Origin of the sequence: Allobosea sp. Root670 (genome assembly GCF_001429415.1) — a bacterium.
Classification (GTDB): Bacteria; Pseudomonadota; Alphaproteobacteria; order Rhizobiales; family Beijerinckiaceae; genus Allobosea; species Allobosea robiniae.
This window is the reverse complement of record NZ_LMJU01000008.1, coordinates 1-54,120: the sequence shown is the minus strand read 5'-3', so window position 1 is coordinate 54,120 and position 54,120 is coordinate 1. Positions and strand designations below refer to the sequence as shown.

General features: G+C 61.8%; 54 protein-coding genes and 3 pseudogenes. 24 read left to right on the top strand and 33 right to left on the bottom strand.

From position 1 onward, the window contains the following. The first annotated feature begins 98 nt into the window (after window positions 1-98). Window positions 99-602, top strand: a complete 504-nt coding sequence (locus tag ASE61_RS09450) for an outer membrane protein (protein WP_082617334.1) — start codon at window positions 99-101, stop codon at window positions 600-602. 466 nt (window positions 603-1,068) lie between these two features. Here ASE61_RS09450 and ASE61_RS27480 read toward each other — a convergent pair whose 3' ends face one another. The 6 genes and pseudogenes from ASE61_RS27480 to ASE61_RS09420 all read right to left on the bottom strand — a co-directional run bounded on the left by ASE61_RS27480 (window position 1,069) and on the right by ASE61_RS09420 (window position 6,619). Then, complete coding sequence (locus ASE61_RS27480; protein ID WP_320409865.1) at window positions 1,069-1,257, bottom strand: DUF1236 domain-containing protein; 189 nt, start codon at window positions 1,255-1,257, stop codon at window positions 1,069-1,071. Between the two features lie 484 nt (window positions 1,258-1,741). Beyond that, a pseudogene (locus ASE61_RS09440) lies at window positions 1,742-2,042 on the bottom strand (PRC-barrel domain-containing protein). 589 nt (window positions 2,043-2,631) lie between these two features. Next, window positions 2,632-5,322 (bottom strand): autotransporter outer membrane beta-barrel domain-containing protein, encoded by a 2,691-nt coding sequence (locus ASE61_RS09435; RefSeq protein ID WP_162260086.1) that lies wholly within the window; start codon window positions 5,320-5,322, stop codon window positions 2,632-2,634. 341 nt (window positions 5,323-5,663) lie between these two features. Beyond that, window positions 5,664-5,879 carry a hypothetical protein gene (locus ASE61_RS09430; protein ID WP_061966642.1) on the bottom strand — a complete coding sequence of 72 codons (216 nt, stop codon included), beginning with the start codon at window positions 5,877-5,879 and terminating at the stop codon, window positions 5,664-5,666. Continuing rightward, complete coding sequence (locus ASE61_RS09425) at window positions 5,869-6,348, bottom strand: hypothetical protein (RefSeq protein WP_061966641.1); 480 nt, start codon at window positions 6,346-6,348, stop codon at window positions 5,869-5,871. The genes ASE61_RS09430 and ASE61_RS09425 overlap by 11 nt, the downstream gene beginning before the upstream one ends. 4 nt (window positions 6,349-6,352) lie before the next feature. Beyond that, window positions 6,353-6,619 (bottom strand): hypothetical protein, encoded by a 267-nt coding sequence (locus ASE61_RS09420; RefSeq protein WP_061966640.1) that lies wholly within the window; start codon window positions 6,617-6,619, stop codon window positions 6,353-6,355. Here ASE61_RS09420 and ASE61_RS26380 point away from each other — a divergent pair. The 3 genes from ASE61_RS26380 to ASE61_RS09410 all read left to right on the top strand — a co-directional run bounded on the left by ASE61_RS26380 (window position 6,612) and on the right by ASE61_RS09410 (window position 8,207). Further along, window positions 6,612-6,929, top strand: coding sequence for a hypothetical protein (locus tag ASE61_RS26380; protein ID WP_156407034.1), 318 nt, complete (start codon window positions 6,612-6,614; stop codon window positions 6,927-6,929). The genes ASE61_RS09420 and ASE61_RS26380 overlap by 8 nt on opposite strands. A gap of 245 nt (window positions 6,930-7,174) precedes the next feature. Further along, window positions 7,175-7,297 (top strand): hypothetical protein, encoded by a 123-nt coding sequence (locus ASE61_RS27395; protein ID WP_274532858.1) that lies wholly within the window; start codon window positions 7,175-7,177, stop codon window positions 7,295-7,297. 319 nt (window positions 7,298-7,616) lie between these two features. Further along, the gene (locus ASE61_RS09410; RefSeq protein WP_061966638.1) at window positions 7,617-8,207 is read left to right on the top strand and encodes an acyloxyacyl hydrolase; all 591 of its coding nucleotides are present in this window, start codon (window positions 7,617-7,619) and stop codon (window positions 8,205-8,207) included. A 685-nt stretch (window positions 8,208-8,892) separates the two neighbouring features. Here the strand turns inward: ASE61_RS09410 and ASE61_RS09400 are convergent. The 3 genes from ASE61_RS09400 to ASE61_RS09390 form a co-directional block, all read right to left on the bottom strand. Continuing rightward, on the bottom strand, window positions 8,893-9,138 hold the full coding sequence (locus tag ASE61_RS09400; RefSeq protein WP_061966636.1) for a hypothetical protein: 246 nt from the start codon (window positions 9,136-9,138) through the stop codon (window positions 8,893-8,895). 365 nt (window positions 9,139-9,503) lie between these two features. After that, window positions 9,504-9,800: a SemiSWEET family sugar transporter gene (locus tag ASE61_RS09395; RefSeq protein WP_061966647.1), complete on the bottom strand. Its 297-nt coding sequence runs from the start codon at window positions 9,798-9,800 to the stop codon at window positions 9,504-9,506. A gap of 9 nt (window positions 9,801-9,809) precedes the next feature. Continuing rightward, the gene (locus ASE61_RS09390; protein WP_061966635.1) at window positions 9,810-10,055 is read right to left on the bottom strand and encodes a hypothetical protein; all 246 of its coding nucleotides are present in this window, start codon (window positions 10,053-10,055) and stop codon (window positions 9,810-9,812) included. Between the two features lie 873 nt (window positions 10,056-10,928). On the opposite strand from ASE61_RS09390, the gene ASE61_RS09385 reads away from it, so the two are divergent. Both ASE61_RS09385 and ASE61_RS27130 read left to right on the top strand, forming a co-directional pair. Continuing rightward, complete coding sequence (locus tag ASE61_RS09385) at window positions 10,929-11,450, top strand: cupin (protein WP_061966634.1); 522 nt, start codon at window positions 10,929-10,931, stop codon at window positions 11,448-11,450. A gap of 218 nt (window positions 11,451-11,668) precedes the next feature. Beyond that, on the top strand, window positions 11,669-12,004 hold the full coding sequence (locus ASE61_RS27130; RefSeq protein ID WP_320409864.1) for an MOSC domain-containing protein: 336 nt from the start codon (window positions 11,669-11,671) through the stop codon (window positions 12,002-12,004). Here ASE61_RS27130 and ASE61_RS26375 read toward each other — a convergent pair. Beyond that, on the bottom strand, window positions 11,989-12,225 hold the full coding sequence (locus tag ASE61_RS26375; RefSeq protein ID WP_156407033.1) for a hypothetical protein: 237 nt from the start codon (window positions 12,223-12,225) through the stop codon (window positions 11,989-11,991). The genes ASE61_RS27130 and ASE61_RS26375 overlap by 16 nt on opposite strands. A 312-nt stretch (window positions 12,226-12,537) precedes the next feature. Next, entirely contained in the window at window positions 12,538-12,867 is a 330-nt protein-coding gene (locus tag ASE61_RS09370) for a hypothetical protein (protein WP_061966632.1), read from the bottom strand. A gap of 412 nt (window positions 12,868-13,279) precedes the next feature. Between ASE61_RS09370 and ASE61_RS09365 the strand changes: the two genes are divergently transcribed. From ASE61_RS09365 to ASE61_RS09355, 3 genes and pseudogenes are all read left to right on the top strand, one after another. After that, window positions 13,280-13,519 (top strand): DUF2171 domain-containing protein, encoded by a 240-nt coding sequence (locus tag ASE61_RS09365; RefSeq protein WP_061966631.1) that lies wholly within the window; start codon window positions 13,280-13,282, stop codon window positions 13,517-13,519. Window positions 13,520-13,606: 87 nt separating this feature from the next. Then, window positions 13,607-14,134, top strand: a pseudogene (locus ASE61_RS27125) (dienelactone hydrolase family protein). A gap of 64 nt (window positions 14,135-14,198) precedes the next feature. Further along, window positions 14,199-14,552, top strand: a pseudogene (locus ASE61_RS09355) (endonuclease/exonuclease/phosphatase family protein); the annotation flags it as partial. A 396-nt stretch (window positions 14,553-14,948) separates the two neighbouring features. On the opposite strand, the gene ASE61_RS09350 reads toward ASE61_RS09355, so the two are convergent. From ASE61_RS09350 to ASE61_RS09335, 4 genes are all read right to left on the bottom strand, one after another. Continuing rightward, on the bottom strand, window positions 14,949-17,153 hold the full coding sequence (locus tag ASE61_RS09350) for a glycogen debranching N-terminal domain-containing protein (RefSeq protein ID WP_061966630.1): 2,205 nt from the start codon (window positions 17,151-17,153) through the stop codon (window positions 14,949-14,951). A 15-nt stretch (window positions 17,154-17,168) separates the two neighbouring features. Beyond that, window positions 17,169-18,293: a glycosyltransferase family 4 protein gene (locus ASE61_RS09345; RefSeq protein ID WP_082617329.1), complete on the bottom strand. Its 1,125-nt coding sequence runs from the start codon at window positions 18,291-18,293 to the stop codon at window positions 17,169-17,171. 105 nt (window positions 18,294-18,398) lie between these two features. After that, window positions 18,399-19,595, bottom strand: coding sequence for an MFS transporter (locus ASE61_RS09340; RefSeq protein ID WP_061966629.1), 1,197 nt, complete (start codon window positions 19,593-19,595; stop codon window positions 18,399-18,401). Continuing rightward, window positions 19,586-20,272, bottom strand: a complete 687-nt coding sequence (locus tag ASE61_RS09335; RefSeq protein WP_200959619.1) for a hypothetical protein — start codon at window positions 20,270-20,272, stop codon at window positions 19,586-19,588. The genes ASE61_RS09340 and ASE61_RS09335 overlap by 10 nt, the downstream gene beginning before the upstream one ends. 685 nt (window positions 20,273-20,957) lie before the next feature. On the opposite strand from ASE61_RS09335, the gene ASE61_RS09330 reads away from it, so the two are divergent. The 4 genes from ASE61_RS09330 to ASE61_RS09305 all read left to right on the top strand — a co-directional run bounded on the left by ASE61_RS09330 (window position 20,958) and on the right by ASE61_RS09305 (window position 25,087). Further along, a complete protein-coding gene (locus ASE61_RS09330; protein WP_082617328.1) occupies window positions 20,958-21,275 on the top strand; it encodes a DUF1236 domain-containing protein in 318 nt (105 codons plus the stop codon). A gap of 201 nt (window positions 21,276-21,476) precedes the next feature. Then, a complete protein-coding gene (locus tag ASE61_RS25900) occupies window positions 21,477-22,871 on the top strand; it encodes a DUF1236 domain-containing protein (RefSeq protein WP_082617327.1) in 1,395 nt (464 codons plus the stop codon). Between the two features lie 745 nt (window positions 22,872-23,616). Then, window positions 23,617-24,030, top strand: coding sequence for a DUF1236 domain-containing protein (locus ASE61_RS09315; RefSeq protein ID WP_061966625.1), 414 nt, complete (start codon window positions 23,617-23,619; stop codon window positions 24,028-24,030). Window positions 24,031-24,811: 781 nt separating this feature from the next. Then, window positions 24,812-25,087, top strand: coding sequence for a hypothetical protein (locus tag ASE61_RS09305; RefSeq protein WP_061966623.1), 276 nt, complete (start codon window positions 24,812-24,814; stop codon window positions 25,085-25,087). Window positions 25,088-26,295: 1,208 nt separating this feature from the next. On the opposite strand, the gene ASE61_RS09300 is transcribed toward ASE61_RS09305, so the two are convergent. The 5 genes from ASE61_RS09300 to ASE61_RS09280 are packed head-to-tail and all read right to left on the bottom strand — an operon-like array spanning window position 26,296 to window position 33,031. Further along, window positions 26,296-27,936, bottom strand: a complete 1,641-nt coding sequence (locus tag ASE61_RS09300; protein ID WP_061966622.1) for an ABC transporter ATP-binding protein — start codon at window positions 27,934-27,936, stop codon at window positions 26,296-26,298. Window positions 27,937-27,964: 28 nt separating this feature from the next. Further along, window positions 27,965-29,611, bottom strand: coding sequence for an argininosuccinate lyase (gene argH, locus ASE61_RS09295; RefSeq protein ID WP_244492773.1), 1,647 nt, complete (start codon window positions 29,609-29,611; stop codon window positions 27,965-27,967). 34 nt (window positions 29,612-29,645) lie between these two features. Then, window positions 29,646-31,286, bottom strand: a complete 1,641-nt coding sequence (locus tag ASE61_RS09290) for an ABC transporter substrate-binding protein (RefSeq protein ID WP_210171885.1) — start codon at window positions 31,284-31,286, stop codon at window positions 29,646-29,648. Further along, window positions 31,255-32,145 (bottom strand): ABC transporter permease, encoded by an 891-nt coding sequence (locus ASE61_RS09285; RefSeq protein ID WP_061966620.1) that lies wholly within the window; start codon window positions 32,143-32,145, stop codon window positions 31,255-31,257. Before ASE61_RS09285 ends, ASE61_RS09290 begins: the two co-directional genes overlap by 32 nt. Further along, window positions 32,111-33,031 (bottom strand): ABC transporter permease, encoded by a 921-nt coding sequence (locus ASE61_RS09280; RefSeq protein WP_061966619.1) that lies wholly within the window; start codon window positions 33,029-33,031, stop codon window positions 32,111-32,113. Before ASE61_RS09280 ends, ASE61_RS09285 begins: the two co-directional genes overlap by 35 nt. A 220-nt stretch (window positions 33,032-33,251) precedes the next feature. Here ASE61_RS09280 and ASE61_RS09275 point away from each other — a divergent pair, with 220 nt between their 5' ends. From ASE61_RS09275 to ASE61_RS26370, 8 genes are all read left to right on the top strand, one after another. Next, window positions 33,252-34,160 carry a LysR substrate-binding domain-containing protein gene (locus ASE61_RS09275; RefSeq protein WP_061966618.1) on the top strand — a complete coding sequence of 303 codons (909 nt, stop codon included), beginning with the start codon at window positions 33,252-33,254 and terminating at the stop codon, window positions 34,158-34,160. 32 nt (window positions 34,161-34,192) lie between these two features. After that, a complete protein-coding gene (locus tag ASE61_RS09270; protein ID WP_061966617.1) occupies window positions 34,193-34,957 on the top strand; it encodes a hypothetical protein in 765 nt (254 codons plus the stop codon). 977 nt (window positions 34,958-35,934) lie between these two features. Further along, on the top strand, window positions 35,935-36,189 hold the full coding sequence (locus ASE61_RS09260; RefSeq protein ID WP_061966615.1) for a hypothetical protein: 255 nt from the start codon (window positions 35,935-35,937) through the stop codon (window positions 36,187-36,189). 382 nt (window positions 36,190-36,571) lie between these two features. Beyond that, entirely contained in the window at window positions 36,572-36,697 is a 126-nt protein-coding gene (locus ASE61_RS27390; RefSeq protein WP_274532857.1) for a hypothetical protein, read from the top strand. 8 nt (window positions 36,698-36,705) lie between these two features. Continuing rightward, a complete protein-coding gene (locus ASE61_RS09255) occupies window positions 36,706-36,993 on the top strand; it encodes a hypothetical protein (RefSeq protein WP_156407032.1) in 288 nt (95 codons plus the stop codon). Further along, on the top strand, window positions 36,990-37,259 hold the full coding sequence (locus tag ASE61_RS09250; protein ID WP_061966613.1) for a DUF1488 family protein: 270 nt from the start codon (window positions 36,990-36,992) through the stop codon (window positions 37,257-37,259). Before ASE61_RS09255 ends, ASE61_RS09250 begins: the two co-directional genes overlap by 4 nt. A gap of 572 nt (window positions 37,260-37,831) precedes the next feature. Next, window positions 37,832-38,092 (top strand): hypothetical protein, encoded by a 261-nt coding sequence (locus ASE61_RS09245; protein ID WP_055730730.1) that lies wholly within the window; start codon window positions 37,832-37,834, stop codon window positions 38,090-38,092. A 233-nt stretch (window positions 38,093-38,325) separates the two neighbouring features. Continuing rightward, complete coding sequence (locus ASE61_RS26370; RefSeq protein ID WP_156407031.1) at window positions 38,326-38,481, top strand: hypothetical protein; 156 nt, start codon at window positions 38,326-38,328, stop codon at window positions 38,479-38,481. 100 nt (window positions 38,482-38,581) lie between these two features. Here ASE61_RS26370 and ASE61_RS09240 read toward each other — a convergent pair whose 3' ends face one another. The 10 genes from ASE61_RS09240 to ASE61_RS09200 form a co-directional block, all read right to left on the bottom strand. Further along, window positions 38,582-38,794, bottom strand: coding sequence for a hypothetical protein (locus ASE61_RS09240; RefSeq protein WP_061966612.1), 213 nt, complete (start codon window positions 38,792-38,794; stop codon window positions 38,582-38,584). A gap of 57 nt (window positions 38,795-38,851) precedes the next feature. Further along, complete coding sequence (locus tag ASE61_RS09235) at window positions 38,852-39,082, bottom strand: hypothetical protein (protein WP_061966611.1); 231 nt, start codon at window positions 39,080-39,082, stop codon at window positions 38,852-38,854. Then, window positions 39,079-40,455, bottom strand: coding sequence for a glycoside hydrolase family 130 protein (locus ASE61_RS09230; RefSeq protein WP_082617325.1), 1,377 nt, complete (start codon window positions 40,453-40,455; stop codon window positions 39,079-39,081). Before ASE61_RS09230 ends, ASE61_RS09235 begins: the two co-directional genes overlap by 4 nt. Before the next feature lie 39 nt (window positions 40,456-40,494). Then, the gene (locus tag ASE61_RS09225) at window positions 40,495-42,762 is read right to left on the bottom strand and encodes a glycosyltransferase family 4 protein (protein WP_061966610.1); all 2,268 of its coding nucleotides are present in this window, start codon (window positions 42,760-42,762) and stop codon (window positions 40,495-40,497) included. Next, window positions 42,759-43,718, bottom strand: a complete 960-nt coding sequence (locus ASE61_RS09220; RefSeq protein WP_200959618.1) for a class I mannose-6-phosphate isomerase — start codon at window positions 43,716-43,718, stop codon at window positions 42,759-42,761. The genes ASE61_RS09225 and ASE61_RS09220 overlap by 4 nt, the downstream gene beginning before the upstream one ends. 304 nt (window positions 43,719-44,022) lie before the next feature. Beyond that, complete coding sequence (locus tag ASE61_RS09215; RefSeq protein WP_061966609.1) at window positions 44,023-44,283, bottom strand: hypothetical protein; 261 nt, start codon at window positions 44,281-44,283, stop codon at window positions 44,023-44,025. A gap of 1 nt (window position 44,284) precedes the next feature. Then, the gene (locus ASE61_RS26900; RefSeq protein WP_200959617.1) at window positions 44,285-44,422 is read right to left on the bottom strand and encodes a hypothetical protein; all 138 of its coding nucleotides are present in this window, start codon (window positions 44,420-44,422) and stop codon (window positions 44,285-44,287) included. 123 nt (window positions 44,423-44,545) lie between these two features. Continuing rightward, window positions 44,546-44,899 carry a hypothetical protein gene (locus tag ASE61_RS09210; protein WP_061966608.1) on the bottom strand — a complete coding sequence of 118 codons (354 nt, stop codon included), beginning with the start codon at window positions 44,897-44,899 and terminating at the stop codon, window positions 44,546-44,548. A gap of 196 nt (window positions 44,900-45,095) precedes the next feature. After that, window positions 45,096-47,045, bottom strand: a complete 1,950-nt coding sequence (locus ASE61_RS09205; protein ID WP_061966607.1) for an AI-2E family transporter — start codon at window positions 47,043-47,045, stop codon at window positions 45,096-45,098. 67 nt (window positions 47,046-47,112) lie between these two features. Continuing rightward, window positions 47,113-48,651: a glucan biosynthesis protein gene (locus ASE61_RS09200; RefSeq protein ID WP_274532856.1), complete on the bottom strand. Its 1,539-nt coding sequence runs from the start codon at window positions 48,649-48,651 to the stop codon at window positions 47,113-47,115. 300 nt (window positions 48,652-48,951) lie between these two features. Here ASE61_RS09200 and ASE61_RS09195 point away from each other — a divergent pair, with 300 nt between their 5' ends. Then, entirely contained in the window at window positions 48,952-49,416 is a 465-nt protein-coding gene (locus ASE61_RS09195) for a response regulator (protein ID WP_320409863.1), read from the top strand. Here ASE61_RS09195 and ASE61_RS09190 read toward each other — a convergent pair whose 3' ends face one another. Beyond that, on the bottom strand, window positions 49,417-50,355 hold the full coding sequence (locus ASE61_RS09190; RefSeq protein ID WP_061966604.1) for a sensor histidine kinase: 939 nt from the start codon (window positions 50,353-50,355) through the stop codon (window positions 49,417-49,419). Between the two features lie 214 nt (window positions 50,356-50,569). Between ASE61_RS09190 and ASE61_RS09185 the strand changes: the two genes are divergently transcribed. Further along, window positions 50,570-50,962 carry a CopG family transcriptional regulator gene (locus ASE61_RS09185; RefSeq protein WP_244492771.1) on the top strand — a complete coding sequence of 131 codons (393 nt, stop codon included), beginning with the start codon at window positions 50,570-50,572 and terminating at the stop codon, window positions 50,960-50,962. Continuing rightward, the gene (locus tag ASE61_RS09180; protein WP_200959616.1) at window positions 50,959-52,083 is read left to right on the top strand and encodes an alpha/beta hydrolase family esterase; all 1,125 of its coding nucleotides are present in this window, start codon (window positions 50,959-50,961) and stop codon (window positions 52,081-52,083) included. The genes ASE61_RS09185 and ASE61_RS09180 overlap by 4 nt, the downstream gene beginning before the upstream one ends. A 140-nt stretch (window positions 52,084-52,223) precedes the next feature. Here the strand turns inward: ASE61_RS09180 and ASE61_RS09175 are convergent, their stop codons facing one another. Further along, window positions 52,224-52,736, bottom strand: coding sequence for a ferritin-like domain-containing protein (locus ASE61_RS09175; RefSeq protein ID WP_061966601.1), 513 nt, complete (start codon window positions 52,734-52,736; stop codon window positions 52,224-52,226). 35 nt (window positions 52,737-52,771) lie between these two features. Next, on the bottom strand, window positions 52,772-53,563 hold the full coding sequence (locus ASE61_RS09170; RefSeq protein WP_200959615.1) for a hypothetical protein: 792 nt from the start codon (window positions 53,561-53,563) through the stop codon (window positions 52,772-52,774). Window positions 53,564-54,120 lie beyond the last annotated feature (557 nt).

Below are 54,120 nucleotides of genomic sequence, written 5' to 3'. Positions count from 1 at the left end.
TCGATCTTGAACTCACGCCCAAACTGTCGTCGCCTCATACGCCACCTCCGGTTTCATGAAACACCCAATCTCGGTGTCCACGAAACCGGCAGCAGGCCATCTACGTCGGCGCCAACGCAGGCTACGGCTTTGGCCAAGCGACCACAAATCTAGGCGGCAGCGCCGATATGGACGGTTTCATCGGCGGCGGCCAGATCGGGTATAACTACCAAATGGGTCAGTTTGTGCTCGGCTTGGAAGCTGATCTTCAAGCTGCGGATCTCGGAGTCAGCGGTATCGGCGGGAGCATCAAAACCGATTATTTCGGCACAGTTCGCGCTAGAGCCGGTGTCGCATTCGATCGCTTCATGCCCTACATCACCGGCGGCTGGGCCTACGGAAACGTGAAAACCTCAGTTCCTGCGCTCGGGATTTCGTCGGATAATTCGCACACTGGCGGATGGGCTCTCGGCGGCGGCGTTGAATACGCGATCACGAATAATCTGATTGCCGGCGTCGAATATCTGTACGTCGACCTCGGAGAAAAAGGCGTCCTTAACAACGGTCTCAAAGTTGGAACCGACTTCTCGGTGGTGCGCGCCCGACTGAACTATAAATTCTAAATGCAAAATGGCCCGGCACCGCGCGAGCGGGGCCGGGCCGGTTTCATCCAGCGTGGGAATGTAGGCCTCGAGCGATGGCCCGCTGGCTCAGTTGGAAGAGCAAGAGGCTGCTTAAACGAAAATACGGCCCGGCGCCGTATCGCCCCGCTCATCGGCATCAAATGCGCCTTGATGGGCGATATCCCAATGCCCGTGTCTGCTTCCGTCTCTCTTCCCGTGCCAGCGAGTTCATGTGCTGGCGAAGCGACCTCCACGGTATCAAGTCGTAGGTTGGGGGTTGAACCAACTGGCTTTCATTCGTGATCAGATTGATCTCGCTCAAGCCACCCTCCATTTCGTCGGGGCATCATTCGATGCCGGGGCCCTAGGTCCTCGTGAAGCGACTAGCCCTGTCAAAAGACAGAAGCGGGGGATACGAAAATGCCCCGCCAGCGGGAACTGACGGGGCCAAACGCAAACATTTGCCCTATTGGATCACCTGAACGATGCGACGGGTCCGGGGCTCAACCACAACTGGTGTCCCGTTCACGACCGTATAGCTATAGCTTCCGCCAAACTCTGTGGGGACCTCGCGATAGGTGACGCCGCTCGCGGGAAGCACGACTCCGACACGCACTGGCTCCGCATAGGTGTATGACGGCACCTCGTTGGCCATCACGTAGGTGCGGAACCGGGGCATCATATTTGCCGCGATCCCGGCAGTGTCGCTATTGGCACCAGGCTCCGAAATGCCAGCCGAACCTCCGGTTGCCGCTCCGCCAGAGGGTCCAGATGCTCCGAGGCTCCCACCGGGCGTCGCACCGGGGGCTGCTCCCGATGCCCCTCCGGTATCGCCACTCCCGGAAGACCCCGCCGAGCCGCCGGCCGCTCCTCCAGCCGCGCCGCCAGCTGAACCTCCCCCAGCGGCACCGCCACCTGACGCTCCTCCCGAGCCACCGGCACCTTGCGCAAAAGCCAGAGCCGGAATCATCGCGACAGCAGCAACAAGTATGATCTTGCGCATGATTCATCTCCTCGTTGGACCCCAGCTAAAGTGCCAAACGGAAGCGGTTCGAAGAGAGTTCCTCAATATCTCCGAATTGTCGGGCATTCACGCCAGCCGGAGCTGACGGGGCGCGCGAGTGTTACCGGGTTGTCTATCAAGGATCGATGTGCTCGGGCATCGCTTTGAGCTGATCCTTGATCCAGTTCGTGACGGCATGAACGTCGCCATCTTCGCCACGCATGAACTCCAGATCGCTCACCGGCACCGCGACTGGCTTCGCGCCGATTACCGAGGAAGCCGCCGACATCGATGACGACAGTGCCGGCAGCGCCGTTGCCATGGACGTGCGAGACCGAGCCGATCTTCTCGTCGCCGGGGCCATAGATCGTCGCTCCGTCGAGAGCACTCGCCGTCAACTCCGCCGGTGCGAGACGGACGTGCTTGAAATGGTCCATAGTTTTCTCCTTTGCTGGATCCCTTTCCACCAGCGGGAGGGCGCTCGCGTTCCGAACAAAAGAAAAGCCCGGCACCGCGCGGGCTGGCGTCGCTCGCCTCTCCATCGATAGGGCCACCGAGGTCCGTCATGACCTCAAGATCTGCGTGCATCCGCGCGAAAGCGTCGCGGTGACGACCTTGCCAACGGTGAAGACGCAGGCGCGTCGTCTCAAGCACATCGATCATACGAATCCTCCCGTCATCGCGATGCTTGGCTGTCGCAGTTCTGCGACGGAAGTAATAAGGACCGCAAACGACCGATTGTGTTGAAAAAGTCCGGCTGGCGTGAAATCCGTCCGATGCCGACACTCGATGGAGAAGAGCGTTCTTCGGACTTCAGAAAAATGCCCTCTACAGCGCGATTACCCATCTGCGGAAGGATGAAAATTCTGCGCTTTGGCCGGGCGATTTCGCGTCAGGTATTGCTGCGGACTTTTTCAACACAATCGACCCAGAGCTTACATCAGTCCCTGAACAAGAAAGGCCCCGCCAGTCGAAGCCAGCGGAGCCGTTGTGTGCATGCGCCGAAGTTCCTGCACACGGCGACGGTTACCAGCTGATCCTCAGTCCTCCGCGGCCGGTGATGCTGTGGCTGTCGCTGAAATGGGCCAGGCTGGTCTGAGCCTCGACTTCGCCGTAGAGCGCATAGCGGCCCGTTTCATACTTCGCGCCGAGCCCCAGCCCACCCCAGAGTCGCTCTCCACGGCTGGTCAAAGGCGTTCCGGCGACGGTCGCCGTCGTCCCGTCGAGGAATTCGTAGCGCAGGTTGGCGATGCCGTAGAGCGAGGCATTGACCAGGCGCCCCGCATTGTCGCGCCAGCTCCGCCGATAATCCGCGGAGACGCCGAGCCGCCCGCGCAGGCTGTCGCCGTCGCCCAGAGTGACACGGGCACCGAACGGATCGATGAAGCTGTCGGCGTCGACACGCGCGTAAGTTAGCTGGGCCTGCGGCGTCAGCGACCAGCTCTCGGAAAGCGCGATGCTTTGTCCGAGCTCGAGTCCAAACGCATAGCCGAAGCCGCCTTTGCCCTTGGCGAGCTGACGCCCGGCAGTCGTGGACGACAGGTCATCGTCGAACCAGCTGAGCTTGGCCTGCGCATCAGCGTAGAAGCCCGACGCGCCGTACCACGTCAGCGCCCCGCCGAACCCGGTGCCGGAGGCTTTGATCTTCCCTTGTCCGAAGACCGACGATACATCGGCTCGCCCTTCGCCGTGATGCAGCGTCAAGCCTCCGACGAGCGTGCCGGCGTCTCCCGCAAAAACCTGCCCATCAGCGCCAGCCTGCAGGCGCCAGCTATCGATCATGTAGCTCGTGCCGGTCGTGGAGAAGCCCGGCGTAATGCGGCTATGGGCTGCATCGATGCGGGCCCAGATCGCGCGGCCTGCGGCGTTCGCAGCGTCGGGCCGGCCGTCGAAGCGGTCGCCGACGCGCTGGCGCAAGGTCTGGAGCTCGTTCAGGCTCTGCAGGATCTGGCCATAGGCTTCGTAAATCGGCGCTCCGGGCTGGTAGATCGGGCCCAGGACGACCGGTGGCGACGCTGGGGTAGAGGGTACCGTATAGGCCGAGCGCAGATACCAGTCGCCATCGTTCGGCGTGCTGATGCCGTTCTTCTGTAAGGTGTAGGCATAGGCGCCGGCAACGACGGCGGGCTGCCCCTGGAAGACGGTGGTGCCCTGGAGCGTGAAGACGCCGTTCGAAGTCCCGCCGACATCGACGACCTTGATGCCTTCGATGGTCTGTGCGCCAGCGCCGCCCTGGTTCAACACCGTGACAGGGGTCGTGCCTGCGGTGCTGCCGGTGATGACGAGGCGGTCGGATGGAGAGGCGTCGCCGCCGAGTACGGTTTCGATCTCGAGCCGGCCGCCATTGCCCACGTAATTGCCGTTGATCGTCAGCGTGCCGATCGAATTGCCGGGCGCAATCGTGCCGCCTGGCTGGTTGATCGTGGCGCCGACCGTGCCGATGCCCTGCAGGCGGCCGCCGATGACCTCCATCGTCCCGCCGAGAATGCCGTTCACGGCGAGCGTGCCGGCCAGCACACTGCCGGCCCCGGTGAAGGTCGAGCCGCTGTCGCCGGTCAGCTCCAGCTTGCCGGCGCCATTCTTGGTCAGCGCGCCCGCGCCGGTGAAGCTGGGAGACATGCCGATATTGTGGCCATCCGTGTCGATGACCATGCCATTCCCGCCGATGGCGATGGTGCGGGTGTCAAAATTGGTGAAGAAAGTGGAATTGCTTCGTGTCGCGCGTAGGAGGCCGCCATCGAAGGTGACGCTTGCGGTGCCAGCGCCGCCCCGAATGCCGCGGGTTTCCAGGACGCCGCGGTTGTTCATCGGCCCCTGCACAAGCAGCGTCCCGCCAGAGCCTGCGGCAACGCCGAGCTGGACACCGCCTTCTGCGCGAACGAGCCCGCCATTCTCGACCGTCAGCGAACCGGTGCCGTTATTGCCGACGGTGAGGTTGAAGGGCGACATCACCCATCTCGACCCCGCTCCGGTCACGGTGACAGTGCCGGTGTTGTCGGCACCGACATAGCCCTGATTGCTCGTGACGACTGCACCCGCTTCGATGCGCAAGGTGCCCGCGGCGAAGCTGCCGATCGTGAGCTGTCCGGTATTGGTCCATGTCGTGCCAACGCCGTTCACCACGACATTGCCCTGAGCATTGCTGCCAACGATGCCCAACGAATTTGAAACCGTTGCGCCCCCCTCGACGCGCAAGGTTCCGGCACCGGTCACACCGACGGTCAATCGGTCACTGTTCTGCCAGGATGAACCAAGACCGCTGATCAAGGCGCTGCTGCCGCCATCGATGCTGCCAGCGAAGCTTGAAATCCGGCCGCCAGCCAGAATGTTCAACGTTCCGGTACCAAAATATCCGATGGAGAGGTCACCGGTATTGGACCAGGTGGATGCATTGCCACTGCCGTCGGTACCCGAGACCGTGACCATGCCGTTGCTCCCCACGTCATAGCCGATGATGCCCCGAGCACTGGTCACGGTTCCGCCGGCCGTGATGTCGAGCCCACCGATACCGGTATCACCGACCAAGAGGTCGCCCCCGACGGACCAGTGCGGCGACTGAGCCGGCCCCGGGTTCAAATCACCGCTGCCCGTGACCGATTGCGCGCGCACCGAAACATCGGAAGCGCACACGATCGCAACAATCGCAGTCGAAACCAGTAGAGTTCCACGACGCCCGCCAGCGAATGCAGCACTCCTGACAATTTGTGCCTTCATCATCACCAGGCCCCGCCTGCGGCACATCTGTGCAGCTCGAATCTCTGTTGAAAATACAAGCATCTTTGCCAAGAGTTTACGAGAACTTAACTTCGAGCGCTGATGCGGCGACAAAAAAGCCCCGCCAGCCGGAGCTGACGGGGCTGAGTTCGTCTCATGGGGTGGGAGACGTAGACCTGAGTAAGGGGACGATGCCGCTCAAGTTCCTCGCCGTCTCCGCGCCGGGGCGGTCGCCTCCAGGTGCTTGAGCATCTCCTGTGCCATGAGCTCGGCGCGGCGGACGACCTCGGCATCCTCCGCACGCTCCTGGCTCAGCAGCAGCATCTTCTCCAGAGCGGATGCAGTCAGCTCGCACGCGACAGCGGTCTGCGCTGAGCCGCGGCGAGGTCGCGGATGGGCTGCATGTCGGCGATCGAGAGGCCGGGGATGATCCGATCGCCGCTCGCCGTCGTGGGGCTCTTCAGCTCCTTCAGGTATTTCCAGATGCCGAGGATGCCGATACCGACGCCGGCGACGGCCGTGGCGACGATGTTCTCGGTGGTGACTGCGCTAGCGTCCATCCGATACTCCCTTGTCCATGCCCGCGGCGTCCTTGGTCGCCGCGACGATGTTCATCGCGTCGAGCACAAGCAGGCCGGGATACACAGCAAGGCCAGTTGTCGCCGCGTCGGAAGCCCAGAGGCCGAAGCTGATCTGGAACCAGAGGAAGCAGGTCAGTAAGGGCGCCAGCGCCCGCACATGCGGCGACCAGCGGCCGTACCATGTGCCGGAGAACGTGCCGTTGATGATCAGGGCCAGCAGTCGGAAGGCGCCGATGCCAATCGCGAACCAGCCCCACGCGTTCTCGCTCATCATCGCCGCCATTTGCGAGCATGCCCGATGGCCAGCGAACGTCGCGCCAGGCCCGATCAGAATCCAGCCCCAGGCAACCATGATGCCGGCCAGAACCCATTCGGATCGGCGGGCCGGGAAATGGTCGGCGATCCCGTGATAGAGCCGCGTCGGTAGCGGATGATTGCGCAAGGGCATGGTGTCAGCCCCTTGTGGTGACGGAAGGATCCTCGACCTTCGCGGCGATCTCCGGCGTCGTGACGATCTTCGCCACCTCCGGGAGCGCGGCGGCCGTCGCCACCAATCCGGCCTTGCGGCGGATATAGAGACTGTAGCCGGTCGTGATCAGCGTCATCAGCGCGCCGACGGTGATCTGCATCGAGCCCTCGTAGCCGCGCGTGACGAGCGCTGCGCCTGCGGTCTGCAGGAGCGTGCGAACCAGGCTCCAGAACTGCTCCATCGTGAACATGATGGTCTCCTTGATTGTGATGGGGATGGTTCAGGCGCCGGGGCGTCTGCTGAGCAGCAACAACGGCCTCATAGGCTTCCGCCGCGGTGGTCAGCGCCGAGGCGACGTCGGCCGGCGGCTTGGCGCAGACCGTATTGACGGCCGCGGCCGCCATGACCGCGATGTTCCGGTGCTTCTCCGGCGCGAAGATCGTCGCGCCAAGCGCGACCAGCGCCCGCTGAACTGCGGTCGTGTCCATGAAATGCTCCGGATGTGGAAAAGCCATTTCGCAGCGAAAGCGCTGCCCAGTTGTCGCCAGAATCGCGGCTGATCGCTGGCCTTCCTGCTCAAGCCTCGCCTGGCTGGCAGGAACGCTACCGGCGGCGCGGTCAAGGTGCCGCCGGTAGCTTGCCGACGAAAAGTCTTGCCGCTAGACGCCAACCGTGTTCCGCTACGTTAACAATAAGCAGGGAGGCGTGCCGTGCTGTTGAGTAGTCGTAGCGCTGGCGTATGGATGCGCACCGGAATCGTTATCGCTCTGGCGATTATATTTGCGTTGCCTATGGTGATTACGCTGTGAGCCGCGGCCTGAGCAGCGAAGGCACAAACCTCGACGCCGCGATGGAGACTCTGCCACAATGGCTACTGACGGCGATCAATCTCGTCGGCGTGATGGTGTTTGCTCTGCTCCAGACCTGAAGAAGTCAGCCGAAGGCGGCATCAAGAAGCTGCGGTAAGGCGAGTAGGGCGTCTGGACCCGTGCGGCTCGGGGCATCTACTGTAACGTGGCCTGCGCGCCTCGACCTGTTTGCGGTGGTGACTGGCGAGATGGGAGCAAGGCGATGCCGGGGCGGGAGAGATCGCATCGGATCAGTCCTGACCGCACAGATCGGCCGACTCTTGAGATGCGGTAGCGTTGCAACAATTTTCGAATTTCGCACGAACGATCATGGTTAACCGTTTCCTAACGAAGCTCGCTCGATAACCTTCGATGGGGGATTCGCCGGGAACGCCACTCATGAGCCGTTTGCTGACCTGTCTCGCTTTGTGCCTATGCGTTTCTGCTGGGATCGCTTTGGACGCGAATGCCGCTGACCTTGCCAACCCGCTTGCCTATGCACCGCCGGTCGTTGCGCGCTCATTGATCTCTGAAATTCGAGGTGGCGTTTTTGCCCATGCGATCGGAACTCGTGAGGACGGCTCTGTCGATCTCAACGGCGAGATCCTGTTCTCCAAGCCGCTCACGCCTGCGGACCCAGTGATGGCGTTCCTCGTGCCCCGGCTGCATCTCGGCGCCACGATCAACACGGCCGGCGATACCAGTCAGTTCTACGCGGGTTTCACATGGACCTACGACATCACGCCGAAGGTCTTCATCGAGGGCAGCGTCGGTGCCGGATTTCACACCGGTGAGACCGGCCGTTTCCGTGTGCCCGATCGGCTAAGCCTGGGCTGCTCGCCCTTGATCCGAGGCACGGGCTCTGTCGGCTACCGGTTCACTGAAAACTGGTCGATCATGGCGACGGTCGAGCACATTTCGAATGCGAACCTGTGCCACGACAATCAGGGCCTGACGAACTACGGCGTCCGGGTCGGCTACACTTTCTGATGCTCCACTGACTCGCAGCAGGAACTCAGGGTCGGCGAACACCGTTTCGTGTCAGCGCCGACCATTTTTCTGAGAGCTGCTCAGATGCTGCCCGAAGATTCCCCCGACCGGCTCGCCCGCTGCACGGCTGAGTTCCGGGCCTCATCAGCCCCGAGTCGAAGCTTTGACACGCTGCATGAGTGTCTACTCTTCCTCGTCGATAAGGCCAGCGACGAGCCCCTGTCGAACATTCACGTACACGCGGCTTCGGGGGAATACACCATTAATGGCCCCGAGCTCGAAGCCCTGATCGTGGCGACTAGAGTCGCGGGTACGGCATGATGCGACAGAGCCAGACCTTGCGATCAAGGAGTTGCAGCCCAAAGCGGGAGAAATAACTCGGCAGTTGAAACCAGCGGGGACACTCAAGCGTATCCCGCGAATGCCTACGCCTAAAAGCCGGAATCGGTCGCCTTCCAAAGAGCCTGCCCGTGCCCCTGACTATGCCACAGAAGACTTCGAGATCCAGCGCCGGCTGCGGCGCGACCTGAAGCTCACCTCTAAAGAAATTGCCGAGATCGATATCGAACTGGCGATTGCTGCGGGGCTACTGTGCAGGCCGAAACCACGCTCGGATTAGCCGATCTCCGCTTCCAGTTCCGGCATAGTTCACCCAGTGGATCGTCTGCAAGCCGCTCGCTGGAACTCACGTGGGGCGCTTTACATCTCGCGTGCGATCGGGCAGCGCATCCACAGCTTCATCAGCCCCCTGATCCTCATGAAGGACGCCCTCCTGCAGCACCTTCGTAGCGGCGTCGGCCTTTTTCTTCGGATCGGTTGGCAGCCCTCTTGTTTCAGGGGTCGCCGCAAGGCCTATGTCCTTCGGCTTCTTCCCATCATTCCTGGCAGTCGCGGCGAAGGTCGCGAGGGATTCAGGTTGCTTGTTTGCCATGGCGCATTCCTCCGAATGCCATCGCAACCACGGCCTGATCTCGTTGTTCCTCTGGATACGAGAAAGCCCGACCTCTCGGCCAGGCTCCTGTCTTGAAGGCGGCACGGGATTCTGGAGCATTAGCTGTCAAGATGGACAGCTCGAGCACGCGCGATGAACAAAGCAGGAATTAGATGTCTTTTTTTGACCAAGACCTTGGGCGGCTATTGGTGGCTAGGTCTGTCCGCCCCGATCCTGCTGGTTGGGGCGAGCTGAATGCGGAGGCCGAGCGGCAGACCGACCGGGACACGACTGAGGGTTTTCCGACGCCGATCGGAGCGCGCGGCGCTGACGCGGCGGATCGCAAACCGTAGCGAAGCCAGGGCTCAGGACGGTGGATCGATCCGATCCGCTACCGCATCCTTCGTTGCCCATGGCAGGAGGGTCATCAGGAGGATGAAGGCAGACAGCACGAAACATATGCTGTTCGTGGCGATCAGAGACCATTCGCCCAAGCCAACGCCGTAGGCCGTCCACAAGGCGAAGCCTGTTACAGTCAAACTATAAGTCAGCGGCGAGATCGCCCCGGTGTCGCGTGTCCTGACAATCCGCCAAGCCTGAGGGACAAAGCTGATGGTAGAGCAGAGCGCCGCGACAGTGCCGACCACCGCGACCGAATTCACGTCCAACACCTATCGCGACAGCCGCCGCACATTCGCGCGAACCTTGCGCCGATAGCCGCGCGTAATGCCGACAGGCCCTGCGCCGGCTGCCGCTTCCAACACCGCTCCCTGAGCAGCCAACACCTTCTCCTTCACCATCAGCTTGGCCTCGCGCTCGCCGGCACGGCCGCCGCCGGCAATCTTCAGGCTCCGAAGCCAGATGGCCTGCTGCGCCTCGAGGGCCAGCATGGACATTTCCACGAACAGCTTAAACATCGGCGACACCTCCGGCCGGGGGGGTCCGAGCTCCCCTTCGTGATCGGCCCGATGCAGATTTTGCCCTCCGAGCGGCCGGCTCGGCGCGGCGTGTCGGAGTCACATCCCGCGCCGCCGTCGCGCGCGCCTCCTGGCTCATGCGGTACCATCCGTAGCCAATCGCCCCGGCCAGAATCAGCGGCGTGGGAAGACGTGTCGCCAGCATGGTGAGCGGGACCGCAAGTCGCTCAGGGATTTCACCCCTGTCGACTTTCCCGGCAATCCAGGCGCCGGCCAAGCTGAACATTGCTGCGCGGATCATTGCTTCTCCTCCGACGCGCCCGGCGTAGTAGGCACTTGCTCAGCTACAGGATCTCTGGCGGGAAAGGTGTCCTTGAGCGCCCTTTCGAGCTTCTGGTCGGGCGTCAGCTCCCGCCCCGCTTTCGCTTGAGACTTTTGTTCCCCGCGGAGACTTTCAACGGCCGGGCTTTTAGTATTTGCCATGTGTCCCTCCATCCACTGTGCGGAGGCTGAACGCTCCCAGGCTCGCTACCGTTCCCGTTGTCGGCCAAGCATGGTGCGGGGGATCTTTGCTGGAACCAAACCCGCGCTTACGTCGTTGTCCGCGCGGTGCCATCGCGGCACCTACCTGCTCTCCGGTTGGATGCGTTGCCGCGGATGTACCGGCCGCAGCCGACAGGAGGGCAAAGTCAGTTTCCCGGTGAAGGCCGGAACCGCCAAGTCCTGACGCAAGTCAGAGGCCCGCCGCTTACGCAGCGGGCTTTCCTTTTCCCGATGCCGGGGCGCACGACGCTGCGCGCTTGCAAAGCAGCCTGCGATAAGGAACGCCCCTGCGCCGATCGAGTTGAGCAAGCGTTCCTGAGAGATGGTGCGATGACGAAGACGACGGTGACGGCCTTGCATTTCGAGCCGTGGAGTTTCGTTCCCAACAATCCCAGATTGCCCGCGCTGATCTACGAAGGAGCGTTCGCCGTGGACGCGGCCGACCGCGCGGAGACCATGGAAAAGCGGTTTCAGGAGAACGGGTGGCCACCGCAATGGCGCAATGGGATCTACGATTTCGATCACTATCATTCGCAAGGGCATGAGGTGCTCGGCATCGCCGCCGGGTCAGCCACGCTCCTGCTAGGCGGCGATAATGGCCGCGAACTCGACGTGAATGCCGGAGATGTGCTGGTGCTTCCGGCGGGAACGGGCCACCGTCGCCTTTCGCAATCTGACGACTTCCTCGTCATCGGCGCCTATCCGCCCGGCCAAAGTGGCGACATCGTTCGCGAGAAAGCTTCGGCAGCCATGGCCCAGAGAATTTCCGTATTGAGCTTTCCTCCGCGCGATCCAGTCATTGGCGAGGATGGCCCGCTGATCCGGCTGTGGGCCGATGTCCGCGTTACCTGACGCCTGCTGTGTTGGGCGGGAGACCGTATGCCTCTGAACCCTTCTTCCATGCTGGTGCAGCTGTTGATCGCGCCTATGAGACCTGGACACGTCGTGTGGCTCGGCGTTCGCCCAGGCGGCGCGAGCCGATGCACGCACGTAAAAGCGCCGACTTCGACATTGCGCAGGGCATCGTTGGCGATCGCTATACCCGCGCTGCGTGAGGCGGACAGGTAACGCTGGTCCAGGCCGAACACCTCGCGGCTATCGCCACCCATGTCGGTCGCTCAGAAGTTTTGCCGGCCGACCTGCGGCGCAACGTCGTCACGCATGGTATCCATCTCCTGGCTCTGAAGGAGAAGCGCTTCCAGATTGGCTCTGCCGTCCTGGAGACCACGGGGGAATGTCGGCCCTGCTCCCGAATGGAAGAAATCCTCGGCGTCGGCGGCTACAATGCTGTTCGTGGCCTTGGCGGCATCACGGCACGCATTGTCAAAAGCGGAACGGTCAGTGTCGGCGACGAGCTCGTCGTGCTGCCTCGGGAGAAAGACGGGGTCGCTCAGGGTTCTGGATGAGAGCGTTCGCTACAAAGGCCGGCCTTAACTTCCTCGTCGGTGAGCTGACGCACGCCGACCCACATGGCCTCTACGCGACCATCCTTGAGATCGCTTGCGATCTGTCGCAGCGCGGTAGCCAGGTCCGGATATTCCATCCGGTAGGTCGCCATGAGCTCGCCCCCGACCTTCACTTTATGCCGGATCATGACGACGACCTCGCCATCCTCTATGTCCTTCATTCGTCCTCGCAGCGAGTGAGCATCTTGCCGGACGGCAGCATGAAGTAGCACTCGTCCTCGTAGTGCACAGGCGTGCCATCTTCGAGCGTGTATGACGTTAGCGAAGACCCGGCCACTCGCGGCAGACTATGACCTTGTAGGCGTTGCCCTGCTGGTCACGACAGTGCTCCGTGTGGAGCGCCCGTCGCACCTGCGTCGGCCGCTTGTTCGGTCCATCGGATTTCCAGATTGCGACCAAGAGCGCCTCGCGAATTGATCTCCGCAGATCAACGACAGCCCATGAGTGCTGGTTCGCAGTTCGTCAGGCTCGGGCTACTCGGCGATCGCTTGCAGGGCCTTTTCCATATTAAATGCGGCAGCCTCGCCGGCCGCGGTCACAACGGCGAACGATCTCGCAATCCGCGCATAGTTTCCACCTGGCCGAAGCTTTCTCTCGCTGATCACGGTTACGCCGACGGCCGCTACCGGAGATGCACCAACCACTCCACAATAGCGCCGGTAGATATCCAAAGCATCGGATCGCTCGGGATCACTCAGCAGTGAGCCGATCGGGATGCTTTCGCGCAGTCCACTGAAATAGGCTTTCGCTGCCGTGAGGGGCCTGAGTTCCCGACCGCTCAACAGTTTGATGCATTTCGACATTGCAGCTCGTCTTTATTCCTCGCAGGCAAAGGGGCGCCGTCGGGCTCGCCAAGCTTTCACAGCCGTGAGAGAAACCTATGCGGAGAGTGGATCAGCGACGAGGGGCCGACGGCCCTTCGCACCCTTTCTGACTGCCGTCGCCACGAAGGCGCGATACTCCAACCAGGTCGCCAGGCGGCGGGAACAGCCGCCGCAACACACATCGCTGGTGGGCCGTAGGTCCGAAGGCACGGCGATGCTAGGCGAGCCGCAACTATCGCACCGAAATCCGTCCGCACCCATAACGCCTGCCCTGACGAACTGCACCGACGCTGCAAACTTCGCGGCGGAGTGATGGTTCCGCTGCGCCGGCCGGAACCTCCGCACACGACGCTCCGTTGCTCCGGGACAGCTTCAGGAAGGAAATCCAGCGATGATGTTCGTCGAGCAAATCAAGGAAGGCCAGCGCGTGATTGGATCCGATGGAGGTCACGTCGGAACCGTCGACGCTCTGAGCGGCCAGCTCATCAAACTCAAGAAGAATGACCCCGAGTCGGGCGGCGCTCACCACTACATCGACCTGGGGCTCGTCATCGGCGTCGAGGGGGGCACGATCAAACTGATCGTGCCAGCCGTTGAGGCTAAAGAGCGATGGTCCGAGGTGTCTGACTGATGGACAGACGCCATTTCGTGGCAGGCGCAGGCGCTGCAATTGTCTGTCCCGGCTCACGCCAGCATCGCGGTCGATCGCTTCGGGCCGATGGTTCCAGGACGCAGCGTCATCCTTCTTCACGGCTCGGATGGTCTGACCAACGGCGGTCGATACGAGTTCGCCGCGAATATGATCGCCGCTGCCGGCTACACGGCCTGGCTACCTCGGTATTTCGAGGCCACCGGTGATGGCCGAGCCCGCTACGGAGAGATCAAGACCAAGTTTCCGATCTGGCTCGAAGCGATCGAGGCCATCAAGGTCGAAAGACAGGATCGGTTCGCTGTTGTGGGCTTCTCGCTCGGCGGAGCGTTGGCTTTGGCATTCGCCGCTCGCACCAGCAGGGTCAAGGCCGTCGTCGACTACTTCGGTTTCCTCCCTGCTGGATAAGAGAGGGCATCATTGCCACCAACGCTCATCCTCCATGGGAACGCCGACCGAGTCGTTCCGGTATCGAACGCAGTCGCGATCGAGAAGCTGATCAAGGGCAATGGAGGCCACGTCCAGAGCCACATTTATCCAGGCGAAGGACACGGACTGTCCGCCGCCAGCTGGCCGGACGCGATATCGAGGACGTAGGCGTTTTTGCAGCAATACCTGTGACAGGCTTGTGCGGGAGCACTGGTTGTGAGGACTGGCGCCGTTGAAGATCGCAACCTACAACGTCAACGGCATCAACGGGCGCCTGCGGGTTCTCCTGCGTTGGCTCAAGCAGGACAGCCCGGATGTAGTCTGCCTGCAGGAGCTGAAATGTCCCGACTCCCGCTTCCCGGAACGGGAACTGCAGCAGGCGGGGTATCAGGCAGTTTGGCACGGCCAGAAGAGCTGGAACGGCGTCGCCATCCTTGCAAAGCGGGGCAACCCACTGGTCCTGACGCGCAGGGGATTGCCCGGAGACCCCGACGATAGCCACAGCCGGTACATCGAGGCTGCGGCGCACGGCATACTCATCGGGTGCATCTATCTTCCCAAAGTGCGCCCCCTCCCAGCAGCACGCGCGCATCGGCTACCCACCCGAGTGAGAACGCGACACGCGCACCCGGCGAAGGCAGATGGGCGGCTCGCGTGACTGCGCGATCAATCTCAGACACTGGCACTGCAATGCGCAGCACCAGCTGGCGACTCAGCTCTTTTTCGTACGCGGCTTGCGAATGGGCTTTTCAGGGTCTGGTCGGCCTGGAACGGTCTTTGAGAATGTCGCTCGTCCGTATGGCGGGCTGTGGCATCTGACGGCGGAGGTTGTTTGGACGCCTGCTCGCTTCGGCGTCTGCAACGCGAGCATCATCACGGCTGAGAGCTAACCCCGAAACTCTTCTCGCAAACCTCCTCGACCGGCTTGGACGTTCCCGCTCTGTCAGAAGCGCTGACGCGATCCGCTCCTTCGAAATTTCGTTTACTTGGACACGATAATCCGCGCGTTACCGGCTCGGGCGAGAACATTTGCCGTGACATCCGTGCCGTAGCGGTGGAGGCGAATATCGGCCCGCGAAGAGCCGAGTCTCAGATTTCGGATGACGAGTTCGTCTAGAAAATCCGGCATTACTGGCTCCTGGAGCTGAATCTCGTTCCGCTCGTGATCGAGGCTCAAGCCCAGGCAGGCGCCGAGCAGGCCGAAGATCGAGGCGGCGGACCAGGCTTGCGGTGCGCAGGCGACCGGATAGGGCGTCGGCGCCCGATGAGGACGCCGGTTGAAGCCGCAGAACAGTTCCGGCAGGCGGGACATGTCCTGATGTCGTCCCGCTTCAAAGATCGCGCAGAACACGCGGTTCGCCTCAGCCTTCAGGCTATAGCGGGATAGCCCGATGGCGATCAGCGCGTTGTCATGCGGCCAAATCGAGCCGTTGTGATAGGACATTGGATTGTAGCGGGGCTGACCCGCCGGAAGCGTCCGAATGCCCCAGCCACTGAAGCCCTCGGGCTTGAGAAGACTTGCGCCGACGCTGCGTGCGCGCTCCGGCGATACGATCCCGGCGAACAGGGCATGGCCGGCATTCGACGACGGAACACGGCAAGGCCGCTTCTCGCCGTCGAGCGCGATCGCATAGGTTCCGAGCTCCTCGCACCAGAAGGAGCTCTCGAAGGCGATGCGCAGGCGCTCTGCCTCAGCGGTCAGCGTCGACGCCATGTCCTCGTGCCCAAGCCTACGCGCCATGGCGGCAGCTTCTAGCTTCGCCGCATAGGCGTAAGCCTGTACTTCGCACAGGGCGATCGGACCGACAGGATCCGAACCGTCGGCATGGAAAATCGCGTCGTGCGAATCCTTCCAGCCCTGGTTGGCCAGTCCGCTCTCCCGGGCGCGTGCATATTCGATGAAGCCGTCGCCGTCGCGATCGCCGTACTCGTCCATCCAGCGCAGCGCAGCGCAGATATTGGGCCAGATCGATTTGATGGTCGCGACATCGCCCGTGCGCCGCAGATAGAGCCCCGCCAGCATGACGAAAAGCGGGGTCGCATCGATCGTCCCGTAATAGCGGCCGAAGGGAACCTCCCGCAGCCTGGCCATCTCGCCATGCCGCAATTCGTGCAGGATCTTGCCGGGCTGGGCGTCGGCCTCGGGATCGATCGCCTGCGCCTGCATCGCGGCGAGCGTCCGCAGCACGCCGCGGGCGATCTCGGGATCCACCCAAAGCATCATCATCGCGGTGATGATGCCGTCGCGACCGAAGACGGTATTGAACCAGGGAATGCCGGCATAAGGATAAGGGCCGAACTCACTCCGCGTCACCAGCGTATAGATGTCCGATACGGCCCGGCCGAGCGTCGCGTCGAACAGGTTGCTGGAGCTCGATACTGTGGCGATCCCGGCCGTCGCGGCGCGGCGCGCGCGGCGGGTATCGCGATAGGCCGCGAGAAAGTTCATCGGAGGCTCTGCCGCCACCGCCTTATCCAGGCAGGCGATGGTCAGGAACAAGGAGCGCTGCTCGTAGGGGCCGAGCTCGACCTCCGCCGTCATGCGCTGGCGATCGATCGCCACGGGCGTCGGAGCCATCTCGACCACCGTGCATCGTTCGACCCGGTCGAGGCCGGCATAGCGAAACGCGACCCGATCCGGGGCCTCCACCTCGACGGTGGTCGTTCCACGCCGCAGACGCCGCGTTCCCCGGACCTCGAACATGTCGCGGAAATCCGCATCGAAGAGCAGATCGATCCGGAGGCGACGACGGGCTGCGCCGTAATTCCGGACACTGACGCGTTCGTAGCAGATCGCCCGCCAGAGAAACTTGGTGCGATGCAGGAAGATCGTGTCTCGCGGCAGCTTTTCGTCGCCGATCCGGAGATCCGGGTTCGCGAGCTCGACAGAGAGAGCCGCCTTGTCCTCATGCACGGCCGAGCCGAGCAGAAGCGGCCGCTTGCCTTCCACGCGCAGTTCGAGGCGGGACAGGAAGCGCGTGTCACGGCAATAGAGGCCCTCGGCGGTGTCGCTCAAGGTCCCGATATCTCCATGCGCATCCAGTACGGCAAAGGCATCGCCGTGTTTCAGGTTGCGCAGGGCGCGGTCCGTCAGCGAGGTCGTGGCCTCGATCTCGTATTCGGACCAGAGATTCGGACTGCTCGGCCCAGGCATCGCCTGCCCGATCTTACGGATGCTCTCGGACATGGCGCCTGCCTCGGGTCATAGGGACTGCAGCTGCGACAGGCCCACGCTGCCTTCGAAACCAGGGAGATCACCGCCCGGTGCAAGGATAGCGGCCGAGGCGGACGCCGGCTTCGCCACAGGGCGGCAGCACAGCGCGTCGAAGGTTTCGATGTAGTCGGCAGCCATGCGCGCGGCCGTAAAGCGCATCTCGAAGCACTCGCGCACGGCCCGTCGATCCAGCCTGTCGATCCGGCTCGCCGCCTCGACCGCTTCGTCGATCGAGGTCACGATGATGCCGGAAACGCCTTGATCGATCACTTCCGGAACGGAGCCCTCCGCCCAGGCGATGACCGGCGTCCCGATCGCCATCGCCTCGATCATGACCAGGCCGAACGGCTCGGGCCAGTCGATCGGAAACAGCAAGGCCGACGCTCCCCCGAGAAAGTCATCCTTCCGCATGTCGTCAATCTCGCCGATGAATTCGACCAAGGGATGGTCGAGCAGCGGCCGGATCGTGCCGTCGAAATAATCGCGGTCGATCGCATCGACCTTGGCCGCGATCTTCAAAGGGATGCCGCTACGCTTGGCGATCTCGATCGCTCGGTCAGGACGCTTCTCCGGCGAAATGCGACCTAAAAAAGCAAGGTACGCGCCGGGCTCGCGCCTGACGCGATGAAGCTGCTCGGGCAAGCCATGGTGGATGGTAGATACCCAATTCACCGGTGGCATGGGCCGGCGCTGAGCGTCTGAAATCGAGACCAGCGGCATATCGGGGAAGGCCCGGTAGATCGGATGAAAGTCCGGCAGGTCGAGGCGCCCGTGCAAGGTGGTGACGCATTTGGGGAAAAGGTTTTTGAAGAGCGGGAATTGCAGCAGGTCGACATGGAAATGGATGACGTCGAATTCGTCAGCCCGCTGTAGAACCTCCTCCAGCATCACCAGCGTATTGGCCGTATGGTCCCGAATGCCCGCGAGGCGCAGTGCTTCCGGCACGGCCCGAACGAGCCTAGCACTGCTGCGGGAATCGCCGCTCGCGAAAAGGGTCACATCCTGCCCCTGCCGAACGAGCTCCTCCGTCAGCCAAGATACAACCCGTTCCGTTCCGCCATAGAGTCGCGGCGGCACGGCCTCCGCCAAGGGAGCCACCTGAGCAATCCGCATCGCCTGTCGTCCTTTGAATCCCCGAACCGGGGAAATCGCCTCGGGGATCGCAACGCGCTCCGAGCCACTTCGGTTCAAACCCTGGGGCATCGTCTGGCCCTTCGGTCAGATCCGTTCGCGTTCCCGCAACCCAGCTGTCAAAGGCAACGCAGCGGCGCAGAGCCCGGCCATCGCAAAAAACGCGTGAGCGCCGAAATGCGCGTAGAGGGAGCCGGCCGCCAGCGTCATAAGGCCGGTCGCAGACGCCGCAGCGAATGCATAGATCGCCTGGCCGGTAGCCGCCAGTCGGACGGGTACGACCCGGACCAGAAGTCGCATGCAGGCGAGATGGAGCAGCGCGAAGGTCAAACCGTGCAACGGCTGCACGACAGCGAGCGCCAAAGGGTCGGCGCTGATCGCCATGACGATCCAGCGAAGGACGCCCGCTGCCACGGCGATGGCTGCAGCGCCGGCTGGCCCCGCACGGGCCAGAAGCCGCGGCCCGATTAGCCAGAAGACGACCACCTCCGACGCGACCGAGAGGGACCAAAGAACGCTTGCCAGGCCGGGGCCGATGCCGGCCGCGTTCCAGCGGATGACGGCGAAGGCGTCGTGCATCGCATGGCTGCCGAGCACCAGCGCCGCGACCAAAAGCAGGCGGCGAAACAACGGCAGCTGCAGCAGCACGCGTAAATCCGCGGCGGCTGCCGTCCCCGCCTCGGTCCACTCCATAGGCTCCCGTTCGTCCTGGATAAGAAGAGAGGTTACCAAGGCGGCGGCAAGGAGCAGCCCGGCATGAAGAACTACGACGGATCCAAGCCCCGTTGCGCTGACCACTTGTCCGGCGATCAGGGTCCCGGCGACGAAGGCCGCCGACCCAGCGCCGCGCACCCAGCCATATTCGAACCGTCCAGTCGCCGGCCCGGGCGCTTTGGTCCCGTGGCGAGATGCCAGCGCATCGGCCAGGGTCGTGACGGGCGCCAACACGGCTGCCTGCCCAAGGCTCCCCGCCAGCAGCAGTAGAAGCCCATCTGCCCGCAACAAGCTCAACGCGAAAAGCGCCGATAGTCCGGTGCAGATCGCGAGCGTCTTCACGCGCGCATCAAACCTGTCGGCTATACCGCCGGCGATAGGACCGGAAACCAGACGGACGGCCGTGCCCATCGCCAGCAGCATACCGAGCTCCGCAGGAGCCACGCCACGCTCCTCAAAAAACCGTGGCCAGAACGGCGACGCCACACCAAACGCGGCGTACATCAGCCCATAAAGCAGAACGAAGCTCTTGAGCTCACGCCGGCCTGACGCTGGCGGAATTACCTCCATAGCTCCTCGGGCGCCTTCAATTGGGGGACCTCTCCCGACCTGGATCGACCTTCTCGCCTATGGGGCTTCGGGAAATTTCTTGGCGCCGCCTTCAGAACCGTGGGGATTATCCGACGAGCGACCCGGATGTACGCCTTCAACGAAGTGCAGCCCTTCTCCGTTTCGCTTTCCGGCGTAGCTGGACCCTCGATGGCCACTGCCGTCATTCGAGCATAGGCATCGGCGGCGGGCTCGGAAAATCCTTCGGCCTTCAAGACCTCTACCCATTTGTCTCGTGGATTGGTCACGACGAGGACCTGGGACCCTAGGACTTCGGCGAAGGCGTCTGCGACGTCGCCGAAGGTGGGCCGCATAGGGCCTTCGATCGAGACGATGCCGACATCGTTCAAGCTGGAGGTCAGACGACTCATGGCGGCCTTGCCGAGATCTTCGGGCGCCACCATAGGCAACCGGAAGTCCGCCGGAAACATTGTTTGGAGTTTGCCCGTCTCGCGCACCTGATCAATCTGCATTTCGAAGTTCGACAGGTGATAGGCGCCACGGTTGATCGCGACGGGGATCTGCTGTGAAGCTAGCCCCTGCTCGAATTCGTACAGCACGCTGGAATCGCCGGTGCGAGGCGGGAGCGCCGGGCCGGCAGCGGCGCCCATCGTCGAAGCCGCAACGACTTTCTCCATCCCGAACCGTCCAGGGCCTCCAAGATGGCTCGCACGGTGGTTGTCTCCTCCGCGTCTGTGTCTGTCGAGGGAGCAGCTGGCGGGTGAGCAGGAAGGCGCGGCGGCCGCGCTTGAATGCCGCCCTCAGAGCATCGGGATCGCGTGCGTCGACGACGAAGCTCTTCGCTCCCTTACTCTCCAGTTTGGCTGCTTTCTCCGGGGAATGGATCAGAGCCAGGACGCCTTCCTAGCAAGTAGGTCCTCCACGACAATCGAGCCAATGTGACCCGTCGCACCCATCACCACGAACATGAGAGCCTCCTGATTGTCGATGATGAGAACGGGCTCGGCCTAGCCACGTTCCGGCAATTTCTTGCGCTCACTGACCAACCGGGATCGCTTAATCGGCGTGAATTGGGTGTCGCTCTTGCCGTGCTAAATTGCGACCTTTCTTGGAAGGTAGGCCAGACAGATGTACGAGTTTCGACCGAAGTCGGCCCGTTTTTACGACGCGAAGGCAGTGCCATGCCTCGGAACTTACAAAGGATCTAAAGAGCGAACAGTTCCGCAAAAATTCGAGAGTCTTCACAACGCTATAGCCACACGGCCATAGCGCATCCTTTAATTAGAAGAATTTGGAACTGCTTCGCTTGACGCCGAGTTGGAGGCCCATCGCACCATCGTGTGCGCAACCGGAGGAACCAACATGAACCGTAAGATTCTTGGAATGGTCGTTGCCTCGGCGCTGGTTGCCAGCTCGGCTGTTTTTGCTCAGAGCACCACCGTCACGATCAGCCAGCCCGAGCGGACGAAGATCAAGGAATACGTGGTCAAGGAGAAAACGAAGCCGGTCATGATCAAGGAGAAGGTCACGATCGGCGCCACGCTTCCGGCGGACGTCGAGCTGCGCGCCGCTCCTGCTGATTGGGGCACGAGCGTCAGCAAGTACAGTTACGTCTATACCGACAATCACGTCGTTCTGGTCGAGCCTTCCAGCCGGAAGATCGTTCAGATCATCGAGTGATAGTTGTTGACGAGTCAGGCAATGCGCCTGGCTCGTCTCACCGCCGGATCTCTCCGGCGACGCATCCAGCGCAGTGTTCCGTGAGAATCGGCGCCTCTCAACGCCGAGCTGGCGATATTTTGCGCCGACGCGCGAAGTAATCCCCTTCCGACACGTCGGCGACATCCAGTTCGGCATCACTCTCATCAGGGAGGATGTCCCATGAAAAAATTTGCAGGCGTTGCCTTAGCCGCCTTGGCACTACCTGGGGTCGCCTGGGCCCAACCGATCGTGATCGAGCAAGACCAGGCCCCGCGAGGGAGGGCCGAACGATCGATGGAGCGGCAAATGCCGACGCGAGGTCCGGAAGCGGAGCGTGGTCCTCCGGGTCGGTCCGAGATGCCGGCGCGAGAGCGGCGGGACGTACAGTCCGGCCCCTCACGCGGTCAGGACGCAGAGCGTCCTCAGACTCCGAAACGCGAACAAGCCCAGAAGGAGTCGCCATCCTCTATCGAACGGTCTCGAAGCGGTCAGGGCGAAGAGGACACGGAGCGGGATCGGCCTGCACAGCGTGAACAGCCTTCGCAGCGTGACACGAAGCGCTCAGGCGAGCGAGCACAGCCGAATAGCGACGCGGATAAGTCAACGGGCTCAGCGAGGTCGTCGCAGCCAGAGAACAGGACCAGTCCGAGCAACGCCCGTTCAGCGCAGCCCGAGCCGCAGACGAATCAGCCTGGAACGGCGTCGACACCAGAGAAGCCTGCTGCTGGGCCCCAAACCGCTCAGCCGAACGCTGGTGAGAAGCGCGATACAAGCCGGATCGCGGAGACTGTCAGGCAGAGTATCGACCGAAAGGAAATCCGGCCAGTCAAGGACTTCGGTGTTTCCGTGTCGGTCGGCGCACAACTGCCGACGCGCGTGGATCTTCGGCCCCTACCGCGGGAGATTGCATCGATGCGCCCGCAATATCGCGACTTCCGATATACGGTATCGGACAGCGAGATTGTCATTGTCGACCCGTCGAGCCGGCGCATTGTCGAGGTCATCGAACGCGACGGACGAAGTGGCGGTGGCGCGAACCTTTATGCTGTGTTCGAGCAGAGGCGTGACATCAGGCGCTGGCGCAGACCTGACACGGTCGTATTCCAGACGGGTGTCATCATCCCGCGCGAAGCACAGCTATATGCACTGCCCGTTGAGGTGATCGAAACCCATCCGCAATGGCGTGGCTATCAGTACGTAATGACCGAGACCGACGAGATTGCTGTCGTCGAGCCACGCTCCCGTCGCATCGTCGAAGTCGTCGATCGAAGCAGTAGCCACAGCGGAACCACTACAGCCGCGGGACCGGCTCCTGCTGCAACCCAGGCAAACGCGTCACTTTTCGACCGGCACGAACTGGCCAAGCTCATCTTGCAGGATGCCAAGCCCGGCGAGATGCAGAGCCTCGACGGTCTCAAGGGCGCGGTTCTGCCGAGCGAAGTCGTAATCCGGCCATTGCCGTCCGAAGCAGAGCAGCGTGAGCCGCAACTGCGTGGGATGCAGTACACATTGATCGGCGACGATGTGCTGATAGTCGATCCTCAATCGAGGCGCATCGTGGACGTCATCGAATAGCGGCTAACGAAATGCGCTCCGTCGGCTTTGGCCGGCGGAGCGCACCAGCACCGCCAGAATCGTCCTGCCGGAGAATGTGACGTTTTTTTAGCGCCAGGAGAACATTATTGAATTCCTGCCAACTCCGGAAAAACCGGCGCTCCAGGTTGCGCTATATGGTGGTTCTTGCCTCGGCTGCCGCAGCGATTCCGCTCCCCAGCCACACACTGGCCGCACAACTTCGGAACTGTGAAGACAGCCGTCGCGAAGTGGCTCGAAATGGCTAAGCTCTTCTGCTCGGCCGAGAAGAGCTTGAAGCGAGGTACGTCAGAGACAGGAGTTTTTGCCGGCCTGCTGAAAAAGCTGTTCCAGCTTTTATTCGAAGCCAGGACCGCGACATGTGCTTTGTGGGCTATGAGTGCCGCCATCCATAGTCCGCGGTTCTGAGGACTAAGTGCCCCTCTCGCCGCGCCTACCCGGACCCTTCAGACGATCGTTGGTACGCTACAAGCATAATACAAACGTCACTTGCCGGGACTCATTCCATCGGGTTCTTGGTACCCGAGCCGCTTTCGCCATGCCCATTTAAATATAGTGCTACCTATTTCGTGAGAACAATCCTGAACAAATATTCAGATCGCGTCTGAATATTTGTTCAGGATTGCCGTTCGCACGCAGAAATTCATCAAATAACGGAAGGAATACGGAACCGTTTAGAGGGTTCAAAGTTGCGGCCTACATCTGGGGTAATTCAGGAGATCGACCGATGAAGAAGATCATTCTTGCTGCGTCTATCGCGATGCTTCCGATGGCGGCTCTCGCTCAGAACCCCGAAGGTGCGCGCGGTGGCGCGGCCGCTGGCGCCGCGACCGGCGCCGTCGGCGGCGCGATCGTGGGCGGGCCTGTCGGAGCTGTCGTTGGCGGTGTTGGCGGCGCGGTCGTGGGTGGCATCGCCGGAGATGCTACGCCGCGCTTCAAGACCTATGTCCAAGCACATGAAGTGCCGTCCTACCGGTATCGAGAGGACGTCCGTGTCGGCGTCGTCTTGCCGGAGAGCGGCGTGACCTATCGCGAAGTGCCGGCCGAGTTCGGTGCGAAGGGTTATCGCTACACCGTAGTCAACGACCGGACCGTGATCGTTGAGCCGAAGACCCGCAAGATCATCCAGGTGATCGAGTAACGGAACTATGGCCTCACCTTCTGCTGAAGGTGGAGGCCATCCTTCGAAATGCTGAAGGGACCTTCCCGATGCCCATCTCACAGGTCATTCGGAAGAGTAGGTTCCAGTCGGAGGGCGCGGGCTCGATCAATCGAACGCGAGAACTCTTCAGAGAGCGCTGGTGCGATGAAGATGGAAACGTCTTCACGATCGTCGTATGGTGTGGCTCCTCAAGATCGAGCCGGACGTTCTACACGCTCGACGACGGAACCCCGGTCGCGTTCAAGAGCCACTCGGTCTTCAAGGTCATGCCGACCGGGAAGCTACTTTTCCCTTGCGAGGACTGAGATTCCTCGTGCTGCGTTGGCGAATGCGCCCCGCCAATCTGCGGAACTCCAATCGAATTTCGGGCGTTGCATTCGCGGGGGTCCGGATGGGTCGTTGAGCGGCGCTAACGCGGGTTTTCATTCTCCCATCCATTCGAGCGCTGGCGGCAAGCGCGTTGCGCTTTGGGGCGATACACGATGTTAAAACTCGCTGCCGCCGACGCGGTCACCGCCTTTGGCTCCGCAGGACGCAATGATAGCCGGCTCCAGTTTTGGAGGCCGCTGAACCATCTCAAATGTCAGTGGCGTTCAATTGGTGCTCCAACGCATCGCCCTCCTTCAAGATCAGAAACATCCCTCCAGCAACGACGTCTCCAGCGGGTTGATCAGACCGACGAGCTATTTTGGTTCTGTTTGGAACCATTCCAAACGGCAGCGGTTTTGTGAACTCCACGATGCAAACCTGGAGTGCACCGATGAAAGAGTATCTGCTGCTGGCTCCCCTGGCTTTCCTGGCCTTCCCGATGGTTGCTGCGCCCGCTTCGGCTGACACCGTCGTCGTCAAGGAACGCCGCCATGTCGACAACGGCCTGCATCGCGGCTGGCGTCACGGCCATCGCCAGGGGGTCCGTAAGGTCGTAATCCGCCGCGATGTTGGCCACCACGGCACGACGCGCGTGACCAAGAAGGTCACCCACACCAATGCTTATGGCGATCGCGTGACGCGCAAGGTGACGCGCGAAGTCAACTGACGGCATTTGGAAGGATGGCCGGGTGGCCATCCTTCGCATTTCTTGGCGCCGCGAGGGGCCACCCATCTTGCCTGCTACGTCAGTATATCGCGAGGCCCGACATGCGCCGTTCAACACTAGCCCTCTTCGTCGCTATTGCGAGCTGCGGTACCGCTGAAGCAGCGGATAACGCGCCGAGGAACCCCCGTGCTGCGATCGCGGGGTTCGAACTCGGCACACGCTTTGGCTCAGCGTCCGCAAGCGCCGAACCTCAGTCCTCTGAAGCAACTGTTGAGGCTGCAGACGAAACGGCTACGCCGGTAATCCGAGAGCGCAAGGTGAGAATTGTTTATCCCGTGACGCCTTGAAGTGAACCGATCCTGTCGGAGATCCCGTCGGCGATGAGCGTTGCTCGTGTCAGGCCGCGATTCAGTGTCCGCTCGCAGCGGCAAGGTTCGACCTCCGCGCTCGACCCGTTTCGTACTTCGATCGGCTCACCGGCAACGGTGAGAGCATGCAGCAGCGGTGGTATGGCGACGCTACGTTAAGCGCGGGTTCATCGGAAATGCACTAGCTCATGCGGCCCGCTGTGAATGTCGCTGCAGTGGGCCGGCGCCTTCGAAGATAGTTCCAAAACCCTTACCCCCGACGGCGCTGTTGCGCTCAGCAGAAAGCCCCCAGTCATTGCGGTGAAGACCGAGGGCTTTCAGATCACACCGGGGCTGTTGGGAACCTAGGGTGACGCTTGCTTATAGCATCACCCTCCGGCCGCCCGCCATGTCATATGTTAGAGCTTCTAACCGGCGCTTGAGACGCACTGTCTATCGCATGCACGGCAAAATGTCTCTCGCCATGCGGGATGATGCACGCGGCGAACGCCTTCAGATTATGCTCAGGGCGGAAGAACTGCGCGCGATTGAAGATTGGGGCTTCGCCAAGCGTATACCGTCGGGCATCTGCCGTCGGAATGATGCGTCGCGGCCTCTCCGCCGAGAGTTTAATCTGGCAGGCGAATATCTCCGATCCAAGTAGTTCGGCAGGAGCCGCATCGCCGGCAGGCCAGCAGCCACACGGAGGCGCGGGTGAGCAAGCTCTTCCGGAGACATCACTAGAGCGCCAAGTGCAGACATTAAGACATCACCGGAAAGCAGACATTGGATGATCAATTCCAGTCTCGCTGTAAACCCTTATCCAGATGAGCTGCTGTACTCGGGCAGTAGCCCAACCCTTCAATCTGCTACAACCTGAAGCGCTGCCTTCAAGAGCGATTGGGTATAGGGATGCTTCGGATTGTCGAAGATATCCTTAGTCCGTCCGCGCTCAACAACCTTTCCTGACTTCATCACGATCAGCTCATCGCAAAGAGCTCTTACGACTTTCAGATCGTGGCTGATGAACATGTAGGCGAGATCATGCTTCCTTTGCAGATCCCGCAGTAGATCGATGATCTGGGCCTGTATCGAAAGATCGAGCGCCGAGGTTGGTTCATCGAGAACCACGAATTTCGGATTGAGGATCATGGCGCGCGCGATCGCGATCCGCTGGCGCTGCCCTCCGGAAAACTCGTGCGGGTAACGGGTGCGAACCGCAGGGTCCAGGCCGACTTCCTCCAGAATCGCTGCGATCATCAAGTCCCGTTCGCCACGCGACGAGCCGATACCGTGTATAAGCAACCCTTCGCCGACGATCTCCGCGACTGATTTCCGCGGACTGAGCGAGCCATAGGGGTCCTGAAACACGACCTGCATGTCACGTCTCAGATTGCGCATGCGCTCGGGGCCGACTTGGTCCAGCGCCACGCCCTGATACCGCACGGATCCTTCGCTTGGGATCAACTGAAGCATCGCGGTTCCTAACGTGGATTTCCCCGACCCGCTTTCGCCCACCACGCCCAGCGACTGCCCTTGGCGGATCGTGAGATCGATCCCGTCAACCGCTTTGACATGGGCCTTGGTACGACGCAGGAGGCCGCCCTTGATGCCGAACCAAACCTTCATATCGTTCGCTTCGACAAGAATGGGCGCCGATGTTGGAGGCGGCACAGGATCGCCTTTCGGATCCGAGTTGAGCAGGTGCTTCGTGTAGGAATGGCGCGGGTTGCCGAATATTTCGGCAGCATCACCCGTCTCGACGATCTCCCCCTTGTTCATCACAGCAATACGGTCGGCCATCTTCCGAACGACACCGAGGTCGTGAGTAATGAGCAGCATCGCCATCCCGAAGCGCCTCTGAAGCTCTTTAAGTAGCTTCAAGATCTGGGCCTGGACGGTGACATCAAGGGCTGTCGTCGGCTCGTCGGCGATCAGGAGCTCTGGCTCGTTGGCGAGCGCCATTGCGATCATCACACGCTGGCGCTGGCCGCCGGAAAGCTCATGTGGATAGGCGCTCAGGCGCTTGTCGGGCATTGGGAGCCCGACGAGAGTCAGCAGCTCGATAATGCGGGAGCGCGCCTTGTTGCCGCGGATGCCTTTATGTAGCGCCAGCACCTCGCCGAGCTGCCGCTCAACTGTGTGCAAGGGATTGAGCGAGGTCATCGGCTCCTGGAATACCATCGCGACCTTGTTGCCGCGGATCGCCTCCAGCTCCCGCTCGCGTGCTTGCAGGAGTTCGCGTCCCTCCAGACGGATACTGCCGCTCAACCGATGCGCGACCGCATGCGGCAGAAGCCGGAGGATCGAGAGCGCCGTCATGGACTTGCCCGAGCCGGACTCTCCGACGAGCGCCAATGTTTCTCCCTTGTTCAAGCTGAACGAGACGCCACGCACGGCCGGCACAGCCCCCTCCGACGTCAGGAATTCGAGCCGAAGGTCTCGAACCTCCAGGAGGCCTTCATGACCGCTCGGGCAGGTCGGTGAGTTCGAAACTGACATGGCGGGTCCAGTCGATCTTTCCGTTGTGTCACGCAGACAGGACGTTCTTGACGGCGCTCTCCAGCCGCTCAGCGGCCGACGCGAGGTGACCGCGTTTGCGCACGAGCCAGGCCTCGTCACGCGCGAGCCCGTCTTTGGCAACGGCGAGCATGCGGATGACTTCGGAGGGCGCTACACTGCCGGTCGTTACGCGCGTCTCCACGAAAATCTCGGGGTCCAGAGCGCTTCGAAGCACGTCTTCCGGCATCGCTATTCCGCCTCCGATCGTCTCTCGGGCCGCCCGGTTGAGCAGTCCAGCCGTGACGGCAGCAGGGCGAATATTCTCGCTCAAGCAGATCCGAACCAGACGCGCGACAACGTGATGAACCTGCCGGAAAGACAGGCCGGTCTCGCGGACAATCACATCGGCCAGATTGCTCGCCGTGCACCAACTGCCTTCGAGCCCTTCGCGCATGCGCCTCTCATGCACGATAAGGGTCGAGATCAGCCCGGTGAACAGGTCTAGCATGCCCTCCGTTGTGGCCAGCGCCTCGTCGATCAGCGGCAGGTCCCGCATGGCCTGGTCGCCCGTTCCCGCCGCGCGAAAGGTCGCCAGCGCCGAGGCAAGCCAGGTAACGGATCCTCCGGCCGCCTTCTTGACGGTCTCGAGCCCGGCCGGGTTTTTCTTCTGCGGAAAGATGCTGCTGGTGCCGCAATAGGCGTCATCCGACTCGACGAAGCCGAACTCCGTGCTCGACCAGACATGGAGATCCGTCGCGAGATCGTTGATCGTCGCCATCACGAAGGACAGGGCCGAGATCGCATCGGCCGCGTAGAAGGCCTCGCGCCCAAGCTTCGAATTCTCAAGCACGCCACCGAAGCCGAGGAGCTCGGTCGTCCGGTTGCGATCGAGCGGCCATGACGTCCCTGCAAGGCCGACAGCCCCGAGCGGATTCAGGTTGACGCGATCGAAGGCCTGGATCAGCCGTTCGAAATCCTCGCAGAGCCTCGTCGCAATGCTGAGAAGATAATGACCGAAGACCCAGGGCTGGGCCTGCTGCATATGTGTGTAGCCGGGCATGATGGTGCGGGCATGCTTCTCGGCCTTGTCGATCAGCGCGGCCCGAAACTGGTTCAACCGCTCGACCACATCGAGAAGCCGGTTGCGTTCATAGAGGCGGCGCACGGTCGTGCCCTGGTCGATGCGGCTGCGGCCGGTATGCATCTGCCCGCCGATATCCTCGCCCATCCGCGAGAACAGGAAGGCTTCGACCTGCAACAGAAAGCTTCCATTCAGCGGATCCATGGGGATGGTTGCCGGATCCATGCCGCGCATTTCCAAGAGCCCATTGAGAATGGCGCTCGCGACGTCACGCGGCAGGATTCCCTGCTCCGCGAGCATGACGGTATGGGCGAGATCAACCTGATTGAATTCACGCGCATGACGCATCTCGCGGGCAAGCCCGGGAATGTCGTGGTATTTGATCAGAGCCTCTGCCGGCGGGCTGCTCAGGCGGGCTTCAGAGAGCAGGAATTGATGCTCGGTGACCGGCTTGTTCATGGTAATATCCAGTTCGTCACGAGGTTTGTCGTGCGCGGCGAGGCCATCCGGCTTCGCGCCTTGGCAAGGTCGTCTGGACGGCGGTTGATCCCGCCGCCGCAATGGCGTTTCCCATCGGCTAGGTTCAACGGACATTCGTTCGTCAGCGGCCGGAAGGCGGCAGCCGCCCCTATTTTGTGACCTGGTCGAGCTTGATGATCTCGTCGCCATAGACTTCGAGGCCCTTCAGCCCCTTGGCGATGCCGATCAACTGAACCTGATCGAACAGGACCAGCGAGTTCGGCGCTTCGTTCCAGACGATCTTCTGGACATCGGCATAGGCCTGCATCCGGCTGGTGTAGTTCATATCGACGGAGGCCTTGGCCAGCAGCTCATCGATCCTAGGCTGCTTGTACCCGGTGAGATTCGAATCGTCGGTGCTGGAGAATTTGCGCCGCAGCCGCCAGTCCGCATTGGTCACGCCGGTGCCGAGCAGCCACATATTGGCGTCGTTGCTGCCCCTGCCGGTGCCCTTGCCGGTCTCGGGACGATAAAGCGTCTTCTGATAGGTCGCCCATTCCCAGACCTTGAATTCGGTCTTCAGTCCGATGGCGTTCAGATAGCCCTGGACCGTCTCGGCGACGGCCTTGTCCTTGGCGTAGCGGCCGGCCGGGGTCCAGATGACGATCGGCTCGTTATATCCGCCGGGAAACACCTCCGCGATCATCTTGCTGGCTTTGTCCGGATCGTAGGCGTAAGGCGGCTGGCCGGGCGCGCGACCCTGCACGCCGCGTGGGAAGATGCCGTCCGGCACGCGCCCGTAGCCGTTCAGGATTTTCTCGATGATGGCCTTGCGATCGATTGCGTGGTTGATCGCGAGGCGCACGCGAGGGTCAGCGAATGGCGGCTTGGTAGTGTTGAGCTCGAAGAATATCTGGAACGAGCTCGGTTCGGTCACGATCGCGGTCGCAGCGTTCCTCCTGACTTTTTCGGTCGCCTCGGGCGGAATGTTGAGAGCGATATCGGCATTGCCAGTGGTCAGCTCGATCACGCGCGCTTCCGCCTCGGGCACCGGCCGGAACGTCATCTTGTCAGGCTTTCCGGGCGTGCCAGCATAATCGGGATTACGCTTGATCACCAATTGCTGCGCGGGCACCCATTCGGACAGCATGTAGGGGCCCGTGCCGACGGGATTGCGGGCATAGGCTCGGCCGCTCTTCTTCACGGCTGTCGGGCTGTTGATCCCGGCATATTCTTCCGCGAGGACCTCGAGCAGCATCGGCGATGGCTCTTTGGTGACGATCTCGACCGTCTCGGGATTCTTTGCGTTCACCTCGCTGATGCTGGTGAACAAGGAGCGGTTCGGAGAACCCAACGCCGGATCGAGAATACGCTCCAGGCTGAACTTCACCGCCTCGGCATCGAACGGCGTGCCATCGTGAAACTTGACGCCGCGACGCAGCTTGAACGTCCAGCGCAGCCCGTCCTCCGACTTGGTCCAGCTCTCGGCCAGGTCCGGGACGATTTCGTCGAGCTTCGTGTCCTTCCAGCGTACGAGCGTATTGAAGATGTTGTTGAAGACGATCTGCGATGGCGTGCTGCGTGACACCGCGGGATCGAGCGTGTCGACATCCGTTCCCTGCACGATACGCAGATTGAATTCGGCCCGCGCGGACGTCGGTGCGGACAGGTACATGATGCTGCTCAGCAGCGCGAGGCCGAGACCGAGACCTTCGCGACGCGTGATTTTCAGGAATGACGGCTGCATGGTTTCCCTCTCTTTTTTGAGTTTTTGTCGGCTAGATCGCTTTGCGCGAGCGCGGATCGGCATAGTCCCGCAAGGCATCGCCCACGAGGTTGAAGGCGAGGATGACTGCGAACAGCGTGATGCCGGGTGCCAGGATCACATGGGGGTGGCTGGTGATGTGCGCGCGCGACGCCGCGATCATCGCGCCCCATTCGGGGATCGGCGGCTGGGGTCCGAGCCCGAGGAAGCTCAGTCCGGACCCGATGAGGATCGCCTCGGCGAGCGACAGCGTGCCCTGGATGATGATCAGGGATGTCGTGTTCGGCAGGATATGCGAGAACAGGATGCTGGAATCTCGGGCGCCGAGCGCTTTCGCGGCGACCGTGAACTGGCGTCGTTTCAGCGCGAGGATCGGTCCGCGAAACAGGCGCACATTGGCGGGGATCGTCGAGATCCCGATCGCGAGCGTCAGGCTGAGCACGCCGGATCCGAGGACGGTCACTACGATTATGGCGAGCAATGTCCGAGGGAATGCGATCATGAAGTCCATGAAACGCATCACCGCATCGGTGAACCAATTCTCGTAATAGCCGCACAGGCTGCCGATCAGGACGCCGAGTATCATTGCGATGGCCACGCTGACGAGCGCGACGATCAGCGTGATGCGGGCACCCCAGACGACCCGCGCCAGCAGATCCCTGCCCAATTCGTCCGTGCCCAACGGATGAGCCAAAGAGGGCGATAGAAGCGAAGTATCGAGCGTCACCCGCGTGGCCGTCTCCCAGTCGAACAGGAAAGGAGCGAGAAGCGCGGCCATCAGGAAAATGGCCATAACGAAGGTGGCGAGGAGCGTGACGTAGTTTTTCTTGCGAACAAGATATCCCAAGAAACCCATTGTCTTGGCGCGCCTACGAATAGGTGATGCGAGGATCGATGATGCCATAGATCACATCTACGAAAAGGTTGATGGCGACGACGGAGAGAGCAAAGACAAGGATCGTTCCTTGAATGACGTATATGTCCCTGATCATGATGGCTTCGACCATGTAACGGCCCATGCCTGGCCAAGCGAAGACGGTTTCAACGATCGCGGCGCCTCCGAGCAGGCGGCCGAAATCCAGCCCCAGCATCGTGACGATCGGGATCGACGCGTTACGCATCGCGTGGCGATAGGTCACCTTCGTCCAGGACAGGCCCTTGGCCCGCGCAGTGCGAATGAAATCCTCGGACAGGATGTCGAGCATGTTGGAGCGCGTTAGCCGCGCGAAAGCCGCGACATAGGGCAGTCCGAGGGTCAGGGCCGGCAGCACAAGGTGGCGCCAGGTTCCTCGCCCCGTCGGCGGTACCCATCCCAGCATGGAGGCGAAAACCAGCATCAAGACCAGGCCGAGGAAGAACCCCGGTATCGAGATGCCGAGCACCGCGAGGCTGGTCACGAAACGGTCGGCGGCGCCGCGCGGATTCAACGCCGAATAGATGCCGAGCGGAACGCCCAGGACGAGCGCGACCAGCATCCCCGCGACGGTCAGTTCGAGCGTCGCCGGGAATGTTCTGGCAATACCTTCCGTTACCGGTGCAAGTGTCTGGAAAGAATCACCGAGATCTCCTTGGGCGATTTTCTTCAGGTAGATCCCGTATTGCACCGGCAATGGCTGATCGAGCCCGTAATTGGCCCTGATCTGAGCAACGTCTTGCTCTGTCGCATCTGGTCCAGCCGCCATCCGGGCAGGGTCGCCAGGGATCAGGTGGAGAATAATGAACACGGCGACCGACACGCCCAGAAGCATGAGCGGCAACGTCAGTAACCGTCGAATTATATATGTCCCCATGGGCTAATGCCTCTGTAATGGTACCCGGCAACGCGCGGCGCTGATGGCCTCTGGACGAAAGCGTCCATGCCAATCTCTGCTCGCGAGCCGGCGAACCCTCAGATTCAGCAGCACCGCCTTGCAAAATTCAACTGCATGCGCCCTACTGGCTCTATAAGGAAATGTGATGCTCAATCGCCTGGTGTTGCGATAACCGGGTGAGCAGAACCCGGAAGTCTGAATGCAGCTCAACCCGCGCCAGATCGAGGCATTCCGCACGGTGATGCTGACCGGCAGCATGACCGCCGCCGCCGAAAGACTGAAAGTCACGCAGCCCGCAGTCAGCCGCCTGATCCGAGACCTGGAGGCTGAGCTGGATCTAAGGCTGTTCCGCAGGGAAGGTAATCGGCTGGTGCCGAACCACGAGGCCACCATCCTGTTCGCCGATGTGGATAGATTTTACGTTGGGTTGGACAGGGTCGCCAAAACAGCCAACGAGCTGAGGCATGCAAATGTCGGAGCCTTGAGGATTGCGTCGATCGGCGCGCTCTCGCTGAGCTGCATCACGCATGCGATCAGCATTCTTCATACCGCTCACCCCGCCGTCGACATTTCGCTAGAAAGTCTCAACACGCCTCAAACTCTCGACCTGGTAGCAGGGCGTCACTTCGATATCGGGTTTGCGCAGGCTGTAGCAGAGTTTCCCGGCGTTCGACTGACGCAGATGCCATCGGTCGAGACGGTATGCGTCATGCCTTCAACATACCCGATTGCGAGCAGGGATTTTATTGAACCACGTGATCTGGAAGGGCTTCCCTTCATCTCGCTCGGCCGAAACAACCCTCAACGCCTAAAGATCGATCAGCTTTTCGACGACCTGAACGTTCGGCGTCAAATGCTCCTTGAGACATCTCTTGCAGCGAGCGCAATCGGCTTGGTTGAATCGGGACTTGGTGTCTCAATCGTCGATCCCTTCACTGCGACTTATTTGAGCGGCCGAAACGTTGTGACGCGGCCGTTCAAATCGAATTTTTGCTTTGATATTGTTGCCGTACAGCCGATTCATCATCAGCAATCAAAGCTTTGCAAGGAATTCATCCAGATCATGATCGATTTATTTAAGAAGCAAGCATCCTCACGCGAAAAATAAAGATCATGACGATAGACGGGAGCATGTAATCTATGACGGGGGACAAGGATCCGCGGATTATCGCGATTGAGCCCGGCGATCGCCTGGTTGTGCTGGCTCGGATCCTAGATGCGTCGTCGGAGCACGCGAAGCGCGCGCTCGAACGGGAAGCGAGCGAGCGGCGCCAGCTTGGCGGCACTTGCCTCGGCCGAGGTCTCTACCGCCACGACTCGATTTTCAGAGGGCAATCCGATGCCGCCGTCTGGAGCCATGCCGAGTTCACCTATTTCCGGGAAATCATCTCAGGCGATGTGATCGATCGGCTCGTCCGGTCGCCTCCGGTCCCAAGCGTAGTGCTTTTGCGCGCCGAAATCCTGCTCACGACGCCCGCGTCTTTCGTTCTTCCCACGAACTGGTCGGGCTCGTCGCATCGCCCTGGCCACAAACCCTCGATTGAGTACCTCGATGTGCACCCATCCCGACTGGCGGATTACCGGGAGATCATGCGTCGCTACATCGGACCTGCAGCGGCGAAGCTCGTCGCCTTGAACAAGCTGGAGACGTTCAGATCGATGGAGGCGGCCGCCGTCTTGTTCCAGGATCCCTCGCTTGGCTCGGCCTGGAACCAGATCCACCTCAGCGAGGTGGTCGCGGAAGGATTTCGCGGCTTTGGCGAGGAACTCGATGCCGCATTGCGGCAGACCGTGCCGGATGGCAGCTTCGCCAACGTTTTCGCCAGGCTGAATGACATCCGGACTATTCCTCGCTGGACCCTGAACCTTCCGGTGTTCGAGGATGATGCCGCCGTGGGCAACTAGGCCGGGAGCCACTCCCCATAGCTCAGCCGCAGAGCACCAACAGCTGACATTGCGCGATTGCCGGGAAGCGGACCTACCTAGAATGTCAGAGCGGCAGGCGATCCCAAACTGCAAATTTCACGAAACGAACTGACGCCGGTACGCGTTCGTCGCTGGGCTCAGGCTGGGTTTGCGACAATGGCACGGATATCCAGTTGGTCGTCGTACATTTAGCGACCGCTACCTCGCTGTGACCGGGCGCATCTCGCCGCTCGCCGCGTAAGAACATTTTTGAAAAGACTGACGGCCAAGGAACCATTGGCTGCCGCCACCGTTAATCTCGGCTCGGCGGAGACCATATGGCACACAAGTTTACCATCAGCCGAGTCGGTTCAGACTCGGCCGTTCGAGACGCAGCCGGAGCCGTTTATGGGCTTAGCCCCACCATGGCCGACGTATGCGAGACGGCGGATCGCATGGCCAAGCGAACGAGCACCACGGTCACGCTAACCGACGAAGCTCGGATATACCTGAACTCCATTGGAATGGCTCACCGCTATCGGTAGCCGTGCGGTCGCTTCGCCCCACGACCAGCCCTCCAGCTGAGTTATCGATTTCCGGTCAGCGACGTATGAATGGGGTGCGAGCCGACTACTCCGTTCGGGCGGCTAGCATTCTCAGTTCCCGCGTCGCACGCGGACATCGGCCAAACCAGAGAAATCGACAGTCTAGGCATACACGGTCGCATTGCCGTCGTACGAGCGCGAGGATTTTCAGGACCTCCGGGAGCTGGCAAACGATCACAACGAGATGTCGTCACTCCGATATTTGGCAGGCTGCCGCACCGCCGGCCAGAACGTTGCAGGCGACAAAATGGAGGCGCGTCCCCAATAGCTCCTAACCGAAGGAAGATTGCTCGACCTCACTCTTCATGGCCGGTAGGGTGACATGGCTCGGGTCTCGCGTATGAGAACAGGGCACATCGGGAGAACCAAGCCATGGCCAACGCCGACACGTTCTTCCTCCAGCCGTTCAAGACACATCGAAAGCGCTTGGTGCCCAGCCAATGCGTTCCAGCCAAGAGCCGGCATCACGCGCTCAATGAAGGTGAGCGCCTGAGCAAAACGGCCGAGGGTTTGGCTGTCATCCACGTCGTTGCGGACGACGAGACCGGTGAGGTGAGCGAGCTTTCTGTGCTGGCACGCCACGGCACGATTCCTGAGGAATTCGAAGAGCAGATTAGGGCGCTTTGAGACTAAACGCGGCGGCGTTGGCCGGTGTTGAGGCCCTTCTTCATCGGCGACCTGTCACGGCTGCGGGGTGCTTCTACGGAAGCGACACCAGTCCGGCCCGGACAACCGGGAGCGCAAAAACGCAACTCTGCAACGCAATGAGTCCTCAGCGGACCGCAAAATCAGTCGTTCCGATGGGGTGTAACAGCATCGGTTCCAGCGTCGTTGGCTCAGGACAGCTAGGAGCGGGATGCGGCCATAATCGCAAGAGTGGAAATAATCGCTCCTAGGCTTGCAAGAGAACCCTACGCACACCATTTTAATTCAATCTTGAAACGCATCGGGATTATACTTCATAGTATTTGCGCGAAGCGCCCCGATCTGGGCAAAACGGAGCCCAGCCATGACAAATATTTCCGGGCACTGGTTCATTTATCGCGTTTGGGCCGCAGACCGCTATCTGGTTTGGTTCGCGCATGGTGGCCTCATCGCCGCGTTCGCACTGGCCTTTGCACTCGTGCTGAAATGATGTCTCCCATGCAACCGCACCGGGAAAAGGCTCGGGTTGCAGCCGCTGGCTATGCTCCTGCACCGGAGGCTTCGGCCCTGATCTATGGAATGATCGGCATGGCGCTCTTCAGCGTCGGCATGTGGGGAGCGGGCAGGTTTTATGACTTGCCTCTGATCCCCCATTTTTCGTTGGTTGTTGTCGGTTCGCTGATCGCGTTTCCCGTCGGCATCTGCCTGCAAAAGAAGCGGAAGCGGCGCCATGTCGATGCGTATCAGGCCGAGCTGGTGTGTCTTGGCGCAGGGTGCAGGTCATGAGCCTCGACTTTCCCAACTCGATCCGGCGTTACGAACCCGGCCGCGGCTGCGTGAGCTTCTGGGGTTCTGAAGCATCGCTGGAAGTCATGTTCCAGATCGAGCTCGATGTTCTGCGGACCTTAAGTCCCGCTGTCATCGACGGAAGCGAGGGCTCGTTCCTCGTCGCATTCGACCTCAATCGCTCAGCCATATTGCAGGCCGCTCGCTCCGCCTATCTGAAGAAGCGCGGGGGCTATCATCGGCTCTCGGCTGACGCCTTCCGCTAGCAAGGGCCGGAGCTTTCGGCCGCACCTAAAGGAATGGCGAGGACAGCGGGTTGGCTCGGCCTGTCTCACGTGGCGACTTAGCGTTTGTCCAGTCATCGTCAATCGCAGGAGCGCGACATCATGAGCGAACGGCGAGAGCTATATCGCAGCCCCACCGGCGACTGCTGGTTTCTGGGGCGGGAGCCGACGAGCGGTGCAGCATTCGTGATCCATCAACCGAACGGTCCAGGAGGGAGCCAGCTGTCGCATGTCGAGTTGGGAGCCTTCCTCGTCTCCGGAAAGTCGGACCGTCCCGAGCAACAGGCCTTGCTCCGCCTCATCGGGACGCTTGTCGATGTGCCTCCCTACGCGAATCGGGCGTGACGTCGTGATACCGGCTCCGGCCGCCATTCGGGTTCGGCTGCTGTACCGTCGCCTTTACCGAGATCAGCATCTGCGGCTTTTCCTCGTACCCGAAACGTGACTTGCGATGTCCGGCGAAAGGGCGCTCAATTCGGCTACAGTTGTCTCCATAACGCTTCTGGAAATGACCGTCGCGGCGCCTGTCACGTCGCCAAGCGGAGACACAAGCCATGCTCAACGGAACCGGGTCGGTCACTTTACGCAGTGGCCGGAGGCTGCACGCCAAATATCAGTTTGGCACGCATCAGGAGCATCATTGGGTCGGATATCTGATCTGCGACACGGAAACTGCCGATCCGAGCGAGTTCTCCTACAAGATCCTTCTTCAATGCGAAGGCGGGATAGCGATCGAGCTTGCCGTTACCAACTGGACGGATCGCTACATGGCAGTCGTGGGGCGCCCGTTGCCCGAGTTCAATCAAGTCGCTTGAAAGAAACGCGCGGCGCGCTTCCAGTTAATTTGGCCTCGCCGGGACCTCAAACGGCCACAATGATCGACCAATAATAAATGATCGACGGAGTCGCTTAGCTGGCATCGCGAAATCGCAGTTTGCCCGACTTCTTTTCTCTTTCGACATCGCTCGCCGCTTTGCGGCATCCGCTGCCGGCATAATGCCGGCCGTTTGACGCGTCGCGTGGCCGAGCCGCGCGCCATAGGGTTCATATGAATAAGATCATCGACAAAAACAAAAAAGAACACCGTATCGGCAATGCAGCGCCGACACCTTTGTCTCCGCGTCCTGCACCGATCTGCAAACCTGTTTCGGGCGGTCTCTCGCGCGCTGAATTGCGTGAAATCGTCGCTGAGATCCTGGGCTGAGGGGGAAGAACCATGAATCTGAATCGTCGCGAGCGAGGCCTAGCCGCTTAGCAGGACTGACGATCAACGATCGTGATGCCGCGTAGAAGGCCCAGCAGCTTCACGGTAGATTCTTCGGCGGGATTGTCGCGCTATCTGAGTGCTGATCAGCCTCCTTGCGCAGCCGCTGTTCCTTCAGCCGGGCTGTCTTCGCGTCGCGCTCCTGGTTGGAGCTTTCAGTCTCCGACAGAAGGCGATTCCGCGACAGCGATTGGGTCTGCGTCTTCAGGAACGCAGCCTCCGCGTGGGTCCGGGATTTCGAGTGCTCGGTCATTTTACTTCCTCCTGTTGGGCGGCTACAGCCGCCGCTCCGCCCGGTCGTAGCTCCGGATCATCCTTGAGAGCCGGATACCGGCGATTTAGCCTTTGCTTTTGAAACGATGATCTGGTCGTGACCGATCGCCCGTTCGCGGCCATCGATGCCCCGAACCCGATAATGACGCTCACCGCTCTCCCGCGCCGGCATCAGGCGAATGATCTCATAGTCGCCCTCTCCAGAGCGATCGGCGAAGCCGAACGACAGGCGCACGGTGTCGCCGACCTTGATGGGACGTTCGGTCATGGCTTTTCGCTTTCGAGAGTGGGTTGTCCGGCGGGAAGCCGCTTGTCTTTGCCGGGCGCATTTGTGAACGCGCCGTCCGGCTGCATCGCCTCCAGTAGTGCTGCGACCTTCACCGTGGCGAAATGGCAGAAAGTGTCCGAGACCGCATAGGGCAGGACGATCATGTCGCCGTGCCGCAGCGCACCACAGGTATAGACGACGTTCGGCACGTAGCCTTCCCGTTCCGAAGGCTCGGGCTGGACGAAAGGCTGACGCAGGCGCCCCAGCACTTTCGAAGGGTCCGCCTTGTCGAGCAGGACCGCACCGATCGTATATTTCCGCACCGCCCCGACGCCGTGGATCAGGAGCAGCCAGCCTTCGTCGAGCTCAATCGGTGAGCCGCAGGTGCCGATCTGCACGAACTCCCACGGGTATTGCGGCTTCAGGATCGCGACCCCACCGTTCCAGGTCAGGAGGTCATCCGAATAGATCAGATGAAGGTTCTCATTGTCCTGCCGGGAGATCATCGCATAGCGGCCGCCGAGCTTGCGCGGAAACAGCGCCATGCCCTTGTTCACGGCGGCGGAGCCTCGCAGCGGCGACAGCCGGAACGACAGGAAGTCGCGGGTCTCGATCAGCTCCGAGCGGATCGACCTGCCGTCATAGGCTGTGTAGGTGGCGCGATAGAACGTGCCTTCATCCTCCTCGAACGCAACGAAGCGTGCGTCCTCGATGCCGTTCGACTGGGATGCGGTCACGGGAAAGATCACCCGCTCGCTGATGTCGCTATCAGCCGCGAAGACGACCTCGACATCCTCGCCATCGAGCCGCGCCATTCGGTTGTGCAGGGTGGCGATCGTTGCGAGGCGCGAGGTGGGGTCGACGCTAACCTCGCCACCGGCCGCGATCGACCCGGAGCGGAACGTCAGGGACGAGATGTGCCCCTCTCCAACCGCACGAACGCTGAGGATGAAGCGAAGCCCGCCAGCTGGAGCATCGGACTGGTCGGGATGCGCGATGATGCTCGGGTTGAAGAGTGCCGCCGCCTCGAACGAATACTCGTGCAGGAAATAGGCCCCGACCAGCTGGCGTTGGACCTTGGTGAAGGCGCCGTGAGCAGCGAACGCATCCTCCATCTCATCGGCACGCGCCTCGAACCGCTCCAGCAGGTTGCGATGCCGGCCGCTGAAATTCTCCAGCACCTCGGCAAGCAGGTTCGCCGCCGCCTCCGGAGCGAGCGACAGAACCCGGTTGACGATATGGTTCGCCTTGGCCTTCTCGGCAGGATTGAAATCCCGTGGCTCGCCCGCAGGGCCGAACCGACGCACGACGACCCGGGAGGGGTCGGGATGCAGGTACAGGGTCTGCCTGTTCAGGAAACTGGGCTGGGACAAGACGTCCGCCGATCTGTTTTGAGCAAGGTCGTCGAAAGCTCAGGCGTGCAAGGCCCGAAGCGGCGCCAGTTTCGGGCGATCCCCGCTGACGCGGGCAAGCTGACGAATCTCGGCGAGGCTGAGCAGGTACGAGACCACGGATTCACCGCCGCGGTTCTCATTTGGCCGATCGCGATGGAGGCCGTCACGGCAGGCGCCGGTGTCCAGGTCAACGAGGGGCGTGGAGAGGTCATTGTCGCCCAGGAACCAGGCGAAAGCGCGCGCGGCTTCGTTGCGCCATTGCGGATCGCCGTCGGCGCGCCAAGCTGCGAGGCAGGCTGAAACAGCTGCCGTTGCTTCCAGTGGCTGCTGATCAAAGGCCTTCGGTGGGCTACGCTTGTCGCCGAAACTCTCCGAGCCGACAGGCCTGAACAGGCCTGCCCGCGTTGTCTGGAGATGCGTTAGCCAACGCAGCGAGCGCAGGCCAGCCTCGACATAGGCCGGCATCTTCATCGTCAGTCCCGTCGCGATCAGGGCTTGGGGCAGGCGCGCGTTGTCGTAGGAGAGCCCATCCTCGAACCAGATCCAGTCCGGCGTCTCGACCGTCGCGATCAGGCCGAGCAAGCGGTCGGCGAGACGCGTACGGAGCGAGATGGCGGCCGTCGTGGTGCAATGAGCATCAAGACCCAGCAAGGCAAAAGCCCAGGCACGCGGGGAACTGAAACGCTCGATGGCGGGCAAGGCCTCGGCGAACAGAGCGGTAGCCCATTGTCGCCGCGAAACGCTCGCATCGTCGCGCGCGCAGACACCGAGCGCCCACAGCGTACGCCCATGGCTGTCCTCCGACCCGGCTTCCTCGAGCCAACGTCGATCGAAGCTCATGAAGTTGCGGAAGCGCCGTCGATCGGGATTCCAGGCGTGTTGGATGAAGGAGGCAAAGCGTGTCGTTAGCGCGTCCGCCAGGCGCTCCTCGCCAGTGCCGTTCAGGGCACTGGCGAGGAGCAGAGCGCGGGCATTGTCATCGACGCAATAGCCGTGCGAGCGGTCCGGCACGGAATGAACCGCGTGCTGGAACAGCCCGGTATCGTCGCACATGGACAGGAGGTGGCCGGTCTGCGTCTCCGGCGGCGGTGCCGTTGCCGGCAGGGCTTTCGGCCGGCTGGAACCCGTAACAGCGCTCAGCACACGGCCTCGGCGGGCCGTCTCGAAAGCGGCGAGATAGCGTTTCGCGGTTCGCTCCCAGGTCATCGAACGGCTGCTCGCATAGGCGCGCAGCCTCATGGCCTGGCGCCGGGGCGCATCTGTCAGCAAGCCTGCGATCTCGTTACCGATCGCGACGACATCGCCGAAGGGCACGAGGACGCCGCGCCCGTCGCCCAGCAATTCCTTGGCGTGCCAATAGGGCGTCGAAACCACGGCCTTGCCCAGCCCGAAACTGTAAGACAGCGTGCCCGACGTCATCTGCGCCTCGTTGAGATAAGGCGTGACATAGACGTCGCACATAGAGATGAAGCCGAGCAGCGTCGCCTGATCGACGAACCGGTCGAGGAAGACGACGTGATCCTCGACCCCGAGCTCGCACACGCGCGCCGTCAGGCTTTCGCGATAGGCCTCGCCATGCTCGCGGACGAGATGGGGATGCGTCGCGCCCAGAACCACATACATTGCATCGGGGCGGCGCCTCAGGATCGAGGGCATCGCGTCGATCATCACCTCGATGCCCTTGTTGGGCGACAGCAGGCCGAACGTCAGGATGACGGAGTGGCCGCCGAAGCCCAACCTTTCCTTGGCTTCATCGGGCTCGACAAAGGCAAATTCGGGAATACCGTGCGCGATCACCTCGATCTTGTCCGCCGGCAATCGATAGACGGTCCGCAACAGGTCGCGCCCCTTCTCCGCCATGACGACTACGCGGGCCGAGGCATCGACGATCCGTTCCATCACGTCGCGCTGCGCGGCATTCGGTTCGGCCAGGACAGTGTGGAGTGTCGTGACGACGGGCACGGTCAAGCGCGATAGCAGCGCCATGATATGGCTCCCGGCCTCGCCACCGAAGATGCCGAATTCGTGCTGAAGGGAGACGACGTCGAAGCGGCCTTCGTTCAGGAAATCGGCTGCACGCGCATAGTCTTCGAGCCGCTGGTCGGAAATCTGGCAGTGCACGGGGAACGGATAGTCGTAGCCGTCGCCATGGTCGTTCATGGCCACGATGGATGTGTCGATATCGGAGGATGCGATCGCCTGCTGTAGATCGGTGGTGAAGGTCGCGATCCCGCAGCGGCGGGGCAGCGAGTTGCCAATGAAGGCGATGCGTTTGGTCGGGCTCATGATCGTGCCTCCGTGGACGGAATCGGGAATACTGCGAATGCCGGAGGCGGCCCGGTCGGCGGTGAAACCGTCTCGCGGAACCTGGGCATGCCGTCGCCGTCGACACGATGCAGAAGGTCGCGGCTAGGTGTTGCCGCGTCATAGGCGACGAGACAGGACAGGCCGGCTTCGCCCGGCACGATACGCACGCTCTGACCCTCGATGAAGCAGCCTTGGCCAATGCCGATTTGCAGAGCGCCGATCATGGCGTCGCCGGCGATGGTGGCCAGCCAGGTCTCGCATCGGGCATCGAGGTCCCAGATCGATCGGGCAGGCAGGTCGATCCGCTCGAAGACGAAATACGGATTGACGACGAGCACGGTCCGACCATCGCTCAGGCGCCCGGCCGGCGCGGCGCGTTGCGCGGGTCCGCGATGAGCTGCCGCGACGCCCTGCTCGATATGAAGTTCACGAGCGCGGCCATAGTCGAACAAACGGAATGTCGTGTCGCTGCGCTGCTGGATCTCGGCCAGCACAAGGCCTGGACCGATCGCGTGGATCGTCCCGGCGGGAACGGCGATGACCTCGCCTGCAGCCGGCTTGTGCCAAGCGACAAGCCGGGCGATCGCGCCATCGGCAATGGCGACCCGCAGTTGCTCGGGGGTGACGGGCGCCGTGAGCCCGACTCCCACCATAGCGTCAGGGGCCGCGGACAGGATGTACCAGGCTTCCGTCTTGCCGCGCGGCAGCCCCATCCCATGGGCGGCGGCATCGTCCGGATGCACCTGGATCGACAGGGGTTCCTGCGAGAACAGGAGTTTGAGCAATAAGGCGGGCTCCGGCGCGTGTTTATCGCAGCGTTGGAACCAGAGTTCGCCGATCGGAACGCTGGGATGCCCCGTCCCGCTCCAAGGGAGGAGGTCGGTCGCCCCCCAGGGCTTGGGGATCAGCTCGATGCAGGCTTGTTCGAGCGCCATTGCGGGCTCCTGGTTCATGCGGCCGGACATGACGACGGGTTGTCACGCGTGGGCCTTGGGTAGCGGCGGTTCACGGGGCGTAGGCGCAAGCAACCGCGTATCGCGAGCGGCATCGGCTGGCTGGCGCGCATCAGGAGGACGCCAGCCGTGCTCCCGGTTTTGAAGCAATCTTCCGAACGATCGAGCCGTTCGACGCGGCATCGAAGCGCGCGATGGCCAAGATGAGGCGTCAAATGCGCCCGCGGCGGGATACAGCATGCCGGATCAGCGGTGGCCAGCGCGCGGATCCCTCGCCGGTGTCGTCTTAATAAGCGCTGAGGTCAGCCTCCAACGCGCTGGCCAGTTCGCCCGGGCTCACCGCGAACACCTGGGAGTTGCCAAACGAAGAAAGCGACGGTGTGTGCAGCATGGTGGCGATCTGGCGATAGGCCAGAAACGAGGTGGCTGGAATCTCCTCCTCGTCGACCACCACGCGGTAGGTGCCGGCAGGCTGCATATGGTCTATTGCGCTCAGCCTGAACGGCTTCCTGAACGTGACCGTGGTTTCCCGGCTGCGAATGTTCACGTCAGATCTTCTTCTTCGGCTTTCCTGCAAGTTCGAGCGTCACCGGAAGGCCCTTTGCCGATACGGGCACGGCCGCTGCTTCCTTCTTCTTCTTGGGCTTCTTGGCTTCTCGATTGCCGCGCATCTGTCCCTTGGCCATACAAATCTCCTCTTGCTGAGCAGGGAGGCGTCATGAACGCCACCATTTCCGCGCTGCTCACGCGGAATGGTTCATGATCGACGGACGATGTCGCTGCGTACGGTTATCGCCGTTGCGATCGTCTCAGGTCTTGGACATGCCGAGCGTTTCGGCGCAGGCCTTGGCGACGGCCGAGTCCGGTGACGTGCTACCGATCATCGTGGCCCAGCCACCCTTGGCGATGAAATCGCCCTGGCTCCATGAACTGATCTTCTTCAGTTCGGCGAGGGCTGCATCGACATTGGGTTGCTTCTGAAAGTTGCTCACGCAAATCGGAGACAAGGCCGCGACAACGGCATTCTCGGCTCTGAGCTTCGCCACGCGTTCGCTCGACGAAGCGGTGGACCATCCACCCCAGGTGAAGCCGAGAACGGCAAGGGCAACAGCACCGCCAACGGCACCCCAGATGGCAGGTTTGGTTTGAGAGGGGATTTTCATGGAAAATCCTTCCGATTTGCGGAATGAAAATCTTCCGTGAAAGAATGTATCATAGAATTAGAAAATAATCCTGTTTATTTATCTCACGAAGGCGAGATCGAATATTATTTATTCTCCACGATTTACGTACCTTCCTGATGCCTGAAATTTCATTTCAGTTGCAAGGAAGTCGGATCATACGGTTCCCAAGCCTTGCTCATTCGAGATGACGCGCTCGACCGCTTGCCGCGTCCGTTGTCTCCGCGAACTGAAGGCACAGCCGGCAGATGCCTCGAAGAGACGTTTCCACGTCGTCGGCGAGCAAGGGGCCCTTGATATCTGCCAACGGACTGGAAACTTGCGACAGTTCGCCGAGGACGAGGATCGCCATCGGCAGACGGCGGCGAAGGCGCCGAAGCGCATACTTCACGTGAGCGGCATTGTGGGGTCCGATATAGCAAAGGCAGATCAAAGCCGGACTGCGCGCGGCAAGGCGCTCCATACCGGGAGCCAGCAGCGCGGTGGGAGGCAACGCCTCCGCCGCCAATCCATGCTTCTCCAGGATCTGGCCCAGCATGAGCGCGGCTGCCTCATCGAGTTGCGATCGCGCGCCGATGCAGACCACTCCACCTCCGTCTCGAAACGTGTCCTTCAGCTCAGCCGCGGTGAGTACGGGCAGATCGGACGCACCTTCCTGTTCGTTGGTCTGTTCAACCGCCGCCTCGGTCTCGGCGTCTGCGGCGCCGGCGCCGCGCGAAGGGCGACCGTCGTCATGGTCGGACAAGTCCTCGAGGACCTCGCGAATTGTCGCAAGAATCTGGTTTCGCCTGGGAGCATCGAGAACGCCGCGCGCCTCGTCTGCTGCGGCGAGCCGCAAGCCTTCGAGCGCGACCTCGTCGTAATAAGCGGATAGCGAGCGCTCTTTCAGAACCTCCTCAGCCTTGTCGGCTGCTTCCGCGGGGTCTCCCGCGAGGATCCGCTGATAGAAGATCTCCGGCGCCGACAGTGCGGGTCTGTCCCCCAGCATAACGTCCAGAAATTCCAGTCTTTCGACATGCCGGCCAAGGACCACGAGACACACGGTCAAGGGGGTTGCCAGAACCAGCCCGATAGGACCCCATAACCAAGTCCAGAATGTTGCCGCGACTACGATGGCGATCGGCGAGAGCCCGGTGGAGCGGCCATAGGCCAAAGGTTCGATCACATGCCCGACGAGTGGCTCGGCGATCACGAACAAGGCCGCCGTCCACACGAGCATCATCCAACCGGGATCGACCGATGCGGCGATCACCATCGGAAAAACGGCCGAGAGGACGGCGCCAAGATAGGGAATGAACCGCAGGATCGCCGCCAGAATTCCCCAAAGCAAGGCGCTGGGAACGCCGATGGCGGCAAGGCCGCAACCAATCACAACACCGAAGCCGGCGTTGACGATGAGCTGCGTCAGAAACAGCCGGCTGAGGCGCTTGCCAGCGTCATCGAACGCGGCCGTAGTCTTCTGCAGATCGTAAGTCCCGGTCAATCGGATGAACCGGTTTCGAAGGTCCTCGCGCTTCAAGAGGATGAAGACCACGAAGATTAGCACGATTCCGGTTGTGGTCAGAGGGTGGATCAGCGGAGCCAGAAAGGCCTGCAGCGTTTCGATAGCGCCGGGTTCCGGTTGATGCACCTCGACGGGGATTGGGCGTCCGTCCCGTGCAGGGCCTGGCGTTTCGCTTGGGACTGGAGATTCCGCCTTGGGACGGTCGAGTTCCTTGCTCAGATCTTGCAGGACATCCGCGGCGCGGCTCAAAACCCCGCTTCCGGCCCCCGAGCCTTTCAAAGCGGCAATCTTGGCGCGGATGGTGCTCTGATAGGTTGGTAGCTCGCTCGCCAATTGAGTTGCCTGGCCAACCATCGCCATCGTCAAGGCCGCCAAGGTCGCGAACGCAATCAAGACGACGACAAAAACCGCCAACGCCCGTGGGGCACGCAGCTTCTGCAGACCTTTGACCAGCGGCGCCAGGACGAAGCTGAACAGGATCGCGAGCGCCACAGGGACGAAAACCTCGCGCCCGAAATAAAGCGCGGCGACGATGAAGACTCCGATGGCTACATTCGAGACGACGTCAGCAGGCGACCTTGTCGATGGAGCAGCGACGGTAGGGGTGACCTCAATCGCGGGCATCGATCGGTTTCCTTCAATCTGGACGCCAGCATGAAGCGGTCGACGGAATGGCGACCGCCGGGAGAAGCTAGTTCTTTGGCGATTGCGGCCCTGCGGCGTCGCCGGGAGGCACCGACCATGTCGCCGTCCACGTCTCGCTCAAGGTGCGATTTCGCGCTCTCAGGAACATGCGAAGCTCGGCCGACTGGCCGTCCGGCAGCGTCGCGTCGACGATGGCGCGCACACCTTTCAACGGGGCGTTGAACGTCAGGATCTTCGTGGTGATCGCACCGGCCGTCGTCGTCGCAACGAGTTCGAGGCGATCGGGTTCGCTCTGATAGTAGGCGAGATCGCCGCCGGCGAAGTCGACGATGAAGCGCTTCGTGCCCTTGCCCTCGGCAACGCCGTCCTCGATATCCGAGCCGTTGAAGGTCTGCTGCACCTGCGCGTAGGGGTGCAGGTGCCAGGTCGTCGACAATGCCGAGATGCGGTAGCGGAACTCCGCCGCCTGCCCGCTGGGCAGCGGAGCGCTCGGCGTCCAACAGGCGACGATATTGTCGAAAGCCTCGTTCACCGTCGGGATTTCGATGAGGTCGATCCTCCCTTCGCCCCAGTCGCCCTGTGGCTGGACCCAGTAGCCCGGCCGGGCATCATAACGCGCTTCCAGATCCTGGTAGCTGCCAAAGTCGCGGTCGCGCTGCATCAGGCCGAAGCCGCGCGGGTTCTTGTCTCCGAAACTCGATATGCGTAGCGCCTTGGGATTGCGAATGGGCCGCCAGATCCATTCCCCGCTGCCGGATTGCAGCGTCAGCCCGTCCGAATCGTGGATCTCGGGGCGGAAATCGGTTCTCTGCGCGAGATCACCCTCGCCGGCCTGGAACATTGAGGTCAGCGGTGCGATGCCGATCCGCTCAATCGCCCGGCGTGGGATGATCGTAGCCGTCACATCCATATCGGTGACGCGGCCCGGGCGGACGACATAGCGAAAGGCGCCGGCGACCGATGGCGAATCGAGCAGGGCATAGATGACGAGCTCGGTCGTGTCGCGCGACGGCTCCTCCACCCAGAGCGCCCGCATGAACGGGAACTCCTCGGGACCCTCACCGCCGACATTCAAGGCAAGCGAGCGCGCCGAAAGTCCGTAGCGGTGACCGCGGCCGATCAGCCGGAAATAGCTCGCGCCCAGGAATGAGATGACCTCGTCCTGCACTTTCGGGTCGTTCAGGTTGGTCGTCACGGCAAACCCCGCGAAACCCAGCGCGGGGGAAAGGCTCTTAGGCACGGGAACCTTGCCGTATTCGAACAGATTGGTCGTGAACGGGATAGGGATCGCGTTGCCGTGGTTGATGACGTGAACCTGGACTGGCTTGTTGTGCAGGAAGCCGAGATGGAACGGCAGCAGGCGGAAATCCGAGCCGCCCTCGCGCCAGAAGGCCTTGTCGCGGCGAAAGCGGATTTCGCGATAGCTGTCATAGGTCAGGTTCGAGAGCTCGGCCGGGATCTTTGCGCTCTCGGCATCGAAAGGCTGCTTTGCCAACGCCATCGCCTGCTGGACGACATCGTCATAGCCAAAGCCTTTCGCGGAGCCCGCTGTCGCCTGGGCCTGTATGCAACGGTTCGCCAGCATGCAGACACTGGAGAGCAAAGCGAGCATCGCGCGGCGAGACGGTGCGGACAAACTTCCCCCAACCCAAAAAGCCGCAGCCGACATGGTATCGGGCGAGCAAGTTTTGAACGCTCCCCGCTTGTTTGAGTTCCGGGACGCTCGGAGGCGCCATCACCAACCGGATGATCGCCTCATCGCCGCGGACACTGAAACGATCGAAATCAGGAGTTCCGCCCGCTAGACTTCCGCCTGCCAAATGACATCCGCAGTCTGCGCCACGAGCAGAAACCCCGCCTGAAACCCGTTATTCCCGGAATCCCGGTGCCCACGCCGCCGCTGCGGGCGGGACAAACGGCGCAATTCTTTGCAATGCGAGGCAACAAGAGCTCACGTCGGCAGTTGGCTGAGAGTCACTCTCGAAAGCACATGATGTCGAAGCTAGTCGTCCTGATCGTCGAAGACGAGCCTCTCCTCCGGATGGACGCCGTCGACTTCATCGAGGAGGCTGGTTTCGAGGTGGTCGAGGCTGTCCATGCCGAGGAAGCAATCGCGATCCTCAAAGCCCGCCACGACATCGCCATCGTATTCACCGACATCGAGATGCCGGGGTCCATGGATGGCATGAAGCTGGCGCATGTCGTGCGGCTGGGCTGGCCGCCCATCCTCATCGTCGTCGCAAGCGGTCGCGTCATGCCGCACGAAGGCGAGCTGCCCGAGAACGTTCAGTATATCAGGAAGCCATACCGGGCAGCCGAAGTCATCGCAGCCTTCCGGTCGACGGCCTGATCAGTCGGCAATGAGCGCGTCGATGGGGCCGCGAAGCGAGAAGACCACTCCGGCCGGCTGATAGTCCATGGCGGCTGCCCCGCTGAAATATCCCGCCAAAGCGCGCTCGATCATGCGCGATCCGAAGCCGCGGCGGGTTGGCGGCTCGACCAGTGGTCCGCCGCTCTCACGCCACTCGAATGCGAACTGACCGTCTTCAACCGACCAGGTTATGTCGATCCGTCCGCCATCCTGCCTGAGAGCGCCGTATTTCGCGGCATTGGTCGCCAGCTCATGGAGCGCGAGCGCCATCGCCAGGGCAGTCTTGGACGAGAGTTCGACCGGCGGCCCGTCGATGCGGAAGCGCGACAGGTCGCTTTGCCCTTTCAGAGACTCTTCGACGAGATATGCCAGGCTCGCCCTGGCCCAGACGGTCTGGGTCAGGATGTCCTGTGCCGAGGCCATCGTGTTCAGCCTTGCGATGAAGGCCTCCTTGAGCGCATCCACCTCGGGACCACCACGGATCGTCTGATTGGCGATCGCCTGAATCATGGCGACGGTGTTCTTCATCCGATGCTTAAGTTCAAGCGCGAGCAGACGCTGGCGTTGCTCGCCCTCCTTGATGGCCGTGATATCTCGCGACACGGACAGGATCGCCTCGGGTTTGCCATCCGGGCCTAGGATCGGGCCAACTTGGACGTCCCAGAACCGTGGATTGCCGGCGGCCGTATTGGCAGCGCCCTGAAAGCGATAGCTGCGACCAGCACGCGCTTCCTCGATCGCGAACTTGGCTTCGGCGTTGCCTTGGTCAGCCCAGAAATCCGGCCAGGGGCAGCCCTTGATGGCGTTGAAGTCGCTGACTTCCATGATGCGCTGGCCGCCTTCGCTCATGAAGGAGAGCTTGCCGTCGAGGTCTATGACCTTGATGCAATCGTCCGACGCCGCCAGCAGGCTGCGCATGAAACGGGCGTCCCGAAGTTCCGGCGTCGGCAAAATGTCCCCGATCTCGTTCCCGTTCAGGGAGCGTTCCCGTTTATGCCATGTGCTGCCACGCCGCCAAATCCCTGTCTCTGTCTTTTGACGGTTTGGTTTGTTCGCCAGACGCGGGGCGGCCTATTGAGATCCCTCTGATTGCATCCATATACCATCCAATTGGATGGTATATGGATTGACGATGAAAACTCCTGAGAGCGAAAAATTGACCCTGAACCTCGGATTCGTGGATCTCGGCCGCATCGACCTGCTGGTCCGCGACGGCTTCTATTCCAACCGCTCGGACTTCATTCGCACCGCGATCCGCAACCAGCTTGCGACCCATTCCGATGTAGCCGCGAAGGCGACGACACGCCTGGCACTGGAACTGGGACTGCGGACCTTCACGCGCCAGGATCTCGAAGCCGTGGTCGCAGCTGGGGAGCAGCTCGACATCCGGGTCCTGGGCTTGGCCGTAATCGACAGTGACGTTTCCCCGGAACTGGCGCGGCAAGCCGTTGCCTCTCTCACCATCCTCGGGGCCCTGCATACATCCCCCGAGGTCAAGGCCGCCCTGGCCGATCGGCTGACATGACCCAAAGGACCTTCGCCATGAACCCGCGTTTTCACGCCGCCATCGGCGAAGCCATGAACCGCCTGCGAACATCCGACGTGATGGGCGCAACGGCCGCGATACGGCATGCTCTCGCCGGACGCGGGTCTATGCCCTCAGCTGCCCTGGATAGCGGCACACAAAGCGGTGACAGTCCCGAAGCACCGCCTGCGCGCGGCCTCCGGGCGATCCTGCAAAAGCTGCGACAAGAGCAGGCGAGCTTCGTCCACGCGCCGAGCCCTGGTGAAACGGTTACGGAAGATGCGCGGGACAGTGCAAACTTCAGGACACGCAGGTTCCAATCGACCGTTGGCTCAGTGACCTACAAGCTCTACGTGCCGCCCAATCACGCCGATCGTGAGCTTGCGCTGGTGATGATGCTTCACGGCTGCACACAAAACCCGGATGATTTCGCCCGCGGGACCAAAATGAATGCTTTGGCCGATGAGTTCGGCCTGATCGTCGCCTACCCTTCGCAGCCGAAATCGGCCAACGCGCAGGGTTGCTGGAACTGGTTCGACCCTCGTCATCAGCGGCGTGACGCTGGCGAACCGGCCCTTCTGGCAGGACTTGCCCACGAACTGGCTTCGAAATTCAAGATCGATCGCAAGCGGGTTTTCGTTGCCGGCCTGTCGGCGGGCGGGGCCATGGCCGACGTCCTGGCCTCGACCCATCCCGACGTCTTTTCCGCAGCCGGCATTCATTCCGGCCTGCCTCACGGCGCGGCTTGCGACGTCATGTCCGCATTCGTTGCAATGAAGGGAAATGCGAAGGCGACCGCACAAGCCCGTTCGCCGATCAGGAAGATCATTTTCCACGGAACCGCTGATGCCACGGTTCATCCATCGAACGGCAAGGCTGTTTTCGATCTAGCGGGGTCCGCGCAGGGGAAGCCGGCAGAGTTTCAGACCGATGCGGTGATCAATGGCAAACGCGTGACCCGGTCGCTGATCGGGCATGGCGATGCTCCTGCACTCGCCGAGCACTGGCTGATCCACGGCGGCGGCCATGCCTGGTCAGGAGGTGACCACGGCGGAAGCTATACCGATGCCACGGGGCCCGATGCTTCGCGCGAGATGATCCGCTTTTTCCTCGAAGCCTGAGACGTCTTGCGCGGTGCGAAGTTGGTTTCGTTGAGGCGATCAGGAAATGTTTCGAGAAGCCATCGTGTCGCGACGCACGAACATGAACGTAGTGAAGCCCTCTCTCCAGCGAGGAGAGAGGGCCCCAGAAAGCCAACGGATCACGCGGCCTTGGCTTGCGCGACAGCCGCCGAGTTTGCCGGCCCGCCGAGCTGGGTGAGCAGCTTGTCGGTCTTGGTCTCCTCGGCAAGTGTGGCATCGAGCAGCGTCACCGCTTCATTGTGCCCCAGTTGCTTCGCCCATGACTTCAACGTGCCATAGCGCGTCATCTCGTAATGCTCGACCGCCTGGGCGGAGGCGACGAGACCGGCATCGAGGGCCGGGCTGTCGGCGTAGTCTTCCATGACGGCCTTGCCTTCCTCGAGGATGCCGAGGATGGCGTCGCAGGTCTTTCCGCGCGGCGCCTTGCCGATCACCTCGAAAACCTCGCCGAGGCGCTCGACATGCGCCTCCGTTTCCTCGCGATGCGTCTCGAAGGCCTTCTTGAGCTCTGGCGACTTGGCCGCCTTCGCCATCTTGGGCAGAGCCTTCAGGATCTGCTTCTCGGCGTAGTAGACGTCCTTGAGCATGTCATGGAACATGTCGTCGAGAGCCTTTGGTGCATTCGTAGCCATTGGAATTCTCCGGTTGTCGGGATTGCAGGCGTGGATCAGGCGTGGACCTTGTCGCGAGCGCGACCACCAAGCGTGGCGCCATAGCTGGCCGCCAGCGCGCCGATGAGCATCGCGATGAAGGTCGCAAGTGCGAAGGAGGCGGCGGCCTTGCGGGCCATGCCAGCCGCCTCGCGAGCGGTCTGCTCCACCTTGGCGGCGGTTTCCTTGGTCTTCGCGATCGCGTCGGTGATGCGCTTTTCGGCGTCGGGCTGGCTGATGCCGGTCTGGGCGGCGATCACGTTGGCAACGTAGGATTTGTCAGCGGGGGACATCTCGCCGTTGCGGATGCTCATCGCGATGATCCGGCCGACCTCGGCACGAGCCGGAGCCGTGTCAGCCGAGGAGGGAGCGGGTCTCTCGGCGCGAAACAGCGTGTCGGTGACATAGGCCGACGGGTCGAGGCTCGACAGATCGAGGCGACCGGCAGCCTGGCTCGCTGCGCCGGAGACGGCAGAGCCGACACCGGACGTCGCGCTGGCACCAAGGCGGGCACTGCCGCCAATCACCGCGGAGGCGGCCGATGCCAGCAGGACGGTGCTGAGGATCGCACCGACGGCCCAGGCCATGAAGCCGTGAGCGGTGTCGCGGAAGGCAACCTCTTCAGTATGAAGACCTACACGCTTGGTGCGGAGACGGCCGGCGAGATAGCCCCCGGCGCCGGCCGAGAGGAGATGAACGACGGCAAGCCAAATCATGGCTGCGATGCCGAACGTGGCGGCCGTGACACGGACATTCGTCCAAGGCGAGACCGAGACGAAGCCCAGCCCGGCTCCGGCGGCGAGGAGCATGAGGGAGATCGACGCACTGACCACGGCGCCTCCGAGGACGGCGCCCCACGACACTGCAGAAGACGCGCGAGTGGTCGTGGCGTCGGGGACGCCTCGTAGGGTGGTGCCTGTCATGAGCGATGAACTTTAAGGGCGCGGACAAAAGGCCGACGCGTTGCGGACGGTACGGTCCGCTCGATCTCAACGAAACAAGGTACGAGGCGATATGTTCCGCGAGCCGAAGCGTTTCAATCTTGTCCGGCGATTGCCCATGCGCTTTGACGGAAGGTGCTGCACTGCTAGTTCCGCTGCCTCGTCCCTGGTTTAGTTGGGCGGCGGAAAGCAGACATCCTCGATGTCAGCAAAGGGCCAACTTCAGCTCCTCACGACGGCACGACGGCAAGTGCGCTATAGCGGAGCCGCGTATGAATTCCGTCGCTGCCAACTCCTGAGTATCCCGCCAATTGGGGGGCGGGATCTGACCTGAGACCCTTTTCTCCTCCGGTCTGAGGGAGAGTCCTGGGTTTCATTTCTGGCCTCAGGCGGCCTGTTTTTCCAGCATGGATTTGAGGGCGAAC

Coding starts and splice junctions, on each gene's coding strand:
- ASE61_RS27480 (WP_320409865.1), bottom strand. CDS start 1,257: ATGGCCAACGAGGTGCCGTCATACACCTATGCGGAGCCAGTGCGTGTC.
- ASE61_RS09300 (WP_061966622.1), bottom strand. CDS start 27,936: ATGTCAGTTTCGAACTCACCGACCTGCCCGAGCGGTCATGAAGGCCTC.
- ASE61_RS09240 (WP_061966612.1), bottom strand. CDS start 38,794: ATGACCGAGCACTCGAAATCCCGGACCCACGCGGAGGCTGCGTTCCTG.
- ASE61_RS09255 (WP_156407032.1), top strand. CDS start 36,706: ATGCAACCGCACCGGGAAAAGGCTCGGGTTGCAGCCGCTGGCTATGCT.
- ASE61_RS09285 (WP_061966620.1), bottom strand. CDS start 32,145: ATGGCATCATCGATCCTCGCATCACCTATTCGTAGGCGCGCCAAGACA.
- ASE61_RS09260 (WP_061966615.1), top strand. CDS start 35,935: ATGGCCAACGCCGACACGTTCTTCCTCCAGCCGTTCAAGACACATCGA.
- ASE61_RS09365 (WP_061966631.1), top strand. CDS start 13,280: ATGATGTTCGTCGAGCAAATCAAGGAAGGCCAGCGCGTGATTGGATCC.
- ASE61_RS09250 (WP_061966613.1), top strand. CDS start 36,990: ATGAGCCTCGACTTTCCCAACTCGATCCGGCGTTACGAACCCGGCCGC.
- ASE61_RS09225 (WP_061966610.1), bottom strand. CDS start 42,762: ATGAGCCCGACCAAACGCATCGCCTTCATTGGCAACTCGCTGCCCCGC.
- argH (WP_244492773.1), bottom strand. CDS start 29,611: ATGTCCGTTGAACCTAGCCGATGGGAAACGCCATTGCGGCGGCGGGAT.
- ASE61_RS09400 (WP_061966636.1), bottom strand. CDS start 9,138: ATGGCAAACAAGCAACCTGAATCCCTCGCGACCTTCGCCGCGACTGCC.
- ASE61_RS09175 (WP_061966601.1), bottom strand. CDS start 52,736: ATGGCTACGAATGCACCAAAGGCTCTCGACGACATGTTCCATGACATG.
- ASE61_RS09345 (WP_082617329.1), bottom strand. CDS start 18,293: ATGCGGATTGCTCAGGTGGCTCCCTTGGCGGAGGCCGTGCCGCCGCGA.
- ASE61_RS09425 (WP_061966641.1), bottom strand. CDS start 6,348: ATGCCCTTGCGCAATCATCCGCTACCGACGCGGCTCTATCACGGGATC.
- ASE61_RS09390 (WP_061966635.1), bottom strand. CDS start 10,055: ATGTTTAAGCTGTTCGTGGAAATGTCCATGCTGGCCCTCGAGGCGCAG.
- ASE61_RS09430 (WP_061966642.1), bottom strand. CDS start 5,879: ATGGACGCTAGCGCAGTCACCACCGAGAACATCGTCGCCACGGCCGTC.
- ASE61_RS26900 (WP_200959617.1), bottom strand. CDS start 44,422: ATGGCCAAGGGACAGATGCGCGGCAATCGAGAAGCCAAGAAGCCCAAG.
- ASE61_RS09370 (WP_061966632.1), bottom strand. CDS start 12,867: ATGTCGAAATGCATCAAACTGTTGAGCGGTCGGGAACTCAGGCCCCTC.
- ASE61_RS09220 (WP_200959618.1), bottom strand. CDS start 43,718: ATGGCGCTCGAACAAGCCTGCATCGAGCTGATCCCCAAGCCCTGGGGG.
- ASE61_RS09200 (WP_274532856.1), bottom strand. CDS start 48,651: ATGCTGGCGAACCGTTGCATACAGGCCCAGGCGACAGCGGGCTCCGCG.
- ASE61_RS09270 (WP_061966617.1), top strand. CDS start 34,193: ATGACGGGGGACAAGGATCCGCGGATTATCGCGATTGAGCCCGGCGAT.
- ASE61_RS09275 (WP_061966618.1), top strand. CDS start 33,252: ATGCAGCTCAACCCGCGCCAGATCGAGGCATTCCGCACGGTGATGCTG.
- ASE61_RS09180 (WP_200959616.1), top strand. CDS start 50,959: ATGACCCAAAGGACCTTCGCCATGAACCCGCGTTTTCACGCCGCCATC.
- ASE61_RS09170 (WP_200959615.1), bottom strand. CDS start 53,563: ATGCTCCTCGCCGCCGGAGCCGGGCTGGGCTTCGTCTCGGTCTCGCCT.
- ASE61_RS09385 (WP_061966634.1), top strand. CDS start 10,929: ATGACGAAGACGACGGTGACGGCCTTGCATTTCGAGCCGTGGAGTTTC.
- ASE61_RS09330 (WP_082617328.1), top strand. CDS start 20,958: ATGAACCGTAAGATTCTTGGAATGGTCGTTGCCTCGGCGCTGGTTGCC.
- ASE61_RS09340 (WP_061966629.1), bottom strand. CDS start 19,595: ATGGAGGTAATTCCGCCAGCGTCAGGCCGGCGTGAGCTCAAGAGCTTC.
- ASE61_RS09420 (WP_061966640.1), bottom strand. CDS start 6,619: ATGTTCACGATGGAGCAGTTCTGGAGCCTGGTTCGCACGCTCCTGCAG.
- ASE61_RS09350 (WP_061966630.1), bottom strand. CDS start 17,153: ATGTCCGAGAGCATCCGTAAGATCGGGCAGGCGATGCCTGGGCCGAGC.
- ASE61_RS09410 (WP_061966638.1), top strand. CDS start 7,617: ATGAGCCGTTTGCTGACCTGTCTCGCTTTGTGCCTATGCGTTTCTGCT.
- ASE61_RS09305 (WP_061966623.1), top strand. CDS start 24,812: ATGAAAGAGTATCTGCTGCTGGCTCCCCTGGCTTTCCTGGCCTTCCCG.
- ASE61_RS09205 (WP_061966607.1), bottom strand. CDS start 47,045: ATGCCCGCGATTGAGGTCACCCCTACCGTCGCTGCTCCATCGACAAGG.
- ASE61_RS09280 (WP_061966619.1), bottom strand. CDS start 33,031: ATGGGGACATATATAATTCGACGGTTACTGACGTTGCCGCTCATGCTT.
- ASE61_RS09185 (WP_244492771.1), top strand. CDS start 50,570: ATGAAAACTCCTGAGAGCGAAAAATTGACCCTGAACCTCGGATTCGTG.
- ASE61_RS27390 (WP_274532857.1), top strand. CDS start 36,572: ATGACAAATATTTCCGGGCACTGGTTCATTTATCGCGTTTGGGCCGCA.
- ASE61_RS09435 (WP_162260086.1), bottom strand. CDS start 5,322: ATGATGAAGGCACAAATTGTCAGGAGTGCTGCATTCGCTGGCGGGCGT.
- ASE61_RS09290 (WP_210171885.1), bottom strand. CDS start 31,286: ATGCCGATCCGCGCTCGCGCAAAGCGATCTAGCCGACAAAAACTCAAA.
- ASE61_RS26370 (WP_156407031.1), top strand. CDS start 38,326: ATGAATAAGATCATCGACAAAAACAAAAAAGAACACCGTATCGGCAAT.
- ASE61_RS09335 (WP_200959619.1), bottom strand. CDS start 20,272: ATGGAGAAAGTCGTTGCGGCTTCGACGATGGGCGCCGCTGCCGGCCCG.
- ASE61_RS09315 (WP_061966625.1), top strand. CDS start 23,617: ATGAAGAAGATCATTCTTGCTGCGTCTATCGCGATGCTTCCGATGGCG.
- ASE61_RS09190 (WP_061966604.1), bottom strand. CDS start 50,355: ATGCGCAGCCTGCTGGCGGCGTCGGACGATTGCATCAAGGTCATAGAC.
- ASE61_RS25900 (WP_082617327.1), top strand. CDS start 21,477: ATGAAAAAATTTGCAGGCGTTGCCTTAGCCGCCTTGGCACTACCTGGG.
- ASE61_RS26375 (WP_156407033.1), bottom strand. CDS start 12,225: ATGAAGGACATAGAGGATGGCGAGGTCGTCGTCATGATCCGGCATAAA.
- ASE61_RS09245 (WP_055730730.1), top strand. CDS start 37,832: ATGCTCAACGGAACCGGGTCGGTCACTTTACGCAGTGGCCGGAGGCTG.
- ASE61_RS09210 (WP_061966608.1), bottom strand. CDS start 44,899: ATGAAAATCCCCTCTCAAACCAAACCTGCCATCTGGGGTGCCGTTGGC.
- ASE61_RS09235 (WP_061966611.1), bottom strand. CDS start 39,082: ATGACCGAACGTCCCATCAAGGTCGGCGACACCGTGCGCCTGTCGTTC.